Origin of the sequence: Leisingera daeponensis (genome assembly GCF_019801465.1) — a bacterium.
Taxonomy (GTDB): Bacteria; Pseudomonadota; Alphaproteobacteria; order Rhodobacterales; family Rhodobacteraceae; genus Leisingera; species Leisingera daeponensis_A.
In genome coordinates, this window is record NZ_JAHVJA010000012.1 from 55,051 (window position 1) to 110,182 (window position 55,132).

A 55,132-nucleotide genomic window follows, 5' to 3' on the forward strand; every position below is an offset into this window, starting at 1 on the left:
CTTGACCCCAAAGTTGCCGCCGCTCACCGGGAAACGCTGGACAGGCTGAAGGCCGCAGGGGCGGAGATCGTGCCGCTGGAGGTACCCGCGCTCGGCGAGGCTATGGGCCTCAGCCCGATACTCTACACCACCGAAGCCTATGGCCTGTGGAAAGACGTGATCGAAGCCTCTCCGCAGCTGATGTATGCTGAAATTCTGGAACGCTTCCGCACCGGCGCGCAGTTCAGCGGGCCTGACTATGTTGCGGCCTGGGCCAAGCTGGAGCAATGCAGGAAGGCTTGGGATCAGGCCGTGGCCGGGTTTGACGCGGTGCTGAGCCCGGTTTCGCCGATCCTGCCGCCGAATCTGGAACGGCTGCAAAACGATCATGATTACTACGTTCAGTCCAACCTTCTGGCCCTGCGCAACACGCGGATCGGTAACCTGATGGGGCTGTGCGCGCTGTCGTTGCCCACGGGTACGCCCAGCTGCGGTCTGCAGGTTCTTGGGCAGCCAGACTGCGAGGAGGCCCTCCTGCGCACCGGCGCCGCGATCGAAGCTGCCTTGGCGTGAAAGCCACATTCGGCCCATCGGGCCACTCACCGGGTGGACGCATCCGCCCGCCATCTGTAACTTGAGGCGCAAACGGGGCGCCAATGATCCCGTGACTGAGGCATAAGACATGGATTTTCCTGAGCGGTTTTCGAACCTGCCGGCCTATGCGTTTCCGCGCCTGAGAGCGCTGCTGGACCATCACACCCCTGGCGGGGATGTGGTGCATATGACCATTGGCGAACCGAAACATGCATTTCCGGCCTGGGTCACTGACATCATTGCGGAAAATGCCGCCGGGTTTAATCAGTACCCGAACAACGATGGCACGCCTGAATTACGCGGCGCCATTTCGGATTGGATCAGCCGCCGCTATGGGGTGACCACAGACCCCGAGACTCAGATCATGGCGCTGAACGGCACCCGTGAGGGGCTGTATAACGCTGCGATGGCGCTCTGTCCGGAGCAGAAGAACGGCCAAAAGCCCGTGGTTCTGATCCCAAACCCCTTCTACCAGGTCTACATGGTGGCAACGATTTCCGTCGGTGCAGAGCCTGTTTTTGTGCCCGCGACCGCGGCCACAAGCCACCTGCCGGATTACGGAAGCCTGTCCGAAGACGTGCTGAACCGCACCGCCGTGGCCTATATCTGCTCGCCTGCGAACCCGCAGGGCGCGGTGGCTTCGCGTGACTACTGGACCCGGCTGATCCAGCTGGCCGAGAAGTATGACTTCCGGATCTTCGCGGACGAATGTTACTCCGAGATCTACCGCGGCTCTGCACCGGTCGGCGCGCTGACAGTCGCGCAGGAACTGGGTGCTAATCCCGAAAGAGTGGTGCTGTTCAATTCGCTTTCGAAACGGTCGAATCTGCCGGGGCTGCGCTCCGGGCTGATTGCGGGCGGGCCGGAGACCATCAAGCGGGTTAAGCAGCTGCGTGCCTATTCCGGCGCCCCCTTGCCCGCTCCGCTGCAGGCCGCTGCGGCCAGGGTCTGGGCGGATGAAGCGCATGTGGCGGAGAACCGCGCGCTTTATCAGAAGAAATACACAATCGCCGATGAGGTCTTTGATGGCCTGAACGGCTACATGGCGCCCGAAGCGGGCTTTTTCCTTTGGCTTCCGGTGGAGAATGGCGAGCAGGCCGCGCTGAAGCTGTGGAAGAAAACCGGGGTCCGGGTGCTGCCCGGCGCTTATCTGGCGCAAGGCGCGCCCGGCCAGAACCCGGGCGAGACATACATCCGGGTGGCGCTGGTCGCCCCGGCTGAAGACACCCGCGAGGCGTTGAGCACGCTGCGCGGCTGCCTTTACTGAATTCTGCTGAGCGGCCCTTGGCTGGGGCCGCGCAGCCAAAACCAAGAACGGACAGGCCCATGACCCTGCGGTGAACAGCGGGGCAGGGGCAATTGAAACGGAACTGAGGTAGGCATGGCATTTCAAACCCGCAGCCGCGATCCGCTGCTTGACAGCAACATGCAGGCGGCCATTGAAAAGCGCGGCAAGGAACTGATCGGAATTGCCCTGATCCTGGTAGGGCTGATGGTTGCCGCCATGCTCGGCTCCTACACGCCGGAGGACCCGAATTGGACAGTGTCGACCGACGCGCCGGTGCAGAACTGGCTGGGCCGTCCGGGCGCCTCCGTCTCCTTCATCCTGATCACCCTGTTCGGCAAGGCCAGCTGGGCTTTGCCGCTGTTCCTGTCGGCCTGGGGCCTGCGGTTCGTGCTGCACCGGGGCGAGGACCGGGTGGTCTGGCCGCTGCTTCTGTCGGTACCGTGGCTGCTGGTGGTGGCGCTGCACATGGAAACCCTGAATGCCAGCTCTGCCTGGCAGCAGAACTATGACTTCGGTCTCGGCGGCATGGTGGGCTACACCTTCCTGGGTGCATTGCTGGCGCTGCTGCCGGTGGGCCTGCACTTCATGGTCAAGATCATGTCGCTGCTCAGCGCTGCCGGCATGCTGGCGCTGGGATGCGTGGTGCTGGGCTTCACCTGGCCCGAGGTGAAAAAGGGCCTGCGTAAGGTCATGATCGGCCTCATCCTGGGGTATGGAGCGGCCGCTGCCCTGCTGGGCCGGGGGGCGTCCAGCGGTTTGCAGGCCGCGATGACATACCGCCGGGAGCGGGCTGAACGGGTGGAGGCTGCCGGAGAGGGCGCCTATGTCCAGTCTGATGCGGATCCGGAGATGTTCGAGGATTATCCCGAAGATGTTTATGGCGAAGACACCGGCCAGCAAGTGCCCGAAGCTCCGGTCAAGGCCAGCCTGCTTTCGCGTGTGCCCGGCCTGATCCGCCGGGCCGCGCCTGCCGCGCCGGCGCCCGAAGACGCTTATGCGGCTGAAACGCATTATGCGGACGATCAGGACACCTTCGGAGACATGGAGGGGGGCGAAGACCGTATCTCCAAGAAGATCGCCAATGCGGTGAGAATCCGCCGTGCGGCTGACACGCCGCCGGAACTGGACCCGAACCTGCCGTTGACCAAGGGCCGCGGCCAGCGCCCGGCCCCGCTGATTTTCAACCCTGCAGCCGGTCAGGGCAGCCTGCCGGCTGAACCGCCGCTGACCGCTGCGAAAACGGTGATGCCGGAAACGGCGGAAGCGCCGCCGTTGACCTGGCAGGCGCCGCAAGAAGACAGCTTTGCACCGGAGAACCGGGATGGCTTCATGCAACATGACGACGATACCGGGGAGCTGGATGCCGGGTATCAAATGCTGACTCCGGACCATGTTCCGGCTGAAGACCTTCCCGATGCGGCCGCGCCGCTCCAAGCCCCGCCGCAATCGGCGAAAGCGCCCGGCCCGCGGCTGACTGTTGACCTGCCGGTAGCGGAGCCGCGCAAAGCCGTGGTGGAGAAACCGGCGCGTAAGCCGGTGCAGCCCTCGGCGCGTGCCAAAGCTGAAGCCCAGCCCAATCTGGCATTTGACGACAGCGGCAGCGATTTCGAACTGCCGCCGCTGAGCCTGCTGACCAATCCGGTCAGCATCGAACGTCATCACCTGAGCGACGAGGCGCTGGAAGAAAACGCCCGTATGCTGGAAACGGTTTTGGACGACTACGGCGTGAAGGGTGAGATCGTCTCGGTCCGCCCGGGTCCAGTTGTTACCATGTATGAGCTGGAGCCTGCCCCGGGCCTCAAGGCCTCCCGCGTGATCGGTCTGGCCGATGACATCGCCCGATCCATGTCGGCGCTGTCGGCCCGGGTTTCCACCGTGCCGGGACGCACCGTGATCGGTATCGAACTGCCGAACGAGAAGCGCGAGAAGGTGGTTCTGCGCGAAATCCTGTCGTCGCGCGATTTCGGCGACGGCAACCACGCGCTGCCGCTGGCGCTGGGCAAGGACATCGGCGGCGACGCCATGGTCGCGAACCTGGCCAAGATGCCCCACCTATTGATCGCCGGCACCACGGGTTCGGGTAAATCGGTGGCGATCAACACCATGATCCTGTCACTGCTCTATAAGCTGACGCCGGATGAATGCCGCCTGATCATGATCGACCCCAAGATGCTGGAACTGTCCGTCTATGACGGCATCCCGCACCTGCTGTCACCCGTTGTGACCGACCCGAAAAAGGCCGTTGTCGCCCTGAAATGGGTGGTGGGCGAGATGGAGGACCGCTACCGCAAGATGTCCAAGATGGGCGTGCGCAACATCGCGGGCTACAACGGCCGGGTGAAGGAAGCGCTGGCCAAGGGCGAAATGTTCTCACGCACAGTGCAGACCGGGTTCGATGACGACACAGGCGAACCGGTGTTCGAGACTGAAGAGTTCGAACCCAAGGCGCTGCCCTACATTGTCGTCATCGTCGATGAGATGGCCGACCTGATGATGGTCGCAGGCAAGGAGATCGAGGCTTGCATCCAGCGCCTGGCACAGATGGCGCGGGCCTCGGGCATTCACCTGATCATGGCAACCCAGCGCCCGTCGGTCGATGTGATCACCGGCACCATCAAGGCCAACTTCCCGACCCGGATTTCCTTCCAGGTGACTTCCAAGGTCGACAGCCGCACCATCCTGGGCGAGATGGGCGCCGAACAGCTCTTGGGCATGGGCGACATGCTGTACATGGCAGGGGGCGCCAAGATCACCCGCTGCCACGGCCCGTTCTGCTCGGACGAAGAGGTCGAGGAGGTGGTCAACCACCTCAAGCAATTCGGCCCGCCGGATTACGTCGGCAGTGTGCTGGATGGTCCGGATGAGGACAAGGCCGACAATATCGACGCTGTGCTGGGGCTGAACACCGGTGGCAACACCAATGGCGAGGATGCTCTGTATGACCAGGCTGTTGCCATCGTGATCAAGGACCGCAAGTGCTCGACCTCCTACATCCAGCGCAAGCTGGCGATTGGCTACAACAAGGCGGCGCGGCTGGTGGAGCAGATGGAGGAAGAGGGCGTCGTCTCCGCCGCCAACCACGTTGGCAAGCGGGAAATTCTGGTTCCAGAGCAATAACCTGACGGATTTCTGCCGATGCCGGGGCCATAAAGGCCCCGGCATCTTCACTTCTGCAGCAGCGCACCTATGTTGAACGCATGAAACGGATTGCACTTGCGCTTGCGCTGACCTTCATCGCCCCCGCAGCCTGGGCGGCAGAGAAACTGAGCCTCAATGAGATTTCCCGCTACCTGAACGGGATTTCCACGGCTTCGTCGCCGTTTACGCAGATCAACGACGACGGCAGCCTGTCCACAGGCAAGTTGTATATGCACCGGCCCGGCCGGATGCGGTTCGAGTATGACGGCAAGGGCGGCGGCACGGTGGTGGCCGGCGGCGGGGCTGTGGTGATCCACGATCCGAAATCCAATCAGCCGCCCGAGACCTATCCGTTGAAGCGGACGCCGCTGTCGATCATCCTCGACCGCAAGGTGGACCTGGGCCGTGCCAATATGGTGGTGGGGCATAGTTTCGACGGCACGTCCACAATCGTGCGGGCGCAGGATCCTGAAAACCCGGACTATGGCAGCATCGAGATGATGTTCACCGGCAGCCCGGTGGAACTGCGCAAATGGGTGATCCATGACAGTTCGGGCGGCAAGACGACCGTCATTCTCGGGGCGATGGAAACCGGGGTGAAGCTGTCCTCCAGCCTGTTCACCACCAGCGGCCGTTCCCGCTGACCAGGCCGCCGCCGCTCATTCCGCGCGGCGGCGGATGAACGGCATTGCTTCGTCGAAAAACTCCTGGAAACCGGGGTGCCCGCCAACCATGCCGTGGTTGTTGCCGGGCAGCTCGACAAAGCTGGCACCGGGAATCAGCCGGGCCGCCAGCTGCCCTTCGGATACTGGCACCGCACGGTCGCCGCGGCAGTGCAGTACCAGGGCGGGAACTTTGACGTTCTCTGCGTAGGCCGTGGCGTCGATCTTCGCATTCATCTCCATGATTTGCAGCGCGTTCGCGGTGTTGGTGGACAGCCGCTGCAGCTCGTCAAAGGAGTTTCCTTCCTCGGCAGTGGCATCTGGGATGTACGTGGTGGTGAAGAAATGCCGGTAGATGGAATCGGGGGATCCCCAGCCGTCCCGGATCATGTTGTAGCCGATCTGATAAAAGCGATCTGCCTCCGGGTCGCCTCGCCGCAGCCGCCCGCGAACGTAACCGCCCAGCAGTACCAGGCATTTCACCCGCTCCGGGTGCATGGCGGCAAACCGCATGGAAAATGCTGCCCCCTGGCTGATGCCGAACAGGGCGAACCGGTCAAGCCCGGCTGCGTCCGCAACAGCAATCATGTCATCGATCATCCGGTCTTCGGATATTTCCGCCACGTCCCAGTCTGACAGCCCGTTGCCCCGCTGGTCAAAGCGGGTGAGGCTGCAGTTGCCCGCAAACTCCGCTAGAAATTGCCCCCACACCGGGCTTTGCCATTCGTATTCGATGTGGTTGATTCAGTTCGGCGCCTTCAAAACCGGCGGACCGTTTCCAATTGTCGTGTAGGCCAGATGGGTGCCGTCCGGGGAGGTGCAGTATTTAACCCTTTGCTGCAGTGCGGCTGCCGGCGGCTCACGCTCGGGGCGGGCATCAGGCACCCATTGCCAGACCCGCACCGGGCGGGAGATGTTCTTCACCCGCTGGGACCCCATATCCCGGAAGCTTTCTCCAAGCCGGCCCGCCACGGTCTCATGCACGATACCGGAAATGCAGATGCCGCCAGGTTCCGCGAGGCCTTCCAGGCGGGCCGCAACGTTGACACCGTCTCCAAAGATATCCGCCCCGTCAAAGACCACGTCGCCGATGTTGATGCCCACGCGGTACCGGATACGGGTCTTCTCGGGCGTGTCCGTTTCGCGATCCGCCATCGCTTTCTGAATTCCAAGCGCACAGCGCACGGCATCATGGGCGGAGGCAAATTCCACCAGCATGCCATCCCCGGTGGTTTTCACGGTATGGCCGCGGTTGTCTGCGATTTGCGGGTCGATCAGGTCGCGGCGGTGACGCTTCTGGCGGGTCAGAACACCTTCCTCATCAGCTTCCATCAGCCGCGAATAGCCGGCCATGTCGGCGACCAGAATGGCGGCAAGCCTGCGTTCCATGAGCTGTGTCCTCCCCCCTGAATGCTAGGGGGAAGGAGGCCGAAATCCAGTTGCCGGCAGGATCAGCGGAACTTGCGGCAGGTGGCCAGCTGTGCCTGATATGCCTGGGCGCGCGCTTCAACCTGGCCTGCGACTCGCATCAGCCAGGCCTTGGACCGGTAGCTGCCGCGGGAATAGCCGGTGTGGCCCTCGTGATAGGCGAGGTACTGGTTGCGCGCATCATAAAGCGGGATGCCGTTCTTCTCGAGGCTCTTGCGCATGTACCAGCCCATGAAGTCCGCAGCATCGCTGATCCGGTCGCGCTTGGCGCGGCGGCGTCCGGTGTCGCGGCGGTAGTCGTCCCAGGTGCCGTCCAGCGCCTGGCTGTATCCGTAGGCACTGGATTGCCGCCCAACCGGGATTACCCCCAGAAGGTACTGGTGGGGTGTGCGGGCATCGCCGCGAAACCTGCTTTCGTGATAGATTGTCGCCATCTGCACGTGCACCGGCACACCCCAGCGGCGCTGGGTTGCGCGGAAGGCCTTCAGGTATTCCGGCCGCTGCTGGATTATGCTGCAGGCATTATCCAAATTGCGCGGCGGCGCTTTGTGCCCGCCTCCGCAGGACGCAACCGCCATGAGGAGAACGAGGGCGCTTATGAGTCTGCTCATTGCCTCTGCCCATTTTTTGTTTTGGGTATGTTTTGCGGCAAGTTTAGCGGATTGCAGCAGACGAGGAAATCATAATTCAAGAAACGCTTTCAGCCGCAGTTGCGGGAATTCTCCAATTGCCGGTGGAAAACTGCCGCCGGAATTCTGTGCAGGGCGCGAAAGCCGCGGCCGCCTCGGCGGTCTGCCGGTTTTCACGCCGCCAGGGCGGCGGTTCCGGGCACTGTCAAAGCGAGTTCCACAGTTTGTTTCCCCGAAAATTTGCCTCAACAGTTGGACAATTCCCCGGCGCGCGCGCTATTTAGGTAGCACGGGGGCAACATGACCATGATGAGAACACGCGCAAAATACAATCTCGGGCAGGTCGTCCGCCACCGGAAGCATCCCTTCCGCGGCGTCGTCTTTGATGTCGATCCGGAATTCTCGAATACCGAAGAATGGTATGAGGCAATCCCGGAAGACAGCCGTCCCGTCAAGGATCAGCCGTTCTACCACCTGCTGGCGGAGAACGACCAAAGCTATTATGTGGCTTACGTTTCCGAACAGAACCTGGTCGCGGACTACTCGGGGGAGCCGGTCGGTCATCCCGATGTGCCTGAGATGTTTGGGAATTTCGACGGCGGCGCTTATGCGCTGCACTATCAGCTGAACTGATTTCCGCACCATCCGGGGCAGGCGGCAGCCTTGCCGTCAATACCCCAGCGCGCAGCCGTCTTTGCGCGGATCGCTGGCGCCTTCCAGCACGCCCGAGGCGCTGATGCGGATCGCCTGAGCGCCGCCCAGCGGGGTGTCCGGAACCTCGACCCGATGCCCCAAATCCGCCATCTGCTGTCGCACCGCATCGCTGTAACCGCGTTCCATTTTCATTACGCTGCCGTCGGCGAAGCAGCGCGGCGCATCGATCGCGGATTGCAGGTCCATGCCGAAATCCAGCAGGTTTGAGACCAGGCGGGCGTGGCCTGTCGGCTGATATCCGCCGCCCATCACGCCGAAGGGCATGATGACTTCGCTATCCTGCTTCAGCATCGCCGGAATGATTGTGTGCATCGGGCGTTTGCCCGGGCCTAGCTCATTGGGGTGGCCCTCCGTCAGGGTGAAACCCGCACCGCGGTTCTGCAGCAGAATGCCGAATTTCTCCGATGCGATGCCGGAGCCAAACCCGTGAAAGATCGAGTAGATCAAGGAGACCGCCATGCGGTCCTTGTCGACAACCGTGATATAGACTGTGTCCTTGTGCACCGCTTCGGCAAGGGGCGAGGCGGCCGGCATCGCGCGTTTGGGGTCGATCAGCGCGGCAAGCCGCGCGGCGGTTTCCGGCGAAAGCATATGTGCGAGCCTGGAAGTGTGATCGGGATCTGCCAGAAACCGGTTCCGCGCGTCGTAGGCCAGCTTGGTTGCTTCCGCCTCGATATGCGCCCGTTGGGCGCCCCAAGGGGCCATCGCTGCAAGGTCGAAGTGCTTGAGGATGTTCAAGAGCAGAATCGCTGTGGCCCCCTGGCCGTTGGGCGGATGCTCAGCCAGATTTTTTTCCTTGTACCGGCCTTCGACCGGCTGTGTGGCGAAACAGCTTGCTGCGGCAAAATCCTCCAGCGTGTGCGCGCCGCCCAAGGCGGTCAGCGCGGATACCATGTCTTCTGCCACTTCCCCGGTATAGAAGGCCTCGCGCCCGTGCTTGGCGATGCGGCGCAGAACCTCGGCCTGGCCCGGCGCACGGAAAACATCACCGCTGCGCAGCGGCTGGCCCTCCCTAAGATAGTGCTGCCGTGCCGCGCCTTTCAGGGTTTCCGAACTGTTCTTCCAGTCAAACGCCGTACGTGGGGCCACTGGCACCCCCTCTTCCGCATAGCGGATGGCGGGCTGCACCAGAACATCCAGGCCAAGACGGCCTTCGGTTTCTGCCAGGCGGCAGAATGCCTCTATTGCGCAGGGTATGGTGACCGCATCGGGGCTTCCCAGCGGCACCGCGGCCAGCCCCCGGGCCCGGAGGGCGGCGGCACTGGCGGCGGCCGGGGCGCAGCCCGACCCGTTCAGTGCCTGAATGTCTTGCCCGGGCCGCGAATGCAGAACGAAGCAATCGCCGCCTATTCCGGTCATCTGCGGTTCGCAGAGGCCCAGAAGAATTGCCCCGGCCAGCGCTGCGTCCATGGCATTGCCGCCGCGTTTCAGCATGTCCAGCGCCACGCCGGCGGCCAGCGGATGGGAGGTGGCACACATGCCATTGGCGGCAATTACAGCCGAACGCCCGGGTAAATGGAACTCCCGCATGTCGCTTCCTCCGGTTCTTCGACGCACTGGACCTAGGGTCATGACCCTAGTGACCGGCTGCCGGAACGCAAACCAAATCCGCTGCCGTGCTGCGGGAACGGAGCGTCACGGTGACAAGCTGTGAAAGGGGGGATGTCCCCGGTGCCATGTTCTGGTGGGGGCAAGAACACATGGCACCAGGGGAAGCTCGTTTCAGCTACAGGTAAGGTGTCGCATATCTATTGGGCCGGGGTTGGCCGGGAATGCGGCGCGATTGTGGCGAAGCGTTAAAATTGGGCCTGTCCGGCTGCGCGCGCCCGGGTGTCAGGCCGGGTCAGGGCCCGGCCGAAGGGCTGGTGACCTGAATCTCGAAACAGAGCGACAGGTTATTGTTCCCTTCCGACCGCTCGTACTGGACGTTGTTTGCCAGTTCCCGGATCAGGAACCAGCCGAATCCGCCTTCCGGCAGATTCTGGACCGGGACATTGACATCGGCCGGGTTGCCTTCGGGCAACTGCCCGTTCGGGTAAGGAGCGCCAGCATCCTGGATGCTGATCCACAACCGCTCCGGCGAAAGCTCCGCCTTGATGCGAACATCCCCCGGCGCCGCATCGGGATAAGCATGCTCAACCACGTTATTCACGGCTTCGGTCAGGGCAATTTGCACCTCGTCCGCCCGGGCCGCCGGGATTCCCAGGGTCCGCAGCCGGTCCACAACGGATGCGATGCCAGAGCGGGCATCCAGATTTGTGGCCGTGAACGAGCAGGCAAAAGTTTTCACCATCAATTTCTCGCTTTGCACCGCCAGCGCCGTCGTCTTAGGAATTCGCGCTGGCCGGGGCGGTTGCTTCACTCAGCGAACTGTACAGATTAAAGATTGTGTCCATCCGGGTCAGCCGGAAGACCTTCTCTACCATCGGGGTCAGCCCGGCCAGATCCAGTTTGCGGCCGCTGCCAAGCTGCTTCATGGCGGCGACAATCGCGCCAAGCCCGCTGGAATCAATGAACTGCACTTCGGAAAGGTCCAGAATGACGCGGTCCGGGCCGCTTTCGGTTTCCGCCCGCATGTCTTCCTTGAACTGGATTGCCATGGCGGCATCAATGCGTTCGGCATTGACTTTGACGATCTGTGCATCGCCCGTCATGGTGGTCGTCAGGCTCATGTTCTTCCCCCGGGATGTAACGTCATTTGGGAGCACTCTAGACCGCAAAGCTTACTTTTCTGTAGGTATATTTTTGACGATTGGAGGAAAATTGCATGAAAGATGTTGTTATCGCCGGAGCGGCCCGGACGCCCATGGGCGGGTTCCAGGGAATGTACGACGGGGTGACGGCTTCGGAGCTGGGCGGCGCGGCCATCCGGGCGGCCCTGGAAGGCGCCGGTGCTGCCACGGTTGATGAGGTGCTGATGGGCTGCGTTCTGCCCGCGGGCCAGGGTCAGGCGCCTGCGCGCCAGGCCGGCTTTGCAGCGGGGCTAGGCGAAGAGGTGCCCGCCACAACCCTCAACAAGATGTGCGGGTCGGGCATGAAGGCGGCGATGATCGCCTTTGACCAGATCGCGCTGGGCCACGCGGACACCATGATTGCCGGCGGCATGGAGAGCATGACCAATGCCCCCTACATGCTGCCGAAAATGCGCGGCGGCGCCCGCATCGGCCACGGCCAGGTGATCGACCACATGTTCCTGGACGGGCTGGAAGACGCGTACGACAAGGGGCGCCTGATGGGCACCTTTGCCGAGGATTGCGCCGAAAAGTACCAGTTCACCCGGGAAGCCCAGGATGAATACGCGCTGAAATCCTTGTCCAACGCTTTGGCAGCGCAGGACAGCGGCGCCTTTGACGGGGAAATCGCCGCCGTGACCGTGAAAACCCGCAAGGGCGAGGTGGTGACGGACGCGGATGAGCAGCCGAAGTCGGCGCGTCCGGAAAAGATCCCGACGCTGAAGCCGGCATTCCGCAAGGACGGCACTGTGACGGCGGCCAACGCGTCGTCCATTTCGGACGGCGCCGCGGCGCTGGTCCTGGCCTCTGCCGAGGCTGCCGAGGCGAAGGGCCTCACTGTGCGGGCCCGCATTCTGGGCCATGCCAGCCACGCCCAGGCGCCGGGCTGGTTCACCACCGCACCGGTCCCGGCCGCGCAGAAACTGCTCAAGAACATTGGCTGGAGCGTCGAGGACGTCGATCTGTGGGAGGTCAATGAGGCCTTCGCGGTGGTTCCGATGGCCTTCATGCATGAAATGGGCATTTCCCGCGACAAGGTGAATGTGAACGGCGGCGCCTGCGCGCTGGGCCACCCGATCGGCGCCTCCGGCGCGCGGATCATGGTGACCCTGCTGAACGCGCTGGAAAAGCGCGGCCTCACGCGCGGTGTTGCGGCCATCTGCATTGGCGGCGGCGAAGGCACGGCGATTGCGATCGAGCGGGTCTGACCCCTTTCATCTGGCCCGAAGTATCCTCGGGGGTGAATTGACCGCGAGGTCAAGAGGGGGCAGACAGCCCCCTCTGTTACGTTGAAGGAATGCGCTTATGCGGGCTGATTATGAAACCCTTGCCAAGACCATAGCTGCTCTGACCGAAGGCGAGACGGATGAGGTGGCACTGATGGCCACTGTCGCCTGCGAGGTGCATCACGCCGACGACCGTTTCGACTGGACCGGGTTTTACCGGGTTGTTGCGCCGGAGATGCTGAAGATCGGCCCTTACCAGGGCGGGCACGGCTGCCTGCAGATCCCGTTCTCCCGCGGCGTCTGCGGTGCAGCAGCGCGCAGCGGCGAAGTGCAGCTGGTCCCGGATGTGGATGCTTTTCCCGGCCATATCGCCTGTGCGTCGTCCACGCGGTCGGAGCTGGTGCTGCCGGTCCGGAACGGCAATGGCGAGCTGATCGGGGTTTTTGACATCGACAGCGACCAGCCGGATGCCTTCTCCCAGGAAGATGCAGACCGGTTTGCGGCCATTCTGACCCAAGTGTTCGGCCGTATCTGATTCGTGACGCCAGGGGCATTGCCTCCCCCGGCGTGGCGGCCTCACCCAGAGGTCTTCGGGTAAGATGAAGAACCCGGCGCCTGCGTGCGCTGGGTTTTTTTCATGGGTAACGCACACCCATGAAAAAATGCTTGGAAATTTCACGAAGTCAGGGCATCGTGAAAATCGGGAAGATTTTTTCATGAGCGAGGAGAGGGCGGGTGAACGATCAGGTCGCGGCAACGGCAACCCTGGGGGCGGACATCCGGGCCTTGCGCAAGGCGCGCGGTCTGACGCTGTCGGATATCGCCGCGATACTGAACCGTTCGGTCGGCTGGCTGAGCCAGGTAGAACGGGACATGTCGGAACCGTCGATTTCCGACCTGCGCCAGATCGCCGAGGCGCTGGGCGTGCCGATGTCGATGCTGTTTGCGCACTCCGGGGCCCCGGCAGAGGAGCATGGGTATATCGTGCGCGCAGGCTCCCGCCGTCCGATGGGGTCGGGCGAGGAAGGGCTGATCGAAGAACTGCTGTCGCCCGACCTGACCGACGATTTCGAGATGGTGCATTCCACCTTCCGGCCCAAGTCGCGGATGCAGACGCCGGCCAACCGGCCGACGCAGGAAGTCGGCTATATGATCTCCGGCAGGCTGGACCTGCTGATCGGCGGCCGCCCTTTCACCGTCGGTCCCGGCGACAGCTTCCGGATCAGGCATGAGCCTTACCAATGGTCGAACCCTTACGACGAGCCCGCCGTGGCCGTCTGGGTGATCGCGCCGCCGGTTTACTAGGAGGGAATGATGATCAAGGGCTCCTGCCTCTGCGGCGACATCCGGTTTGAAACCGCGGCCAAGCCTGCGGGCGCCTCAATGTGCCACTGCAGCCAGTGCCGCAAGCAATCGGGCGGCCTCTGGGCCTCGGCCTATGTGCGCGACGAGGATCTCGCCATCACCGGCCCGGTGAGCTGGTTCGAGGCAACGCCGCGGGCAAAACGCGGCAGCTGCCCGCGCTGCGGTTCCTTCCTGTTCTGGAAGGGCGCGGGCGAGGATACCACCAGTTTTGCTTTGGGCGCTGTCGACGGGAACACCGGTCTCAGCGTCGAAAAGCACATCTTTACCGCCTCCAAGGGCGACTACTACGAAATCGCGGACGGCGTGCCGCAAGAGGACTGAGACTAGGGAGCGAACATGTCTGATTTTCCAACCAAGGCCCGTGTGGTCATCATCGGCGGCGGCGTCGTCGGCTGCTCGTCGCTTTATCATCTGGCCAAGAAAGGCTGGACCGATTGTGTGCTCTTGGAAAAGAACGAGCTGACCGCTGGCTCGACCTGGCACGCGGCCGGCAACGTGCCGACTTTCTCGACCTCCTGGGCGATCATGAACATGCAGCGCTATTCGACCGAGCTGTATTCGGGCCTGGCCGAAGAAGTCGATTATCCGATGAACTATCACGTCTCGGGGTCGATCCGTCTGGCGCACAGCAAAGAGCGGATGCAGGAATTTGAACGCGCTATGTCCATGGGCCGCTACCAGGGTATCCCGATGGAGATGTGGACCCCGGAAGAAACCAAGGAACACTATCCGTTCCTGGAAACCCATGACCTGACCGGGGTGCTCTATGACCCGACCGATGGTGATATCGACCCGGCACAGCTGACCCAGGCCCTTGCCAAGGGTGCGCGTGACATGGGCGCAAAGATCCTGCGCTTCACGCCGGCGACCGGTGTGACCCAGCACGAAGACGGCACCTGGACGGTGCACACTGAAAAAGGCAACATCGACTGTGACTATGTGGTGAACGCCGCCGGTTACTACGCGCAGCGCGTGGGCGAGATGTTCAAGCCCTACGGCGGCCGGACCGTGCCTGCCATGGTGATGGAGCACCAGTATCTGCTGACCGAACAGATCCCCGAGGTCGAAGCCTGGTCGAAGGAACACGGCGGCAAGCTGCCCCTGATCCGCGACGTGGACGTGTCATACTACCTGCGCCAGGAAAAGCACGGCTACAACCTCGGCCCGTACGAGCCTAACTGCAAAGGCCACTGGCTGACCGAAGACGATCCGATGCCCGAGGACTTTTCGTTCCAGCTGTGGCAGGAAGATCTGGACCGGATCGAAGACATTGTCACCGATGCCATGGAGCGGGTGCCGCTGATGGCGTCCTCCGGTGTTTCCAGCGTGATCAACGGTCCGATCCCCTATGCCCCCGATGGTCTGCCGATGATCGGCCCGATGCCGGGTGTGACAAACGCGTTTGAGGCGCACAGCTTCACCTTCGGCATTGCCCAGGGCGGCGGCGCCGGCAAGGTGCTGGCCGAATGGATCGTTGATGGCCACACCGAGTGGGACATGTGGGCCGTCGATCCGCGCCGCTACACCGACTACACCGACCAGGACTACTGCAACAAAAAGGGCATGGAAGTTTACGGCAACGAATACGCCATGCACTTCCCGCACCACGAATGGCCGGCTGCGCGCGACAAGAAGGTTAGCCAGGTGCACGCGAAGATCAAGGAACTGGGCGGTGTAATGGGCGCCTACAATGGCTGGGAACGCGCCAACTGGTTTGCGCAGCCGGGGGACGACACCTCTGAGGAAGCCACCCATACTTGGGGCCGCTCCGGCCCGTGGCAGCAGCGCATCAAGGAAGAATGCGAAGCGGTCCGCGACGGCGTCGGCGTGCTGGACCTGCCGGGTTTCTCCCGCTTCAACCTGGACGGCGAGGGCGCAGCCGAATTCCTGCGCGGTATGGTGACTGGCGGCCTGCCCAAGGTGGGCCGGATGAACCTGGTCTACTTCTCGGATGACCGCGGCCGCATTCTGACCGAGATGTCCTGCATTCGTCATGGCGAAGACCACTTCACCATGATCACCGCGGGCTCGGCCCAGTGGCACGACTTCGAGATCTTGCGCAAAGCGCTGCCCGCGGGTCTAACCCTGACCGACCGCACCACCGAATTTGCGACCATGATCGTCACAGGCCCGAAATCGCGGGAGCTGCTGGCAGGTATCTCGGACGCTGACCTGTCGCTGGGCTGGCTGACCCATCAGGAAGCTTCTGTCGCAGGCAAACCCGCCTTCCTGGCGCGAGTGTCCTTTGCGGGCGAACTGGGCTGGGAGGTTCACTGCGCCAACGCGCATCAGCCGGAGATCTACGACGCCCTGCTCGCAGGCGGCGCCAAGCCGTTCGGTATGTATGCGCTGAATTCCCTGCGCATCGAGAAGGGCTACCGCACTTGGAAGGGCGACCTCAGCACCGATTACTCGCTGCTCGAAGGCGGGCTGGAGCGGTTCGTCAAGCTGGACAAGCCGCAGGACTTCCCGGGCAAGGCCGCGATCCAGGCCGAAAAGCAGCAGGGTGTGAAGAAGTCCTTCGTCACCCTGATCGTCGACGCAGGCGACGCGGACGCGCCTTACATGTCCTGTATCTGGAAGGATGGCGAGATCGTGGGCGAAACCACTTCTGGCGACTGGGGCTACCGTGTGAATGCCTCCATCGCGCTGGGTATGGTGCGCACCGATCTGGCCGTGCCGGGCACCGAGCTGGAGGTGGAGATCTACGGCGAGAAGTGCCGCGCGGTGGTGCAGAAAGACGAGCCGCTGTGGGATCCCGCCAACGAGCGCCTGCGCGCCTGATGCGCTGCGGCGGGCCCGTCACGCTTGTTTCAGGAGGCTTCAGCGATGGCCCAGTTTATGAAAGGCGTCTGTCTGACCCGGCATGGCGGGCCGGATGCACTTGAATGGCGTGACGATATTCCTGTCCCGGTCCCTGGACCGGGGCAGGTTCTGGTCAAGGTTCTGGCGGCCGGCGTCAACAATACCGACATCAACACCCGGATCGGCTGGTACTCGTCCGATGTGACGGGCGCCACCGATGCGGTCGGCGAGAATGCCGGGGTCGAAGCCGGCGGCTGGGGCGGCGCCCTGAGCTTTCCGCGGATTCAGGGCGGCGACATTTGCGGTGTGGTGGTTCAGACCGGCCCGGACGCCGGCGCCATCCGCGCGGGGCAGCGCGTCACCAGCCAGATCAATATCCCAAGACCGGAACCGGACAACCCTGCGGCCTTTGTCGCCTTGGGGTCCGAACTTGACGGTGCCTTCGCGCAATACTGTCTCGCAGAAGCGGCAGAGCTGTTTGACGTCAGCGCATCGCCTCTGTCGGATATCGAAATCGCAGCGATGCCCTGCGCCTATGGCACTGCCTGGAATCTGCTGCACCGCGCCGGTGTATCTGCGGGCCAGCGGGTTCTGGTGACCGGCGCATCTGGCGGGGTCGGGCTGGCCGCGGTGCAGCTTGCCGCCCATCTTGGCGCCCATGTCACCGGCCAGACATCGCCCGCCAAATCGCAAGCGGTGGCTGCGATGGGGGCCATCGGCATCATAGGCCGCGAAGACATGCCTGAGCCGGGAGGCTTCGACGCCGTCATCGACGTGGTCGGCGGACTGGCCTGGCCCGCCCTGATACAGGCGCTGCGGCCCGGCGGGCACTATGCGGTCTCCGGCGCCATTGCCGGCCCGATCGTCACGGCCGACCTGCGGGAGATCTACCTGCGCGACATCACCATTCACGGCTGCACTTTCTCCCCCCGTGCGGTGTTCGCCGAACTGGTGGAGCTGATCAATTCCGGCGCGATCCGGCCTCTGGTCTCGGCAACCTATCCCCTGCAGGAGATCGCAAGAGCGCAGGCGGACTTCATGAGCAAAGCGTTCCCGGGCAAACTGGTGCTGATTCCCCCGCAGGAGGCCTCATGACAGATATTACACTCCTTGACGGCTCGATCGGGCAGGAAGTCGTCAAACGGTCCGGCGACCGGGCGACGCCGCTTTGGTCCACTGCTGTGATGGTTGACCGCCCGGAAGTTGTCGGCAGCGTTCATGCCGATTACTTTGCTGCCGGTGCCACCGTTGCCACAATGAACACCTATGCCGTGCTGCGCGACCGCTTGGTCCGCGCCGGGATCGAGGAGCATTTCGAGGAATTGCTGGCAACAGCTGCCCAACAGGCGGCCGCTGCGCGGGACGCGCATGGCGCGGGCCGCGTTGCCGCCGCGCTTGGCCCGCTGAAGGCCTCCTACCGCCCGGACATCTGCCCGCCGCATAATGACGCCAAACCCATCTATGCCGAAGTGGTTCGGCTGCTGGAACCGCAGGCAGACCTGTTCCTGATCGAAACCGTGTCCTCTGTCGAACATGCCAAAGGGGCGCTGCTCGGCTGTGAAACCACAGACAAACCGGTGTGGCTGGCCGCCTCGGTCAGGGATGATGATGGAACCCTGCTGCGGTCCGGCGAACCGCTGTCAGCCCTCGCGCCGCTGATAGCCGAGTTCCAGCCCGGCGCGGTTCTGCTCAACTGCTCGCGCCCGGAGGTCATCGGTGCGGGCCTGGAGATCGTGCAAAGCTTCGGCAAGCCCTTCGGCGCCTATGCCAACGGCTTCACCCGCATCTCGGAAGGGTTCCTGAAGGACGCCCCGACCGTGGACGCGCTGCAGCAGCGCCAGGATCTCGGACCTGCGGCCTACGCGGAATTTGCAATGGGCTGGGTCGCCCAGGGCGCCAGCATTGTCGGCGGCTGCTGTGAGGTCGGCCCGGAACATATTGCTGATCTGGCCCGCCTGCTGCGCGCGGCCGGACATCGCATCGTCTGATCAGGGGAGGGGAACAGCATGGCAGCTCCGGAAAAACTCAAATCCGCCGATCCGGCCCGGGTCTGGAATATCGACATTATCGTCACCGAAGGTTTTGTGCTGATCGAGATGTCGGCTATCCTCGAGGTGCTGCGGATTGCCAACCGGGTGCTGGCCCAGCCGCCGTTCAAATGGACGGTGCGCTCTCTGCAGGGCGGCCGTGTCGGCTGCCGGGCCGGCCTCAGCCTCGATACCGAACCTTTTGCAGTGAAGCCGGACGCGGATTTCGCCTTCTTCCTGGGTAACTCGGACCCGGATCATCCGGGCCTCAGCCTAGGGCGGGTAATCTCCAGCTACACCTGCCGAGATATCAAGGTCTATCTGCTGGCCGAGGCCGCGGCCCGCTACATCCGGGATCAGGGCGGGGCGGCCGGGCGGCTGACCACCCATTGGGAAAACTCTGCCCTGCTACGCGAGCGCATGGGGCTGAACGATTCCAGCCACGCGCTGGCGAGCGAGGACGGGCTGGTGGTCACCTGCGCCGGCATGGGGTCCACAGTCGACATCATCCTGGCGCTTGTCGGGCGGCTCACCTCCGCCGCGGCGCAGATGACCGTGGCCAACATCATGCTGCATGAACAGGTGCGCGATTTCTCCTCGCTGCAGCCCTTTGCCGGCGCCAAGCCGACAATCACCGGCGACAGCGACCTGGATCATTGCATCCGCATAATGCAGGACAACATCGAGGAACCGGTGCCGATCAGTGACATCGTTGACGAACTGTGCATTTCAACCCGCTCGCTGGAACGCAAGTTCAAGACCTTCCTGGGCACCACCCCGAACGGCTTCTACCGGGAAATGCGCCTGTCCAAGGCCAACAACCTCCTGCTCAACACCACGATGAGCGTGCGTGAAATCGGCCTCGCCTGCGGCTTCCCGAACGGTTTCTCCAGTCTGTACAAGAGCTTCTTCGGCATCACCCCCTTTGCCCTGCGCAAACGCCGGCGGCTGGGCGGGGATGGGTCTGAGAAAATTTTGAAGGCCGGAGAATAGCCCCGGGAGTCTGACGCTTTTGATGCATTTTGCGCCGCCTATCCGTGGTAATCAGGCGCAAACCCTTAGTCAGGAGCGATGACATGAGTGATCTTCCCAACAAGGCCCGCGTGGTCATTATCGGCGGAGGCGTGATCGGCTGTTCGGTGGCCTATCACCTGACCAAGCTGGGCTGGAAGGACGTGGTGCTGCTGGAGCGCAAGCAGCTGACCTCCGGCACCACCTGGCACGCCGCGGGCTTGATCGGCCAGTTGCGCGCCTCCTCAAACATGACCAAGCTCGCCCGCTATTCGGCAGAGCTTTACCTGGGGCTTGAGGAAGAAACCGGTGTGGCCACCGGCCTGCGCCAGGTCGGCTCGGTATCGGCGGCGCTAACCGAGGAGCGGCGCGAGGAGCTGTTCCGCAATGCCGCCATGGCCCGCGCCTTTGGGGTTCCGGTCGAGGAACTGTCGCCCAAGGAAGTCAAGGAACGCTACGAGCACATCAACCTGGACGGCGTGACCGGCGGTGTCTGGCTGCCGACCGACGGCCAGGCAGACCCGGCCAACATCGCGCTGGCCCTGGCCAAGGGCGCCCGCCAGCGCGGCGCGCTGGTCAAGGAGCGGATCAAGGTCACCGGCATCTCCAAGCAGGGCCGCCGCGTCACTGGCGTCGACTGGGTCAGCGATGACGGCCAGGCGCAGGGTCATATCCAAGCCGACATGGTGGTGAACTGCGCCGGCATGTGGGGCCACGAGGTCGGCCGCATGGCAGGCGTCAATGTGCCGTTGCACGCCTGCGAGCATTTCTACATCGTGACCGAAGGCATCGAAGGCCTGGGCCAGATGCCGGTGCTGCGGGTGCCGGACGAATGCGCCTACTATAAGGAAGACGCCGGTAAGATCCTCTTGGGCGCCTTTGAGCCCAACGCCAAGCCCTGGGCGATGAAGGGCATCCCCGACAGTTTCGAGTTCGATCAGCTGCCTGAGGACTTCGACCATTTCGAGCCGATCCTGGAGGCCGCTTGCAACCGGATGCCGATGCTGGCGGAGGCGGGCATTCATACCTTCTTCAACGGCCCTGAGTCCTTCACCCCCGACGACGCTTACCATCTCGGCCTGGCCCCGGAGATGGGCAACTTCTGGGTCGCCGCGGGCTTCAACTCGATCGGCATCCAGTCGGCCGGCGGCGCCGGCATGGCGCTGGCGCAGTGGATGGAAGACGGCCAGAAGCCGTTCGATCTTGGCGACGTGGACATCTCCCGCATGCAGCCCTTCCAGGGCAACAAGCATTACTTGTTCGAGCGCTCCAAAGAGACCCTGGGCCTGCTCTATGCCGACCACTTCCCCTACCGGCAGAAGGCCACCGCCCGCGGCGTGCGCCGCACTCCGTTCCACCATCACCTGAAGGAACAGGGTGCGGTATTTGGCGAAATCGGCGGCTGGGAGCGTGCCAACTGGTTTGCAAACGAAGGCCAGGAGCGCGAGTACCAGTACAGCTGGAAGCGCCAGAACTGGTTTGAAAACTCCGCTGCCGAACACCGCGCCGTGCGCGAGAACGTCGGCATGTACGACATGTCCTCCTTCGGCAAGATCCGCGTCGAAGGCCCGGATGCTGAAAGCTTCCTGAACTACATCTGCGGCGCCAATGTTTCGGTGCCCGCAGGTAAGATCGTCTACACTCAGTTCCTCAACCCCCGCGGCGGCATCGAGGCGGATGTGACCGTCACCCGCCTGTCGGAGACCGCCTATCTGGTGGTGACCCCGGCAGTGACCAGGCTGGCAGACCAGACCTGGATGATGCGACACCTGGGCGACCGCCGCGTGGTGATCACCGATGTGACCGCAGGCGAGGGCGTGCTGGCGGTGATGGGGCCGAACGCGCGCAAACTGCTGCAGAAGGTGTCGCCCAACGACTTCTCCAACGGCGCCAACCCGTTCGGCACCGCGCAGGAGATCGAACTGGGCATGGGCCTCGCCCGCGTCCACCGCGTGACTTACGTCGGCGAGCTGGGCTGGGAAATCTATGTCGGCGCCGACATGGCGGGCCATGCGTTTGAAACCCTCTGGGAGGCGGGGCAGGATATGGGGCTCAAGCTCTGCGGCATGCACATGATGGACAGCTGCCGGATCGAGAAAGGTTTCCGCCACTTCGGCCACGACATCACCTGTGAGGACAACGTGATCGACGCGGGCCTCGGCTTTGCGGTTGCCACCGGCAAGGACGATTTCATCGGCAAATCCGCGGTGCTGGACCGCAAAGAGAGCGGCCCCCAGTCCCGCATGCTGCAATTCAAGCTGACCGATCCCGAGCCGCTGCTGTTCCACAACGAGCCGATCCTGCGCGACGGTGAATATGTGGGCTACCTCAGCTCCGGCAATTACGGCCATACACTGGGGGCCGCCATCGGCATGGGCTATGTGCCCTGCGAGGGGGAAAGCGCTGCCGATGTGCTGGGCTCGGCCTACGAAATCGACGTCTGCGGCGTGAAGGTGAGGGCCGAGGCATCGCTGAAGCCGATGTATGATCCGAAATCGGAACGGGTGAAGGCTTAACCGCCTCTCCAGCGCCTTCACCTGCCGTACCGCGCCCCGGCCGCAGTGCCGGGGCGTTTTCTTTTGCGCCTCCAGGACAGCCTTGGGTTCTAAGGCAACGTTTGCCCCGCTTTGGCGGCCAAGCCGCTCGCGGCCTCTTGACCCCGCTGTAAATCCCTTGGAGAAATCCATAAAAAGCCTTGTATGGCAGGGGTAAACAGGTAGGTTGCTTGTCCCGGCCACTGACAGGGGCCTGACGAAGAGGATTTGGGACATGAAGATCAGCATCGAACGCGGCACGCTTCTCAAGGCCGTGGCCCAGGCGCAGTCTGTGGTCGAGCGCCGCAACACCATTCCGATCCTGGCGAATGTGCTGATCGAAGCCGAGGGCGACAGCGTCCAGTTCCGCGCCACCGACCTGGACATCGAAGTGGTGGACAAGGCTCCCGCCCAGGTGGAGCGCGCTGGCGCCACCACTGTGGCCGCCACCACCCTGCATGAGATCGTCCGCAAGCTGCCCGACGGCGCGCTGGTCACCCTGACCGCCGATGCGGCAACCGGCCGCCTGACCGTTGAGGCAGGGCGCTCCAACTTCTCGCTTGCGACCCTGCCGCGGGAGGATTTCCCGGTAATGGCCTCGTCGGAATACCACTCCAACTTCGCCGCCAAGGCCGCCGTGCTGCGCCGCCTGTTCGACAAATCGAAATTTGCGATCTCCACCGAGGAAACCCGCTATTACCTGAACGGTGTCTACCTGCACGTTTCCAACGGCGCCGAAGGCGGCAAGGCCCTTCGCGCCGTGGCCACCGACGGCCACCGCCTGGCCCGCATCGACGCCGAACTGCCGCTGGGCGCCGAGGACATGCCCGGCGTGATCGTGCCGCGCAAGACCGTGGGCGAGCTGCGCAAGCTGCTGGATGACGACGACATGGACATCGCGGTGTCGGTCTCGGAAACCAAGGTGCGTTTCGCCACACCGAATATCACCCTGACCTCCAAGGTGATTGACGGCACCTTCCCCGACTACACCCGCGTGATCCCGGCCGGCAATACCCGCCGGCTCGAGGTCGACGCGGCCGAGTTCGCACAGGCCGTGGACCGGGTTGCCACCGTTTCCTCCGAGCGGTCCCGCGCAGTGAAGCTGCAGCTGGAGGAGGACCGCCTGATCCTGTCGGTGAATGCGCCGGACAGCGGCGCCGCCGAGGAAGAGCTGGCGGTGGCCTACAATGACGAACGGCTGGAAATAGGCTTCAACGCCAAATACCTGCTGGAGATCGCCAACCAGGTGGACCGCGAAAACGCCGTGTTCATGTTCAACTCCTCCGGCGATCCGACCCTGATGCGCGAAGGCAACGACGAAAGTGCCGTCTACGTCGTGATGCCGATGCGGGTTTGATCGCCTGACGGCGATGCCTGCGGCGCGAGTATTTTTGCAAAGAAGAAATAGGGCGCGCGCTTCATGCTGGCTCTGACCGCATTGACCCTTTCGCATTTCCGCTCGCATTTGCGGGCGGAATTGCGTTTGGATGGGCGTCCGGTGGCTATTCATGGCAACAACGGCGCGGGCAAGACCAATATCCTGGAAGCGGTGTCGCTGTTCTCCCCTGGCCGGGGCCTTCGCCGCGCCAGCGCCGCCGACATGGCACGCCAGCCGGAGGCACTGGGCTGGAAGCTGAGGGGCGAGCTGCGTGCGCCCTCGCAGACCTATGAGATCGAAACCTGGTCCGAGGGCGGCAATGCCCGGCAGGTCAGGATCGACAGCAAATCCGCCAGCCAGGTGGCACTGGGGCAGGTGGCCCGGGTGGTCTGGCTGATCCCGGCGATGGACCGGCTGTGGATCGAGGGGGCCGAAGGGCGGCGGCGGTTTCTGGACCGCATCGCGCTCAGCTTCGAGCCGTCTCATGCCGAGGCTTCGCTGGCCTACGAGAAGGCGATGCGCGAGCGCAACCGGCTGCTGAAGGAGCAGGTTCGGGACGCCGCCTGGTACCGGGTGCTGGAGGACCGCATGGCGTCGGCAGGGCATCGGATACACGCGGCGCGGGGGCAGGCGGTGGAGCTGTTGCAGCTGGCGCAGGCCGAGGCGGAAACAGCATTCCCCGCTGCGGAGCTTGAACTGATCCAGTCGGAAGGCAGCATGCCGTCTACGGAGGATGATTTCAAAGCGGCGCTGGGGGAAAGCCGGTTCCGGGACCTGGCGGCAGGCCGTTCCCTTGTCGGGCCGCACCGCAGCGACCTGATTGGCACCTACCGGGCCAAAGGTATTCCGGCCAGGGATTGCTCCACCGGCGAGCAGAAGGCGCTGCTGGTGTCTCTGATCCTGGCCAACGCGCGGGCGCTGGCGCAACGGGAAGGCGCGCCGCCGATCCTGCTGCTGGACGAGGTGGCTGCGCATCTGGATGCGGCCCGCCGCGCCGCGCTGTATGACGAGATCTGCGCCCTTGGCACCCAGGCCTGGATGACCGGCACCGGGCCGGAGCTGTTTGCAGAACTGGGGGGGCGCGCTCAGGTGCTGGAGGTCTCGGACAGCGGCGGCACGTCGGAGGTTTTGCAAAAATGACTGTCTCTGCCTGGGATCTGACCCTCTACGCGGGGGCCCTGCTGATCCTGTTTCTGACCCCCGGTCCGGTCTGGCTGGCCTTGATGGCACGCTCTCTCTCGGGCGGGTTTCAGGCGGCCTGGCCGCTGGCGGTCGGGGTGGCCTGTGGCGATATCCTGTGGCCGCTGATCGCGGTGGCGGGGATGTCCTGGGTGGTGTCCGAGTTCACCGGCATCATGACCGTGCTGCGCTGGGTGGCCTGCCTGGTGTTCCTCGGCATGGGCTATCTGCTGATCCGCCATGCCGGCGACGCGGTGGAGGAAAACCGGGCCCTGACCCGCCCCGGTGTCTGGGCCGGCTTCATGGCAGGGATTGCTGCAATCCTGGGCAATCCCAAGGCGATCCTGTTCTACATGGGGGTTCTGCCGGGGTTCTTTGACCTGTCCGGCACCTCCTGGCCGGACGTAGCTGCGATCGTGACGCTGTCCTTCGTGATCCCGCTGGTCGGCAACCTGGCACTGGTCGGCATGATGCACCGGGTGCGCCGCGCGGTGACCTCCACGCGGATCCGGCGGCGCATCAACTTGGTGTCGGGCGCTCTGCTGATCTGCGTCGGGCTGGTGATCCCGTTCACCTGAGCGCTGCCCTCAGGCAGGCGGCAGCAGCCAGGCCCGCAGATAGGGCTCGAGCGCATCGGCGGGTGACGCGTCGTTTTCGTGTTCGGCGCAGAACCACACCCCCAGCACGTGATTCAGAAACCCCTGGATGCCCTCTGCCAGTAGTTCTGGTGGCTGGTCTTTACGGACCTTTCCCGCTGCCTGCAGCGTCTGCAGCCAGCCTGTCAGCATAGCGACCTGCCGGATAAAGCTTGCCGCCACCACCTCATCCGGTTCCGCGGCCGTGGTGCCTGAGTAACGAAGCAGGAGGTCGAAGATCACCCGGTCCTGCGCGACGTAATCGAGATGCGGCGCCAGCCGCGCGTTCAGGGCGGCAACGTCCGGGGGAGTGCCACCGGCTTCCATGCCGTCAAGCAGGCGCGTGACTTCCTCGCCGATCAGGACCGCCAGCAGCCCGTCCTTGTCCTTGAAATGGGAAAACAGCGTGCCCTTGGCCACGCCCGCCCGGGCAACCACGTCTTCGACCCGCAATCCGCTGTAGCCGTGCTCCTGCACGATGGCCGCCGCCACCTGCAGCAGCTTTGACCGCGTTTCCAGCCGCCGCTTCTGGGGTGCGCGTGTCATGCCTTCACCTCACAGTTTCGTTATTGACCGCGGTCATTTTTATAATTGACCGCGGTCATTTTGTGCTCAATAAGTGACCGCGGTCAACTTAACTCGCGGAGCCTGAAATGTCTGCACGGAAAATTCTGATTCTGAACGGCCATCCCGGCCAAACCTCCCTGTCGAAGTCCCTTTGCGCGGCGTACCAGTCTGCCGCAGAGGGAAACGGCCACCTCGTGCGGTTCCATGATATCTCGCAGATGCAGTTTGACATGGACTACGGACAGGGCGGCTATCACGAGCCGAAGCCCCTGGAGCCGGATCTGGCTGCCTTCCTCGGGGATCTGGAATGGGCCGAGCATGTGGTCATGGCGGCGCCGCTGTGGTGGGGGGCGATTCCCGCCAAGCTCAAGGGCGTGTTTGACCGGGCCTTGCTGCCGGGGCGTGCCTTTGACACCCGCAATGCGAACTTCCTCGGTCTGCCCGCTCCGATGCTGACCGGCAAGACCGCACGGGTGCTGCTGACGTCGGACACCCCGGCGCTGCTTCTGCGGCTGTTCTACGGCAATGCCGTGAAGAAATTCATCAGCCGCCAGATCCTGGGTTTCGTGGGCATCAAGCCCACGCGCTTCACCACATTTGCCCCGGCCACGGATGCGCCGGAATCCAAGGTCGAAACCTGGCTGGCGGCGGCTGGCGGGCTGGGGGCGAAAGCGGCCTGATTCTGCCAAGAAAAAAGGGGGCTTGCGCGTGACAATCCCGGCCAGACTTCGTATAAAATCCCGAAGCTAAGACAGGAAGATGTGAATGTCCGGAAACGAGCAGGCCCCCGCAGAATATGGCGCGGATTCCATCAAGGTTCTCAAAGGGTTGGAGGCGGTCCGCAAGCGCCCCGGCATGTACATCGGGGACACGGATGACGGCTCGGGCCTGCATCACATGGTCTATGAGGTCGTGGACAACGGCATCGACGAGGCGCTGGCAGGCCACGCCGACCACGTAACCGTCAAAATCCACGCCGATTCCAGCGTTTCCGTCAGCGACAACGGCCGCGGCATTCCGGTGGACATTCACGCCGAGGAAGGCGTGTCCGCGGCCGAGGTCATCATGACCCAGCTGCACGCCGGCGGTAAGTTCGATTCCAACTCCTACAAGGTTTCCGGCGGCCTGCACGGCGTGGGCGTGTCGGTTGTGAACGCGCTGTCCGACTGGCTGGAACTGCGCATCTGGCGCAACGGCAAGGAGCACGTGGCCCGCTTCGAGCGTGGCGATACGGTCAAGCATCTGGAAGTGGTCGGCGAGTGCGGCGACCAGACCGGCACCGAGGTCCGGTTCATGGCGTCGACCGATACATTCTCGAACCTGGAATATTCCTTCGAGACGCTGGAAAAACGCCTGCGTGAGCTGGCCTTCCTGAACTCCGGCGTGCGGATCATTCTGGAGGATGAGCGCCCGGCAGAGAAACTCTCGGCTGAGCTCTTCTACGAGGGCGGCGTCAAGGAATTCGTCAAATACCTCGACCGGCACAAGACCCCGGTGATGGAGGCTCCGGTTTACATCGTTGGAGAGAAGGACGACATCGGCGTCGAGATCGCCATGTGGTGGAACGATAGCTACCACGAGACGGTTCTGCCCTTCACCAACAACATTCCCCAGCGCGACGGCGGCACCCATGTGGCGGGCTTCCGCGGCGCGCTGACCCGGACCATCAACAACTACGCCCAGTCCTCCGGCATCGCCAAGAAGGAGAAGGTCTCCTTCACCGGCGACGACGCCCGCGAAGGGCTGACCTGCGTGCTGTCGGTGAAGGTGCCGGACCCTAAATTCTCCAGTCAGACCAAGGACAAGCTGGTCTCCTCCGAGGTGCGCCCGGTGGTGGAGAGCCTGATGGGCGAGAAGCTGGCCGAATGGTTCGAGGAAAACCCCAACGAGGCCAAGCAGATCGTTGGCAAGATCGTCGAGGCCGCGCTGGCCCGGGAGGCCGCCCGCAAAGCGCGCGAGCTGACCCGCCGCAAGACCGCGATGGACGTGAACTACCTGGCGGGCAAGCTCAAGGACTGTTCCGAGAAGGATCCTTCCAAAACCGAAGTCTTCCTGGTCGAGGGTGACTCGGCCGGCGGCTCCGCCCAGACCGGCCGGGACCGGATGACCCAGGCGATCCTGCCCCTGCGCGGCAAGATCCTGAACGTGGAACGGGCGCGGTTCGACCGGATGCTGTCCTCCCAGGAGATCGGCAATCTGGTGATGGCGCTCGGCACCGGCATCGGCCGGGATGAGTTCAACATTGAAAAGCTGCGCTATCACAAGATCGTCATCATGACCGACGCCGACGTTGACGGCGCCCACATCCGCACTCTGCTGCTGACCTTCTTCTACCGGCAGATGCCGGAGCTGATCGAGGGCGGCTACCTTTATATCGCGCAGCCGCCGCTTTATAAGGTCGCGCGCGGCAAGTCCGAGGTCTACCTCAAGGACCAGGCGGCGCTGGACGACTACCTGATCAACCAGGGCGTCGACGGCGCGGTGCTGAAGCTGGGCGACGGGTCTGAAATGGCCGCCGCCGACCTCACCCGCGTGGTGGAAGAGGCGCGCCAGCTCAAGCGGGTTCTGGATGCCTTCCCGACCCACTACCCGCGCCACATCCTGGAGCAGGCAGCCGTGGCTGGCGCCTTTGTGCCCGGCGCGGTGGACTCCGACCTGCAGGGCGTTGCCGATCAGGTTGCCGCCCGCCTGGATGCCATCGCGCTGGAGTATGAGCGCGGCTGGCAGGGCCGGATCACCCAGGACCACGGCATCCGCCTGGCCCGTATCCTGCGCGGGGTTGAGGAAGTCCGCACCCTGGACGGCCCGATGCTGCGCTCCGGCGAGGCCCGCAAAACCGGCAGCTTCACCCAGAGCCTGCAGGAAGTCTACGGCACCACCGCCCAGCTGGTCCGCCGCGACCGCAACCAGATGATCCACGGGCCGCTGGGGCTGCTCAAGGCGATCCTGGAAGAGGGCGAAAAGGGGCTGACCCTGCAGCGCTACAAAGGCCTGGGTGAAATGAACCCGGACCAGCTGTGGGAAACCACCCTGGACCCGGATGCCCGCACCCTGCTGCAGGTCCGCATCGACGACATGGTGGAAGCGGATGACCTGTTCACCAAGCTGATGGGTGATGTTGTGGAGCCCCGCCGCGAGTTCATCCAGAAAAACGCTCTCAGCGTCGAGAACCTGGACTTCTGAGGCAAGGCGGGAAAGCGCTTTGAGGCATTTCCCGTGCAAGCTTCAGTGCAGTTGCGGCTGCTCGGGGCAAACAGTCTCAGGGGCTGTTTGCCTTTTCCCCTGAACCGCGTGTCCGGCGTCTTGGCCCGTCATGCCCTCATACGGTCCGGACCCGCGGAAACCTGATGGATTGCACGTTTGTCGACAACCCGGCAGGCGCTGCTATACTGGTTTTCCGAAACCTATTTTTCAGTCAGATCCCTGGTGCAACCCGACAGATGCCGTTAGCCAACCTGAAACCAATTGAAACCCGCACTCTGCGCGAACAGGCGGTGAACCGGCTGAAAACCCAGATTGTCACCGGGCAGCTGGGGAAAGGCGAACGGCTGACCGAAACCGGGCTGGCCAAGGCGCTGGGGATCAGCCGCGGTCCTCTGCGCGAGGCGATACGGGATCTTGTGGAGATGGGGTTGCTTGTCAGCAAACCCTATACCGGCATCTTTGTGCGCGGCGTCACCAAACGAGACATCGAGGAGCTCTACTCCTTGCGCCTGGCGCTGGAGCAATTCGCATTCCAGGAATGCTGGGGCAAACGCTCGGAAGTCAATATGGCCGACCTGCGCGCCCGCCACACCCGGCTGACCCGTGTGATCGACGACGGCTGCTCCCCGCAGGAAGCGATCGAGCGCGAGCTGGAGCTGCACAGCTGGTGCTACGAGGTTTCGGATCATTCCCTGCTGCAGAAAAGCTGGAACCAGCTCCGGCCCAATCTGAGCTTCTATTTCACGATCCACCAGCAGGCGCATGAGCGCGCCGGTCCGCAGCGTGATGCCCATGATCTCTATGTGTCGCTGGCCTGCGGCGGCAGCCTGGACGCGATGCTGGATCATCTGACCCAGCACATGCGACAGGGCATGAAGCAAGCGCTTGCCGCATTGCCGGACGAATAGGCGCTGTGCTCCGGCGGTGCCCCGTCACGCCGCGGCGGACACTCCGCCCGGCCGGTCCCGCGCGGCGTTCACTGCGGCCCGCGGCCGCCGGCCAGGCATTCATCTGCCCTCAGCCCGCGGTGTTCTCCCGGACCAGCGCCTTGTAGAGCTGCTGCAGCCGGGCCATCACCAGCCGCTCGCCGGTGCCGATTGCCTTGCCGTCGATCGAGGCCACCGGGGTCTGCGCGCCGAAGGTCCCGGTCAGAAAGGCCTCATCGGCGCCATAGGCCTCATAGAGGGAATAGTTTTTCTCGAAGACCGGAATGCCATCCTGGCGGCACAGGTCGATCACTTTCTGCCGGGTGACGCCGTTCATGCAGTAATCGCCGGTGGAGGTCCAAACCTCACCGCGGCGCACGATGAAGAAGTTGCAGGCATTGGTGGTGTTCACAAAGCCGTTGGGGTCCAGCATCAGCGCTTCATCCGCGCCGGCCTGTTCGGCTTGCAGGCAGGCGATCACGCAGTTCAGCTTGGAATGGCTGTTGTACTTCGCATCCTGGCTCATCGGCAGGCCGCGCACCTGCGGGACCGTGGCCAGGCGGATGCCGGTGCTGTGCAGGCTGGATTTCGGCTTGGAGTGCTCGACGATGATCACGATGGTGGGGCCGAAGCGCGACAGGCCGGGATGCTGGAAAGGCTTCGCCTTGCGGCCGCGGGTGATCATCAGGCGGCAATGGGCGTCCTCGGTCATGTCATTGGCGGCGGCGGTGCGGTTCATCGCCTCCAGCAGTTCTTCCTTGCTGAGGCCGATGTCGATTGAGACCGATTTGCAGCTGTTGTAGAGCCGGTCCATATGCTCGTCAAAAAACGCCCATTTGCCGTTGTAGAGCCGCATTCCTTCCCACATACCGTCGCCCAGCATAAAGCCGGAGTCATAGACCGAGACCTTTGCCTCGTCGCGGTGAACGATGTCGCCGTTCACATAGATCTTGATATCGCGGTTGCGGACATCCTCTTCGGCATCATGCGTGGAATGGCTGTGGTTCGTGTCGGACATTGGTTTCATCACTTGTCTGAAGGGGAAGGATTGCCCGCCGGAAGGCACTGGTTCCGGGAGGCGCGCAGGTGCTCCGGGCAGGGGCGGCCCGGAGCAGGGAGGAGCTATTCAATCAGGCCGGCTTCGCGGTAATAGCGCTCGGCACCGGGGTGCAGCGGCGCGGTCAGGCCTTGGCGGACCATGGCTTCTTTCTCCAGGCCGGCAAAGGAGGGGTGCATGCCTTTGAAGGTGTCGAAATTGGTGAACACCGCCTTGACCATCTGGTAGACCACTTCCTCGTCCACATCCGCAGAGGTTACAAAGGTAGCCGAAAGCCCGTAGGAGGGCACGGCCTCGTCAACGCCGCGGTAAAGCCCGCCGGGAATGGCAACATGGCCGAGGTAGGGCTGGCTGGCGACAAGGCCGTCAACCGCTTCGCCGACAACCGGGATGAGGCGGATATCGCAGGTGGTTGCGGCTTCCAGCACGTTGGCCACCGGGTTGCCGGCCACCATCAGGAAGGCGTCTATATTGCCGTCGCACAGGGCCGCGGACTGCTCCGCTGATTTCAGCTCCGTCACCAGGCCGAAATCCGACGGGCTCCAGCCAAGCGCCCCGACCAGCACATCGGCGGTGGCGCGGGTGCCGGAACCGGGGTTGCCCAGATTCACCGTCCTGCCCTTCAGGTCGTCCAGTTTTTGGATGCCGGTGTCGGTGCGGGCGGCAATGATCACGGTGTCGGGGTGCAGCGAAAACACCGAGCGCAGCTTCTCGTCGGGTCCGGCATCCTCGAACACGCTGGAACCGTGATAGGCATGGTACTGCCAGTCGGACTGCACCGTGCCCATTTCCAGCTCGCCCTCGCGGATGGTTTTGAGGTTGTAGACAGAGCCTCCGGTGCTTTCTACGGAACAGCGGATGCCATGATCCTTGCGGCTCTTGTTCACCAGCCGGCAGATGCCGCCGCCAACCGCGTAGTAGATGCCGGTGACACCTGCCGTGCCGATGGTCAGAAACGTCTCCTCCGCTGCCGCGGCAGCGGGAACGGTGAGGCTGGCGGCCAGCGCCGCTGCTGTCATGCGGTTCTTGAGATTCGCGCGCACGCTCAGTTTTTTCATCGTGTTTTCCTCCGCTTGAAACCGCAAGGCCGATCGCATTGCGGTTGTCGTCCTTTCTGCTATGCGGGTCTGCTATCATGATTTTGCCCTATTGTCGACAATCATACATATTGTCTTGCAGGGGCATCTCCGCCACACGTGTCGCACGTGGAACAATGGTTTGGCGGCATTCCGGCCCGGCCGTAGACCGCAAGTGCGACGGTTCCGCCAGGGCCGGCCGATAGCCCCCTGGGGCCCGCACGTCCGGTCCTGCCCGCTTCTGCGCCCGGCTGCGTCTGGAAGCTGCAGCAGGCAATTGATCTCAGCCAAAAACTATGCGCATCAAGGCCTTCATGGTTTGCAAGCTGCCGCATATCCGCCCGGGCCAGAGCGTCGGGCTCCTGGGAGGGTCCTTTGATCCGCCCCACCGCGGCCACGCGGCCATTTCCCATGCTGCCCTGCGGCGGTTCGGGCTGGATCATTTGTTCTGGCTGGTATCGCCGGGCAACCCGCTGAAGACCCGCCAGCCCGCGTCCCTGCCGCGCAGGTTGACTGCAGCACAAGCGCTGATCCAGCATCCGCGCATCCACATCAGCGGGATCGAGGCGGATCTCGGCACCCGATACACGGCCCAGACCCTGCGGCATCTGCGCCGCCGCCACCCGGGGGTGCGTTTCGTCTGGCTGATGGGGGCCGACAACCTCACCCATTTCCACCGCTGGAAAGACTGGAAACAGATCCTGGACACGGTGCCGGTGGGGGTGCTGGCCCGTCCCGGCGACCGGATCTCGGCACGGTTTTCACCCGCTGCGCGGATCTACCGCCATGCCAAGCTGAAAAGCAGCGAAAGCCATCTTCTGGCGCGTGCTGAAAGCCCGGCCTGGTGTTTCGTCAACCTGCCGATGGTGGACGTCAGCTCCACCGGGATCCGCGCCCGCGGCGGCTGGTCAGCGGCGCAAGAGGGCTGAGGCCAGCCCGGCGCTCAGCAGCACCGCCAGCCCGGCCCAGGTCCAGCCATCCGGCAGCTGGCTGAACACTGCCCAGCCCAGCCCGACCGCGGCCACCAATTGGAAATAGACCATCGGCGCCAGCTTCACCGCCTGTACCCGGCCATAGGCAAAGAGCAGCAAGAGGTTGCCCATCATTGAAAACGCCGCGCTCCCGGCCGTCAGCGCCGCGGCTGCGGGGGTGAACTCCGGCAGGCTGGCAAGACCCAGCGGCAGCATCAGCAGGGCCGAGAGCAGCAATTGGGTCAGGCTCAGCTCCAGCGGCGTGCCGACATGCGCCAGCCAGCGCGAACTGGTCAGGAAGCCGCCATAGAAGCACCCGGCCAGCACCGCCCACAACAGGTTGGCGGATCCGCCCAGCCCCGGCCGCACCACCATGAGGACGCCGATGAAGCCCAATGCCATCAGCAGGCTGCGCAGCAGGGTCGCCTGCTCGCGCAGCAAAAGCACCGACAGCACATAGCTGACCACGGGCCCGATGAAGAAGGCGGCAAAGACATTGGCCAGCGGCTCTGTCGTCAGCGCCAGCTGGATCGAGAAGATGCCTCCGGTCAGCATTCCCGCCCGCAGCCACAGCCGCCAGTCCCCCAGCAGGGAATACGCCCGGCGCGGCACAAAGGGCAGAATCAGCGCGGTGCCGATGGCAAAGCGCGACCAGGCGACAAAGGCCGGAGTGGCCAGTCCGCTGCCGGTCAGCAGTTTCCCGCACAGATCGCCTGCGGGGATCATTGACATGGCCGCGAACATTATGATGACTGCCTGAAACATGGCTGCCAGCGGTAGCAGGACTTGCCATGGCGAAAAAGCCCGGACCTTACGGCGCAATGCCGCGGATCGGGGATTGAAGAAAAGCAGCTCCTGACACTAAAAATGAGTAAGATGACTTCACGCCGGACATTCCTCCTATCCGGGCTTGCCGCATTGGCAGGCACCTCCGCGCTGGCCAACGCGCCGGCGGTCTCCTTGCGGCCCGTCGCCCGCAAGGTCAGTTCGCTCGCGGCCGGCGCCGACGGGCTCAGGGCGCTGATTGAACGGGCCGGGCTGCCGGGCGATGCGGTCTGCGCGGTGGCGGACGTCAAGACGGGCAAATTGCTCGAAGCTTCCGGCGGCACCCGGGCGCTGCCGCCTGCCAGCGTCGCCAAGGCGCTGACCGCGCTTTATGCGCTGGATGTGCTTGGCGCCAACCACCGATTTGAAACCCGCATCCTCGCCACCGGCGGCGTCGCGGGCGGGGTGGTGAACGGCGACCTGATCCTCGCGGGCGGCGGCGATCCGCTGCTGAACACCGACCATCTGGCGCTGCTGGCCAAATCGCTGAAGTCGGCCGGCGTGCGTGAGGTGCGGGGCAAGTTTCTGGTCTGGGACGGCGCGCTTCCCGCGGTCGCGACCATCGATCCGGATCAACCCGACCATGTCGGCTATTCCCCGGCGGTCAGCGGCATCGCGCTCAACTTCAACCGCGTGCATTTTGAATGGAAGCGCGCCGCCGGCGGCGGCTGGGCGGTCACCATGGATGCCCGTACCGAAAAATACCGTCCCGAGGTCGCCACTGCCCGGATGGCCATCCAGTCCCGCGCAGTGCCGGTCTTCACCTATGCGGAAAAGGGCGGCGTGGACCACTGGACCGTCGCCTCCAAGGCGCTGGGCAAGGGCGGCGCCCGCTGGCTGCCGGTGCGCAACCCCGCAGCCTATGCAGGCGACGTGTTCCGCACCCTGGCGCGCGCCAACGGCATCAATCTGCCCAAGCCGCAGGAAACCCGCGCGCTGCCGTCGTCCGCGCTGCTGGCCCAGCACCACAGCCCGCCGCTGGACGTGATGCTCAAGGCGATGCTGAAATACTCCAACAACCTGATGGCGGAGATGATCGGCATGTCCGCCACCGCCGCCCGCGCAGGCCGCCCGGCATCGCTCAAGGCGTCGGCAGCGGAGATGAGCCGCTGGGCGGCCGCAAAATACGGCATGTCGGCAACCCGGCTGGTGGATCATTCCGGCCTCGGAGAGGACTCGCGCATGACGCCCGCGGACCTGACCGGCGCCCTGGTTGCGGCCTACAAGGCCGGGCAGCTGAAGCCGCTCTTGAAGCCCTTCCAGTTGCGCGATGCCAAAGGCCGCACTGTGAAGGGCCACCCGATCAAGGTTGCCGCAAAGACCGGCACGCTCAACTTCGTCTCCGGCCTCGGTGGCTTCATGACCGCAGCGGACGGCACCGAGCTGGCCTTTGCCATTTTCTCTGCGGATGAGAAGACCCGCAGCCGCCTCACCCGGGCGCAGCGCGAGCGCCCGCCGGGCGCCAAGAGCTGGAACCGCCGCGCCAAGCAGCTGCAGCAGCAGCTGATCGAGCGCTGGGGGGCGGTCTACGGCAGCTAGGCGCCGGCTGGTCCGGGAAAGTTTTCACTTTCTGGACGTTGCCGCTGCGCCGGTTTCCGGGCACAGCGGCAGCGGGCAGGGGCCGCAGGCCCGCAGTGCAAAGGACCTGACCATGACCGACCGCCTCAACGAACACGGCCAGCCTGTCGGCGCCCCGCTGCCGGACTGGCAAGGCGCGCGCCTTCCAGGCCACAGCGGCATGGCAGGGCGTTACAGCCGGGTGGAGCCGCTGGACGCTGCCCGCCACGCCGCGGACCTGTTCGCCGCCTTCAGCCAGGACAGCAGCGGCGCGATCTGGACCTACATCCCCTGGGGGCCGTTCGGCTCCGAGGCAGAGCTGCGCACCTGGATCCAGGGGGCCAGCGGCGTCGACGCGCAGCCGTATTTCGCCATCGTCAACGGCGCCAGCGGCCGGGCCGAAGGCGTCGCCAGCTACATGCGGATCAAGCCGGAGCACGGCGTGATCGAGGTCGGCGGCATCACCTATGCCCCGGCCCTGCAGCGGACGGCGGCCGCGACCGAAGCCATGTTCCTGATGATGGCGCGGGTGTTCAACGACCTGGGCTACCGCCGTTATGAATGGAAATGCGACGCCCTGAACGGCCCCTCCTGCCGCGCGGCAGAGCGGCTGGGCTTCACCTATGAGGGGCTGTTCCGCCAGGCCACCGTCTACAAGGGCCGTAACCGCGACACCGCCTGGTATGCGGTGCTGGACAGCGAATGGCCGCAGCTGGAGGCGGCCTTTGCCGAGTGGCTCGATCCGGGCAACTTCGATGCGCAGGGGCAGCAGAAACAGAGTCTAAACAGGCTGATCGCGTCCCACCGCGGCCCCGGCTGACCTGGCCGGAACAGGCCGGGAGGCGGAAACGGCCCGGCATTGACTTCGCACAACTCAGGCTAGTTTTCTGCCGGACAGCCGCCGCAATGGCGGCATCAGCCCAGGGAGAAGCCAATGTGTGACGTTTGCGTAATGAATGCCGTCAAGGACCGGATGCTGTCGCGCCGGTCGCTGTTCAAGGCCGGCGCCGCGGCCGCAGCCGGGGCCGCATTGGGCGCGGGCACAGCCGCACCTGCCGCCGCCATGTCCCATGGCGGGGTGGTGGACATGACCCACGCCTATGACGCGGAGTTTCCGACCTATTTCGGCCAGCCCGGGGTGGAGCTCACGCAGGCCTTCAATTTTAAGGACAACGGCTTCAACCTGTTCAATCTGACACTGAACGAGCACACCGGAACCCATATCGACGCACCGCTGCATTTCTCGGCGGACGGGCAGGCGGTGGACGAGATCCCGGTGCAGAACCTGATCTGCCCGCTCTGCGTGATCGACATCGCCGCCCGCGCGGCGGAGGACTCGGATGCCCAGGTGACGCCGGATGATATCGCGGCCTGGACCTCCGAGCACGGGGAGATTCCGGACGGCGCCTGCGTGGCCATGCATTCCGGATGGGGCGGCAGGACCGGCGGCGGCGGTTTCCGCAATGCCGATGATGAGGGCGTGATGCACTTCCCCGGCTTCCATGTGGAGGCGGCGCAGATGCTGCTGGAAACCGGCGCCGTGGCGCTGGCGGTGGACACGCTGTCGCTGGATCACGGGCCGTCGGCGGATTTCGCCACCCACTACGCCTGGCTGCCGCAGAACCGCTACGGGATCGAGAACCTGGCCAATCTGGATCAGGTGCCGTCCAGCGGCGCCCGCCTGTTTGTGGGGGCGCCCGCGCACCGGGGCGGCTCCGGCGGGCCGGCCCGCATTCTGGCGGTGTCCTGATGTGAAACGGCCGGCGCGGACCGCGCGCCGGCCGGGTCCCCGGAAAATTCCGCTCAGGCGTCCGAGGCTTCCAGCCTGCCGGCCTCGCTGCGCATCATCTCCCCGGCCAGGCCGCCGAGGATCTCCATGCTGAACCCGCCCAGCTGCCGGTGCCGTTCCCGGACCGCCGCCCAGATGTCCTCGCGGCGGATGTTGTCCAGCAGCTCATGGCCGCTCCACGTCAGCCCGCGGACATGCCAGTAGCCGTTGGACAGGCGGCTGAATTTGGCAAAGCCCGCGCTTTCCAGAAGGCTCAGGTGGTAGGCCAGCTTGCGGGCCTCGGCGTCAGGCAGGCAGTCCTCGGCCGGCAGCATCATCGCCTCGGCAGCAGACCGCGGCAGGGCGCAGAACGCCTCCCGGCCGCCCTCGATCTCAAGGAGAAGCCTGCGGATTTCATCGATGTCTCTTTGCCAAGTGACCATGACCGGCTCCCGATGCGCATGGAACTAGCGCTAAATGGGAGCGGGTCAAATTGTCTGCAAGCTTGCGTTGTGCGCTCTTGCCCGGCACGGCGGGCAGGGAAGCTGCGCGAAGCGGTGGCGTCAGACGAAGCGGACGCGTCAGACCATGTGCCGGGCCCGCGCGCCGCGCTCGATCGCGGCGGCATGCAGCCGGTCGATGTTCAGCTCGTAACGGACCTCGGCCAGGAACTCGAGTTCGGTCTCGCCCAGGATGCCGTCGGCGGCGGCCACGTCGCAGGACAGCGCATAGGCGGTCTCGAACAGCCGTTCCGGCAGGTCGCCGCGAATGAGGCCGAACAGCGCCTCCAGCCCGTCTTCCTGTTCGAACAGGTCGAACACGGTCTGGGAAATCCGCGCCACCCGGTCGATGTCGTAATCGGCGAAGACCGGCAGCATGTTGACCGCCGACTGGATCTTGACCAGCTCGGCGGTGCGGATGTTCTCGTCCGAGGCCGACACCGCCACCATCAGCGCCACCAGGCAGTCCTGCGGGGACATCGGGTGCGGGGCTTGCTCACTCATCAAGGCATCCTTTTCATGCTGCGTGTTGCCGCAATCAGGATAGGTACAGGGCGGGGCAGGTTCAACTGCTGCCCGCGCCAAAGCCGCAAAAATCCGCCTCGGATTCAAGCTTGTGCGGAAAACCGATACTGGATCTGCTCAAAGCTCGGCGCGGCAAAGCCATAGGCGAAGCGCAGCCCGTCCCGGCCCGCCACAGTGCCGTGCTCGGCGCCGCCGGGCACATAGATGGCAACGCCGGGGCGAATCTCATGCGGGATGCCGTCGATGGTCACCATGCCGGTTCCCTCCAGCCCGAAATAGAACTCCGCCGGGTCATGGCGGTGCGGCAGCAGGCGGCCGCCGGGGCCGAATTCGGCAATGCCCAGCACCATGTCGCGCGGGGCGTCGTCGCTGCCGTTGATCAGCGTGCGCCAGCGTACCTCGCCATAGGCCGGATCGGTGCCGCCCGCCAGCGGCACCTGCGCGGCATCCACCGCCAGCGGTGCATGCGGCAGGTTGGAGGGCTGATGCAGCTGTTCCGCATCGCCCAGATCGGCAGCCAGGGTGGTCAGTTCTGCAGTCATCTCGTGTCTCCTCATCGTGCCGCCCAGTTAGAGGTCTTCCCGGCCTGCACTCAATAGGGTAAAGCTGCACAGGAATATACGCTGAGGTTATGATAGATGGAGCGCCTTCCCAGCTTTTCCGGGCTTACCGCCTTTTATGCCGCGGCACGCCACGGCACCCTGACCGCCGCCGCGCAGGAGCTGAATGTCTCGCAGCCCGCGGTGTCGCGCCGGATCGCGGCGCTGGAGGCGGACCTGGGCTGTGCCCTGTTCGACCGCAGCCGCAAGCCCGTGCGCATGACCCCGCAGGGAAAGGATCTTCTGCAGGCCCTGCACAGCGGCTTCGGGCAGATCGAGGCCTCGGTGGCCCGCCTGCGGCAGAGCGCGCAGGGGCGGGTGGTGACGGTTTCGGCCCCGGCCGGATTTGTCGCCTTCTGGCTGATCCCGCGGCTGGGCGCGCTGGAGAACGCCTTTCCCGGGGTGACCATCCGTATCCTAAGCCAGGAGTATGGAGAGGCCATCCGCCCCGGCGATCTGCTGATCCGCTTCGGCCTGCCGGGTGCGGGCGCCGGGCAGGAGCTGCGGCTGCTGGGGGACGAGGTTTTCCCGGTGGCCAGCCCGCTGTATCTGTCGCGCCTGGGGATGGCGGCGGACGGCTATGATTTTGCCCGCATGACCCTGCTGACGATGGAGGCCGCCCGCAGCCAGTGGCATGACTGGCCGAGCTGGTTTCAGGAGGCGGGCCTGCCTATGCCGCCCGGTGCCCGCGCGCTCGACTTCAACTCCTATGCGATGCTGGTCAACGCTGCGCTGGCCGGGCAGGGGGTGTGCCTGGCCTGGGGCGGGGTGCTCGACAGCTTTCTGGACACCGGCGCCCTGGTGCGGCTGGAGGGGCCGGGCGCCAGCTCCGCGCACGGCTACTTCGCCTCGGCCCGCGACGGTCTGGCGGCAGGCCGGGACGTACGCGAAATTCTGGCCTGGATCGCCGAAAAGGAGGGCTAGCGGACGCCCCCCCGGGCCAGGGATCATTGACTCATGCTGCACAGGCACAATAGAGGGAATGGCCGGGTGCATGGGGCATCCGGGATGATCACGCGGCACCCCGATAGCTGACAGAACTGCCGCCGATGGAGAACACAAATGTCTGATGTGCGCGAAGAAGCTCTCAAGAGCAAAGCCTGGCCGTTTGAAGAAGCCCGCCGGGTTCTCAAACGTTATGCCAAGGGCGCGCCGGAGAAGGGCTATGTGCTGTTCGAAACCGGCTATGGCCCCTCCGGCCTGCCGCACATCGGCACCTTTGGCGAGGTCGCCCGCACCACCATGATCAAGAAGGCGTTCGAGACCATTTCGGACATCCCGACCCGGCTGATCTGCTTCTCCGACGACCTCGACGGCATGCGCAAGGTGCCCGGCAACGTCCCCAACCAGGAGGCGCTGGCGGAACATCTGCAAAAGCCGCTTACCTCGGTGCCGGACCCGTTCGGCACCCATGAGAGCTTCGGCCACCACAACAACGCCATGCTGCGCCGCTTCCTGGACACCTTCGGGTTCGAGTATGAGTTCTACTCGGCGACCGAGTTCTATGCCTCCGGCCAGTTCGACGAAATCCTGAAGCGCGCTGTTGAGAAATACGACGACATCATGGAGATCATGCTGAAGTCCCTGCGTGAGGAGCGCCGCCAGACCTATTCGATCTTCCTGCCGATCCACCCGGACACCGGCCGGGTTCTGTATGTGCCGATGAAGAAGGTCTGCGCCGAGACCTATACCGTGACCTTCGATGACGAGGACGGCAAGGAATGGACCCTGCCGGTCACCGGCGGCAACGTGAAGCTGCAGTGGAAGCCCGATTTCGGCGCCCGCTGGGCCGCGCTGGAAGTCGATTTCGAGATGTACGGCAAGGATCACTCCACAAATACACCGATCTATGACGGCATCTGCCGGGTGCTGGGCCAGCGCGCGCCGGAGCATTTCACCTATGAGCTGTTCCTGGACGAGAACGGCCAGAAGATTTCCAAATCCTCCGGCAACGGCGTCTCGATCGACGAATGGCTGACTTACGCCTCGACCGAGAGCCTCGCGTACTTCATGTACCAGAAGCCCAAGACCGCCAAGCGGATGCATTTCGATGTGATCCCCAAGGCGGTGGATGAATACCACCAGCAGCTGCGCGCCTACCACGGCCAGGACCTGAAGGCGCAGCTCAACAACCCGGTCTGGCACATCCACGGCGGCGACGTTCCGCAGTCGGACATGGTGGTGCCGTTCTCGATGCTGCTGAACCTCGCCTCTGCCTCCAGCGCCGAGGACAAGGCGACCATGTGGGGTTTCATCAACAAATACGCCCCCAACGCCACGCCGGACACCCATCCGGGCATGGATCAGGCGGCGGGCTTTGCGGTGGCCTATTTCAATGACTTCGTGAAACCCGCGAAGGAATTCCGCCTGCCCACCGATCAGGAGCGCGCGGCGCTGAAGGATCTAGCGGACGCGCTGAAATCGGCAGATGCCGCACTGGCCGCGATTGCGAAAAAGAACGAGATCGCCGGCAACGACGATCCGCTCCCCGAGGCGAACTTTGCGGATGAGGAATTCCTGCAGTCGGTGGTCTTCGCGATTGGCAAGATCCACGGCTTCGAGCCGCTGCGCGCCTGGTTCTCGGCGATCTACGAGGTGCTGCTGGGTGCCTCCCAGGGCCCCCGCTTCGGCGGATTCATCGCGCTGTACGGCGTCGAAGATACCATCGCTCTGATCGAAAAGGCGTTGGCGGGCGAGCTGGCCTGAGCCTTTCACGGAACGGCAATCAGCAAGGGCGCGGTTTTTTCCGCGCCCTTTTCGTTTTCAGCAATGCTGCGCACTGCGGCCTTGCTCCGAGCCCTAAAATTACCAGATCGCAAAAAAAGTTTTGACGCCACGTCACTCTGTTCTAACTTAGAACAACGGACCGGGGGGGACAGATGCGCAGTGTTCTGTTTGCGGGGGTAAGTGTTTTTCTTCTGGCCTTCCCGGCAGTAGCTCAGAAAGAGCCGGTCACAGCAGTGATCGGCTCTCAGTTTGAGGCCTTCCGGAATAATGATGCCGAGACGGCGTTCACCTACGCCTCCCCGAACATCCGCCGGATTTTCGGCAGCCCGGAGCGCTTCGGCGCGATGGTGCGCCAGGGCTACCCGATGGTCTGGCGCCCTGCAGAAGTGCGTTACCTGGACTTGCGCGAAGTGGCCGGCAGCCTGTGGCAGCGGGTGATGATCACCGATCACGCAGGCGTCGTGCACCTGCTGGATTACCAGATGGTTAATCTCAAAAGCGGCTGGAAAATCAACGCGGTGCACCTGCTGAAAGGGCAGGGTGACAGCGTCTGAACCCAGACCTGCGTACGCACCGCTGGGCGGAATTTAACGCCGCTCCTGTACTTCCTTTCCCCGAACGCGAGATGCGCAGCAGGAAAGGGAACTTCCATGAACAAGGCAATCACCGAAGGTCTGCAGCTGATGCCCCCCGCCTTTGCCGGCGGCCTTGATGTGTGGTCCAGCGGCGACGGCACCCCGGGCTCAGACACCTATGACAGCGCCGCCAACGCGGTCTTTGTGGCGGCGGATGCGGATTTCGGCGGCTGCCTAGAAATGCAGAAGACCGAAAACATTCAGAAGCTGCGCTTCATGGGCCAGACGCCGGTCACGCCGGGCTGCTATCTGCAGATCAAGGTCCGCATCAAGGCCATGAGCGGCGCGCTGCCCGCGGTCCGCGCTGCCGGCTGGGCCGCCCAGAGCAATGGAAGCCACATCAGCGGCGTCACCGGGTTTGCACCGCATGTCGCGCTCAGCACCTATGGCGAGGTGGTGGAGGTGACCGGCATCGTCGGCAGCGGGAGCCGCGGCGGGGTCGACATGCCCTGGGGCCGCAATGCGGCCTACGGCCATTTCGGCCTCGACCTCACCGGCGCCAACGGCGGCGTGGTGCGGATCGACGATATCGAGATCACCGACATCACCAGCGCCTTTCTGCGCGATCTTCTGAGCGTGGTGGATGTCACCGACTACGGTGCGGTGGGCAACGGCAGTTTTGATTGCGCAGCCGCGTTTGAGGCCGCAGATGCCGCCGCCGACGGCCGCCGCATCCTTGTTCCGGCGGGCGAGTATTACCTCGGCAGCACCGTGTCGCTGAACCACGAGGCGGTGTTCGAAGGCACTGTTGAGATGCCCGCCAGCGCCATGCTGCTCCTGACCAAGAACTACAACTTCCCGGCCTATGCCGCCGCCTTCGGGGATGAGGAACTGGGCTTCAAGAAGGCTTTTCAGGCTCTGATCAACAACTCCGACCATGAATCGCTCGACCTGATGGGCCGCAAGATCACCGTCACCGGACCCATCGACATGGCCGGGGCGGTGCCGAACAAATCCTCCTATGCAACCCGCCGCGTCATCCGCAACGGCCAGCTGGAGGCCGCCGACAGTTCCGCCTGGGACACGGATGTTGTGACCTCGCAGGCGACCTACAGCGCGTCGGACTCCAAGAAGCTGACCAATGTGTCCAATATCGCCAACATCGCTGTCGGCTCTTTGGTCGAGGGCGCGGGCGTGGGCCGCGAGATCTATGTGAAATCCAAAAACACCGGGGCTGGCGAACTGACCCTCAGCGGTGCGCTTTATGATGCTGAGGGGACCCAGAATTTCACCTTCCGCGATTTCAAGTACCTGGTGGATTTCAGCGGCTTCAGCTCGCTCAGCAAGTTCGGGCTGCAGGATATCGAGTTCCAGTGCAACGGGCGCTGCAGCGCGGTGCGGCTGTCGCCCGCCGGCTCCGTCACCTCGATCGACAGCTGCTTCATCTCCCGCCCCAAGGACCGCGGCATCACGTCCATCGGCACCGGCTGCCAGGGCATCCTGGTCGACAACTGCCAGTTCCTGTCGGACGAGGACCCGCTGGATGTGTCGCAGCGGGTCAGCATCGGGCTTAACGTCAACAACAACGACGCCAAGCTGCGCAGCAACCGCGCCACCCGCTTCCGCCACTTCGCGATCCTGGGCGGCAGCAACAACACGGTGACCGGCAACCACTTCTTCCAGGGCGATAGCGTCCCGAACGGGGTGCGCACCGCGGGGCTGGTGCTGACCTCCAACAACTGCACCTCCACCGTGTCCGACAATTATGTCGACAACTGCTTCATCGAATGGACCAACGAGCGCGACCCCACCCCGGACTACACCGGCGGCTTCTCCTTCAGCGCGCTGTCTATCAACGCCAATGTGTTCCTGTCCGGCGATGTCGCCCCCTGGTTCAGCTACATCGTGGTGAAACCCTACGGCAGCGGCCATTTCCTGAACGGTGTCTCTGTGACTGGTAACAAATTCCGCTCCACCAACGGCAGCATCGACCGAGCGGAACGGGTCGACACCAGTTTTGCGGGTCTCGACTTCAGCCGCTCCAAGAACGTGGTGGTCACCGGCAACATGTACCACAACGTCACCGCCCAATCGGCCAACCCCTTGAGGGTGAGCCATGACCAGTCCTCGGCCTCCTCCTCCTGGACTGTGGACTCCGGCGGCGAGCTGCCGTTTCAGGGCTACGCCCGTTTTGTCGACAGCGTGGCGGCGCAGGGGGCGCTGCGCACCGGCGGCAACAGCATCCGCTACACCACGCCTTATGCCGATGTGCTGCAGGGCGCGAACCAGGACCAGATCCGCCTGCGCTGGCAGGAGGCGGTCAAGGGCGAGGTGCTGGTTCTGATGCGGATGGACAGCTGATGTCAGCCGTTTGGCAGCAGGTCAGCGGCGGCAAGGCGGAAGGCCTTGCCGAAACCGCCGTTCAGATGCGCCGCCGTAACGGCGAAGCGGACAAAGCTGAAGTCGGCAAACTGCAGGTACAGCTTGGCCTTTGGATGATGCCGCAGATACGTTGCGGCCAGCGCCTCATGTGCCGGGCCTTGGCGCGGAACAAATTCCGCCTCCGCCAGCAGGCTCAGCCGCGGGTGCGTCAGCGCATCGCCCTTGGCGCCCGGCTCCCCCACCATCAGCGAACAGGGCGGGTGCCGGCGCAACGCCCCGGTGTGCAGCGCCAGGTCCGACACCAGGCTGACGGGCTGCCCCTGCGCATCCAGCCCGAAGGCCACCCGCGTCACCAGCGGCTGGCCATCCTCCAGCAGCACGCCAAGCGCGGCAAAGCGTGCTTCCGCCATCAGGCTCTGTGCCAGCGCACGGGCTTCATCATCGGTGGGGCGGATCACATCGGCCATCTTGCGCTTTCTGTCCTTGGAAAGGGTTCAGAACTTCTGCCACAGCCCCAGCTTCAGGCCAAGACTGCCGCCGCCCGCGCTGCGGTGCTCCAGCCCCACCACCAGCTCGCGCCCGGCAGGCAGCGGATAGCGCAGCGACGGCGTCAGCGTGTAGGAAAACCGCCCGCTTTCCGGCTTGGCGGTTTCAACCTGCAGCATTGGCGCGGCTTTGCCGGGCCGGTTCAGCCCGATGGTGGCGTCCAGCTTCCAGATCGCATCCAGCCCGCTGTTGCGCAGCTCGTAAGCTGCATCAATCGCCAGCCAGCCGCTGGCCCTGCCGGTGCCGAACCCGCGCCCGTAGGACAGGGTGGTGCGCTGCATCAGCGCCCATTGGCCGCGGTAATGATTGCCGCCGAAGCCGGTCTCAACGGCCAGCCGGTAACTCTGCCCCGCGCGCAGCGGCAGCCGCGCAAAGATCATCGCGTGTCCGGAGATATCCGCATTCTGGTTCAAGTCCACCCCGAGCGTCAGTTTCGGTGTAATCCCGTAGGCGGCGTAAAAGCCCAGCTCTCGGATGGCCCCGCTGCCGGTCTGCCGGTATGCGGCGCTGGCCGCGGCGAACCCTTTGCCCGGCGCCTCCAGCCACGCGCCGCCATCCGCCGGCGGGGCCAGCAGCAAGGCAAGACAGGCGGCATAAACAGTTCTCATCCCTCGGCCTCATCACGGGTGCCGCAAGGGTTTAGCGTTGCGGTTAAAGTTGTGTTAACCATCATCGCCACAACTTTTAAATGTTCCGTAAAAAATGTCGTGCGCTTTCCGCGTGTTCGGGCGTAGGCTGGAGGCAAGTCAACGGAGGAGCCAATGCCGAAAATAGCAAAAACCGCGGACATCCAGACCGTTATCACCACATTTGAGATGACGCCGGGGACATGCCAGGACCTTCTGGAGGCGCTTGAGGACGCCTATGCGGAGTTCATTTCCAAGCAGCCGGGCTTCATTGCGGCCGGCCTGCATGTGAACGATGCGCAGACCCGGATCGCCAATTATTCGCAATGGCGCCGCCGCGAGGATTTCATGGCGATGCTGCGCAGCCCCGAGATGCGTGAACGCAACCGCAAGATCAACGAACTGTGCCGCAGCTTCGAGCCGGTGATGTATGACGTGGCAGAGGTTTTCGGGGCCTGAGACCCCGCGTCTTCAGAGACGCGGCAGGGGTATCAGCCCGGCGCGGATGACGGCCCTGGCCGATCCCGCCCCGCTCGGCGGCGCGGAGGGATCCGGGAAACCGCCCGGGCACCTTTCTATCAAGACCTGACCCGCCGCCAGGCGGGGCTTTGCGCGGAACCTTCGGCGGGCGGCGGCGTTCCGGACAAGAGGTTGCTGCCGCGGCAGGGTCTGCACGCCGCGGATGATCCTGATCAAGCCACAGGGCGGCAAATTGGTGTAGACTGCCAATGAAGGGAGAACTGCCATGTATCATAATATTCTGGTGCCGGTCTCATTTGATCCGGAACGCGACGTGACCGGGCCGCTCAAGGTTGCGCGGCTTCTGTCCGCGCCGGGGGCCAGGGTGACGCTGCTGCATGTGATCGAACAGGTGCCCGCCTATGCGATTTCCTACATCCCCGCGGATTTCATGGAGGATACCCGGCAGGCGCTTCAGGCAGAGCTGGACGGTCTGGCCAAAACCCTGCCCGATGCCGAGGGGGTGCTGGTGGAGGGCCATTCCGGCCGCACCATCCTGGACTATGCAGAGCAGAATCAGCCGGACCTGATTATCCTCGCCTCGCACCGCCCGGCGATGCAGGATCTGATCTGGGGGTCGACGTCAGGCCACGTGGTGCGGCACGCAGCCTGCGCTGTGCATGTGGTGCGCTGAGGCAGGTCCGGCCTAGGCCGGAACCGCGGTTTTCAGCAGGCTCCAGGCCAGCCGGATCATTGCGCCGGGCAGCAGTGCGGAGCGCAGCAGAACCTTGTTGGAATTCACCGCCTGCGCAATGCGGGTGTAGTGTTCCTGCTTGCTGGCAGGCGAGCGCAACAGGATGGTTTCGGCCTGTTTCATCGCCGTCTCGGCCTGCCGCTTGATCTGCGGCACCGCAGCGGGTTTCACCGCGCGGTAAAGGTTCAGCCCTTTGCGCTTGGGTTTCTGGGCCGGGTCCAGGTTCTGCTTGACTGCGGCGGTCAGGGTGTCCTCCACCAGCACCAGCGCCTTGTGGGCCTCGGCATAGGCCTGGTTGCCGCTCAGCTGCTGCGCCGCCAGCTTGTAGGTGTGGCGGAAGCAGTCGAACTTGTAGACCTGGGGCAGGGTGCCGCAGCGGTCGAACCCGCGGGTCAGGGTGGTGACAACCGTCCTGGTGGCCTTGGAGCTCAAGCCGCTGCGCTGGCCGCCGCCGGCACTGGTGCCGCTGTCGCGGCTGCCGCCGCCGTCACCGCCGGCAAGGGCCGGCATGCAGGAGAGAATGAGGGCCAGAAGCCCGGCGAGGATGGTCTTGCTGCTCATAAGCGCCTCCTTGGTTCGGGGCAGCTTACCATGCGTCAGCTGTGTGGAAACCGGCGGAATCCCGCAAAAACCGCGCGAATGCGCCGCAGTTGCCTTGCAGCCGCACCGCGCGGTGCCCACGTCACTGGGCGTGTGTCAGGACGAAGGAGAGCGCCGATGAAATGCCCGATCGACGGAACCGAGCTGCGGATGACCGAACGCGCAGGCGTCGAGATCGACTACTGCCCGCAGTGCCGCGGGGTGTGGCTGGACCGCGGCGAGCTGGACAAGATCATCGAACGCTCGTCCCAGCCTGTGCAATCCGCGCCGCCGCCGCAGGCCTACGGCGACCGCGGCGCCGAGCCGCGCTACGAGAAGAAATACTACAAGAAGAAAAAGAAAAACTTCCTGGAAGATCTGTTCGACTTTTGAGGGCCGGTGGCGCCGCCCCGCCAATGCGGGGGCGGCTGGCCGCGGGCCTCAGTGCATGGTGCAGAAGGAGCCGTGCTTGGCGTCCTTCATCAGGGTGTCGAAATCGCTGCCCTTCATTTCGACCAGCGTCTTGTGGTCGCCGGCCTCGAACCAGACCTTGTCGAGCCCGCGCAGGCTGTCGTCGATCACTGTCGGAACCATGTAGGCAGCCCCGACGCAGGGCGCCGCACCCGGGTCGCAATCGTCAAAGACCTGATCCAGCTCGATCTCCGGCGCCAGCCCGAGGCGGCGGTCGATCATCGACTGCAGCTTGTGCAGGTCAACCTTCTGGTTGGACGGGATCACCGCCAGGAAGGGGCCTTCCTCCATATGGATCAGCACCGATTTAGCCAGGTGGTCGCCCGGCACATGCGCCGCCTCGGCGCATTCGGACGCGGTGGCGGTATAGGGGTGGCGCACGGTGCCGAAGGGCAAGCCCTGTGCCTCGAGATGATGTTTCAGGCGTGAGGCGATCATCAAAGGGTCCTCCTGTTCAGGGCGGGACCCCCCGGCCGCTGAAGGCTCAGGTCCAAACCGCTGCGCGCGTGTCTTGGGTCACGGGAGTTGCGGCGGCATCAGATCCGGGCGCAGCAAGCGGCTAGCCGGGGCGCCCCGAAGTTTCTGGTGCCCACCACTCTGCGCCCGAAGGGGTGAGTCGGGCAAGCCTTGCCCAAACAGGGCGGTTCAGCGGGCAGGGTCTGCCCGCTGAGCCGGGGTGCGGCATCAGGCCGGATGATGGGCGTCGTGCTCGTAGAGCGACCAGCCCGCCATGGCGAAGACCAGCGCGCCGGCGATCACGAAGTTCCAGGTGACCAGGGTCATCGCGGTCAGGCCGAGCACCCAGGGCGAGATCACCAGCCAGGCGCCGATGGCCATGCCGGTCCACTCTTCCCAGTTGCGGAACCGGACCACCGCGGCCAGCGACAGCACCGCGATCACGGCGCCGATGATCACCGCATTGGCGGTTGCCAGGCGGCTGTCCTGGAATTGCAGAATCCAGGGCGACAGCACCAGCCAAAGGCCAAGCAGCACGTTGACGCTGTCCTGCCAGTCGCCGGTCATTTTTTTCCAGAGATCAGTCATTGCACATCCTCCCGTTTCAGGTGTCTGCGGCAATTCCCGGCCCGGAGCGGGCCGGGCGCACCGCCCGCCCACCGGGGCGTTGGGTGCTGGGTGGAATATAGCAAAAAACACGCAGATTTTCAAGAGGATGCACAGTTACTGTAAGTATGCGGCGCGACAGGTCCGGAGGATGTTTTACAGCCTGCTTCAGCTTACCCTTCAGGCGTGCCGCAGCGCGCAGGCACCGGCTGCGGCGAAGTGTAAATGAAAAGGGGTTTCTATGCGAAACCTTGTTTGTTAACTGGTGTTTAGTTGGTTTTCGGTGGGTTTGCGAAGGGAGGTTCGCGGCGCAGTTGCCTATCGTGCCCGACCCGCCCCCGTCGCACCAAAGGTGCGCCGACTATGCGTGGCGGCAGACGCGCACGCCCACCCTTGGGATCGGGCGCTGGAGTAATCTTATATACAGGTTTCGAGATCGTATAAGGTTCGATTGAAGCTTGTCTGCACCCCACAGTGAACGTTAGACACGCAACTGAGCCGAGTGCTATGGCACTGGTCGTTCACGTCTGGATACATTCGAGCAGCAGCCCAAGAAATGATTTTCATCTCCGAAATTTTGAAAATTGCGCAAGGTCTATTTAGCTTCCCGAGTGCAGGTCGCAGCTTCTGGGGCGCTTTCGTTTCGGGCATAACGCCAACACTTTTGGCGGCCATTATAGGTGCCTTTTTGCTACATAGGATCGTTCCGAAGTGGCAGCGGAGATTTGAAGAAGCTAAAGAGAGAGCACGTCGAAAGTACGAGATAGCTGAAAGTGTTTCTAAGAGTTTTCGACTTCATTGGACTTCATGGAGAAGATTGTGTGTTATTCAACGCCATATCAATGAGGTCTTGGAGGAGGGCAAGAATCTAACTGACGTGCAAAAGGAAAGAAAAGAAAGATTTGTATCCTCTAGAGACGCTGCTAAGGACGAGTTGCAAGCAAACCTAGCTGTGGCGAAGTTGTATTTTTCAAGCCGCCCGTGTGAAGTTATTGATCGTTTCATCATCTGGGATCGTCATTCATCTGAAGAGCACGAGCACGCTAAAACCACAGTCGAGACTTGGGCTTACTGGGAGGATAAATTGATCGGTGCTATGCGTGAGGATTTAGATTGTCTCGCAAACTTCCAATGTGGGCGATGTTGGTCATCGCATTATCAACTGTGGCGGCTTGTGACGTTGAAAGCCACAATTCAATCGTCAATCAGTTGCAAACCCCTTGGGATGATTGCCCCGGCCCGGGGTGTCCTTCAAATTCCGCATTGAGCGGCGCAAGCCCTGATGGAATAGGTGCTGTCGGAGGGCTTTCAGCGGGAAGTATTAGCGGGGCTGTTATTTCAGCGATTGTAATAGGTGTCGTCGTTGGGGGCGACGATAGTTCGTCAACAACTACCACGCCCGGCACATAGAAACTCAGAGGTCAATTGTCCTATTCCTTCCGCAGGCAACTTAGGTTGTGCGTTGCGTCGAGCGTTCAAGAAAACTTCTTCTGCGACTTTCCCCTATACGCCCGCGTCCCGGCCTTGCCGGCCGTTGACCGCCCCCGCGATTTGACGGCCGCTTCCGACGCCGCCTCCACCGCCGATTGCCGTGCCAAGGGATCGTCGGCGATGGCGAGGTCCACCGCTTCCAGCCGTTTGATCTCGTCGCGCAGGCGGGCGGCTTCCTCGAATTCCAGGTTCTCCGCGGCCTTGCGCATGTCGTCGCGCAGGCCGTTCAGATGCGCCTCCAGGTTGGCGCCGTGCATCGGTTTGCCGATCTGGGCGGTGACGCGGTTCATGTCGACGTCGCCTTCGTAGAGGCCGGCCAGAACGTCCTCGACGTTTTTCTTGACGGTCTCGGGCGTGATGCCGTGCTTCTCGTTATAGGCGATCTGCTTTTCGCGGCGGCGGTTGGTTTCGCCGATGGCGCGCTCCATCGAGCCGGTGATGCGGTCGGCGTACATGATGACGCGGCCGTCGGCGTTGCGGGCGGCGCGGCCGATGGTCTGGATCAGCGAGGTCTCGGAGCGCAGGAAGCCCTCCTTGTCGGCGTCGAGGATGGCGACCAGTCCGCATTCGGGAATATCCAGTCCCTCGCGCAGCAGGTTGATGCCGATCAGCACGTCAAAGGCGCCGAGGCGCAGGTCGCGCAGGATCTCGATGCGCTCCAGCGTGTCGATGTCGGAGTGCATGTAGCGGACCTTGATGCCCTGTTCGTGCAGGTATTCGGTGAGGTCCTCGGCCATGCGTTTGGTGAGCGTGGTGACCAGGGTGCGGAAGCCGTTGGCGGTGACCTTGCGCACCTCGTCGAGGAGGTCGTCCACCTGCATGTCGACCGGGCGGATTTCGACCTCTGGATCCAGCAGGCCGGTGGGGCGGATCACCTGTTCGGCAAAAACGCCGCCGGATTGCTCGATCTCCCAGGCCGCCGGGGTGGCGGAGACAAAGACCGACTGCGGGCGCATGGCGTCCCATTCCTCAAACTTCAGCGGGCGGTTGTCCATGCAGGAGGGCAGACGGAAGCCGTGTTCGGCGAGGGTGAACTTGCGCCGGTGGTCGCCCTTGTACATGCCGCCGATCTGGGGGACGGAGACGTGGCTTTCATCCGCGAAGACAATGGCGTTGTCGGGGATGAATTCGAACAGGGTGGGGGGCGGCTCGCCCGGGGCGCGGCCGGTCAGGTAGCGGGAGTAGTTTTCGATGCCGTTGCAGTGGCCGGTCGCTTCCAGCATTTCGAGGTCGAAGTTGCAGCGCTGCTCAAGCCGCTGCGCCTCCAGCAGCTTGCCCTCGCCGACCAGCTGGTCAAGCCGCATCTTCAGCTCCTGCTTTATGGAGATGATGGCCTGATTCAGCGTCGGTTTCGGCGTCACGTAGTGGGAGTTCGCATAGACCCGGATCTGGTCGAAGGTGCCGGTCTTTTCGCCGGTGAGCGGATCGAATTCGGTGATTGCCTCCAGCTCCTCGCCGAAGAACGACAGCTTCCAGGCGCGGTCCTCGAGGTGGGCGGGGAAGATTTCCAGCGTGTCGCCGCGGACCCGGAAGGAGCCGCGCTGGAAAGCCTGGTCGTTGCGCTTGTACTGCTGGGCGACCAGGTCGGCCATGATCTGGCGCTGATCGTACATTTCGCCCGCTTTCAGGTCCTGGGTCATGGCGGAGTAGGTTTCGACCGAGCCGATGCCGTAGATGCAGGACACAGACGCGATGATGATGACGTCGTCGCGTTCGAGCAGGGCGCGGGTCGCCGAGTGGCGCATCCGGTCGATCTGCTCGTTGATCTGGCTTTCCTTCTCAATATACGTGTCGGAGCGCGGCACATAGGCCTCCGGCTGGTAGTAGTCGTAGAACGAGACGAAGTATTCGACCGCGTTCTCCGGGAAGAAGCCCTTGAATTCACCGTACAATTGCGCCGCCAGCGTCTTGTTGGGGGCGAGGATGATCGCCGGGCGCTGGGTTTCCTCGATCACCTTGGCCATGGTGAAGGTTTTGCCGGTGCCGGTGGCACCCAGCAGCACCTGGTTGCGCTCGCCGTCCAGCACGCCCTCGGACAGTTCCTTGATCGCGGTGGGCTGGTCGCCTGCGGGGTCGAAGGTGGTGTTCATGACAAACCGCTTGCCGCCCTCCAGCTTGGGCCGCTGCTGCGGCGCGCGCTGGGTCATCATCGGCATGGACTTGTCGGAATGGGCATAGGGCATCGGGCGACTCCGTTGGCGGCTGTGGCCGATTTTGGTCTGTTTTTGTTCCGGTTCAAGGGGCGCGGGGCGGCAATCCGGGATATGGTGTCAGATTTTGTCAGCAGGGGAGGGGCGCAGGAACTTTGCCAGCAACTCCGCCAGCCGCCGCGCCTCGCCCGGGCTGAAATGCGGGGTAACGGCCTGCTGCATGGCTTCCGAGTAGACAGTCCACATCTGAGCGCGGGTCTCGGCACCCGCGGCGGTGAGCAGCAGGATCTGGCCGCGGCCATCGCCGCTGCACTCCTGCCGTATGAGGTATCCGGCCTTGGCCAGCCGGTCGGCCAGGCGGGAGACGCCGTACTGCGGCAGCAGCAGCTTCTGCTGCAGCTCATAGGGGCGCAGGCCTTCATTTCCCGCGCGTTCCAGCTCCCACAGCATGTCGTACCAGTCGAGCCCCGGCAGGCCCGCCTGTTTCAGCGCGGCCTCCACCGTGGCGAGGATGGATTTGTGGGCGCGGGCGAGCGGCAGCCAGATGTCAAAAGGGTCGGGTGTCTCCATGCGGGCTATTTAGATGCAAGTGCATTGACATGCAAGGCTGCGCACCCATCTTATATAGATGCAGCTGCATTTACACGAGGATCCCATGAGCGACCTGCATCTGATCAGCCACCACCTGTGCCCCTATGTGCAGCGGGCGGTGATTGTGCTGAGTGAGAAATCCATTCCCCACCGGCGCACCTATATCGACCTGGCGGCGAAGCCAGGCTGGTTCCGGGCGCTGTCGCCCCTGGGCCGGGTGCCGGTGCTGGAGACCGGCGGGCGGGTGCTGTTCGAAAGCCAGGTGATTGCGGAATACCTGGACGAGACCACGCCCGGCAGCCTGCATCCCGCGGACCCGCTGGAGCGGGCCCGGCACCGGGCCTGGATCGAATTCGGTTCCGAGACGCTGGCGGCCATCGGCAAGCTCTATAACGCGCCGGACGAAGCGGCGTTTGCCGCGGCTGCGGACACCCTGCGCGGGCGGCTGGAGCGGATCGCGCCGGAGGTGGCGGGGCCGTTCTTTGCCGGGGAGAGATTCCATATGGCGGACGGGGTCTGGGGCACCATCTTCCGCTACTTTGACACCTTCGATGCCATCGGGGATTTTGGGCTGATGCCGGAGACTGCGCCTATGGCCGCGTGGCGGGCCGTGGTCTCTGCCCGGCCATCAGTGCAGCAGGCGCCGCCGGAAGGCTATCCGGCCCGGCTGGCGAACTTCCTGCGCGCGCGGCAGTCGCATCTGGGCGGACTGGCGCGACGGGCCTGTGACCGCCCGGCAAACCCGGTTTAACCCTGTGCAAATGCCACCTTGCCGCAGAAACGCATCCGGCGCATAAAAGCGCTGGATCGAGACTCAAGGAGAGACAGCCCATGCAAGCGCGGATTTACCGGCCGGCACGCAATGCCATGACCTCGGGCATGGCCAAGACGCGGAAATGGGTTCTGGAATATGCACCTGCCTCGGCCCGGGAGGTGGATCCGCTGATGGGCTGGACCTCCTCCAGCGACACCCAGGCCCAGGTCAAGCTGCGGTTCGACAGCAAGGAAGCCGCGGTGGAATATGCCGCGGAGCACGGTATCGATGCGGTGATTGTCGAGCCGAAGGAGCGCAAGATGAACATCCGGCCCGGCGGCTACGGTGACAATTTCGCCACTAACCGCCGCGGCCCCTGGACCCACTGACGTCTGCCGCCATTGGCCTGGCTGACAGCGCGGCGGACTGACCGGACCACATTCGGAGCATTGTGAAGGCGCCCGGCGGGCGCCTTTTTTGTTGCCGCCGGGCCTGGACCCCGCGCACGCCGCCGGCGCCTTGGCTACATGGCGAGCGACACCTGCCGGGCAAGCTCCGCCAGTGCCTGAGCCAGCGCATCGGCGGCGGCGGCGGCGCCATCGCCGGCAACCGGCGTGGTGATGTTGAAGCGCTGCACGAATTCCCGCACGGTGCCCCCGGGCGAGGAGACAGCGAACTGGCCGGACAGTTCGAATATGCCATCGGCGCGGGCATAGGCCTGATCCACCCGCACATCCAGCCGCGCGTCAGGGCCGGTGTTCAGCGGCCAGGGCTCCATCGCGGCAGCGGCGCCGGTGCGTTCGGACAGGCCGCGGGCCAGCGCGGCTGTCATGCCGCGGGCCGGATCATCCGCCCATTGCGCGCCGCCAAGCGCAAACAGCGCGCCGCCTTCCCCCTCTGCGACGATGTCGGAGGCAGCGGCATAGGAGGGCAGCGAGACCAGCCGCACCTCGATCGAGCGGGAGCGCAGGTTTGCCACGGTCTCGCCGGGGGCGGAGGCGATCAGGTAGCGGGGGTCATTGCTCCCGGCACAGGCCGCCAGCAGGGCAAGGGGAATCAGCAAAGG

Annotated in this window: 55 protein-coding genes (2 of these 55 running past the window's edge); 34 read left to right on the forward strand and 21 right to left on the reverse strand. The window is 64.0% G+C overall.

From position 1 onward, the window contains the following. The 4 genes from KUV26_RS19495 to KUV26_RS19510 form a co-directional block, all read left to right on the forward strand. Positions 1-552: the 3' end of an amidase gene (locus KUV26_RS19495; protein ID WP_222509638.1), read on the forward strand. The gene continues 780 nt to the left of window position 1, outside the view; 552 of the gene's 1,332 nt are visible here — the last part of the coding sequence; its start codon lies beyond the left edge, outside the window; the stop codon is at positions 550-552. A gap of 109 nt (positions 553-661) precedes the next feature. Continuing rightward, positions 662-1,840 carry an aminotransferase class I/II-fold pyridoxal phosphate-dependent enzyme gene (locus tag KUV26_RS19500; protein WP_222509639.1) on the forward strand — a complete coding sequence of 393 codons (1,179 nt, stop codon included), beginning with the start codon at positions 662-664 and terminating at the stop codon, positions 1,838-1,840. Positions 1,841-1,954: 114 nt separating this feature from the next. Continuing rightward, positions 1,955-4,978: a DNA translocase FtsK gene (locus KUV26_RS19505; protein WP_222509640.1), complete on the forward strand. Its 3,024-nt coding sequence runs from the start codon at positions 1,955-1,957 to the stop codon at positions 4,976-4,978. A gap of 80 nt (positions 4,979-5,058) precedes the next feature. Continuing rightward, positions 5,059-5,643, forward strand: a complete 585-nt coding sequence (locus KUV26_RS19510; RefSeq protein WP_222503812.1) for a LolA family protein — start codon at positions 5,059-5,061, stop codon at positions 5,641-5,643. Between the two features lie 15 nt (positions 5,644-5,658). Here the strand turns inward: KUV26_RS19510 and KUV26_RS19515 are convergent, their stop codons facing one another. The 3 genes from KUV26_RS19515 to KUV26_RS19525 all read right to left on the reverse strand — a co-directional run bounded on the left by KUV26_RS19515 (position 5,659) and on the right by KUV26_RS19525 (position 7,700). Continuing rightward, positions 5,659-6,372 carry an alpha/beta fold hydrolase gene (locus KUV26_RS19515; RefSeq protein ID WP_222509641.1) on the reverse strand — a complete coding sequence of 238 codons (714 nt, stop codon included), beginning with the start codon at positions 6,370-6,372 and terminating at the stop codon, positions 5,659-5,661. A 33-nt stretch (positions 6,373-6,405) separates the two neighbouring features. Continuing rightward, complete coding sequence (locus KUV26_RS19520; RefSeq protein WP_222509642.1) at positions 6,406-7,050, reverse strand: adenylate/guanylate cyclase domain-containing protein; 645 nt, start codon at positions 7,048-7,050, stop codon at positions 6,406-6,408. Between the two features lie 62 nt (positions 7,051-7,112). Then, a complete protein-coding gene (locus KUV26_RS19525; protein WP_222503814.1) occupies positions 7,113-7,700 on the reverse strand; it encodes a lytic transglycosylase in 588 nt (195 codons plus the stop codon). Between the two features lie 324 nt (positions 7,701-8,024). Between KUV26_RS19525 and hspQ the strand changes: the two genes are divergently transcribed. Beyond that, positions 8,025-8,351 (forward strand): heat shock protein HspQ, encoded by a 327-nt coding sequence (hspQ, locus tag KUV26_RS19530; protein ID WP_039147423.1) that lies wholly within the window; start codon positions 8,025-8,027, stop codon positions 8,349-8,351. Positions 8,352-8,387: 36 nt separating this feature from the next. On the opposite strand, the gene KUV26_RS19535 is transcribed toward hspQ, so the two are convergent. The 3 genes from KUV26_RS19535 to KUV26_RS19545 all read right to left on the reverse strand — a co-directional run bounded on the left by KUV26_RS19535 (position 8,388) and on the right by KUV26_RS19545 (position 11,104). Then, positions 8,388-9,962 carry a gamma-glutamyltransferase family protein gene (locus KUV26_RS19535; protein WP_222509643.1) on the reverse strand — a complete coding sequence of 525 codons (1,575 nt, stop codon included), beginning with the start codon at positions 9,960-9,962 and terminating at the stop codon, positions 8,388-8,390. Positions 9,963-10,275: 313 nt separating this feature from the next. Beyond that, positions 10,276-10,725: an ATP-binding protein gene (locus KUV26_RS19540; protein ID WP_222503872.1), complete on the reverse strand. Its 450-nt coding sequence runs from the start codon at positions 10,723-10,725 to the stop codon at positions 10,276-10,278. Between the two features lie 34 nt (positions 10,726-10,759). Next, entirely contained in the window at positions 10,760-11,104 is a 345-nt protein-coding gene (locus tag KUV26_RS19545) for an STAS domain-containing protein (RefSeq protein WP_222503816.1), read from the reverse strand. A 95-nt stretch (positions 11,105-11,199) separates the two neighbouring features. On the opposite strand from KUV26_RS19545, the gene KUV26_RS19550 reads away from it, so the two are divergent. From KUV26_RS19550 to KUV26_RS19605, 12 genes are all read left to right on the forward strand, one after another. Next, positions 11,200-12,372 carry a thiolase family protein gene (locus KUV26_RS19550; RefSeq protein ID WP_222503817.1) on the forward strand — a complete coding sequence of 391 codons (1,173 nt, stop codon included), beginning with the start codon at positions 11,200-11,202 and terminating at the stop codon, positions 12,370-12,372. 97 nt (positions 12,373-12,469) lie between these two features. Continuing rightward, entirely contained in the window at positions 12,470-12,925 is a 456-nt protein-coding gene (locus KUV26_RS19555; protein WP_222503818.1) for a GAF domain-containing protein, read from the forward strand. A gap of 200 nt (positions 12,926-13,125) precedes the next feature. Beyond that, complete coding sequence (locus tag KUV26_RS19560) at positions 13,126-13,695, forward strand: helix-turn-helix domain-containing protein (RefSeq protein WP_222503819.1); 570 nt, start codon at positions 13,126-13,128, stop codon at positions 13,693-13,695. A 9-nt stretch (positions 13,696-13,704) separates the two neighbouring features. Further along, positions 13,705-14,076, forward strand: coding sequence for a GFA family protein (locus KUV26_RS19565; protein WP_222503820.1), 372 nt, complete (start codon positions 13,705-13,707; stop codon positions 14,074-14,076). Positions 14,077-14,091: 15 nt separating this feature from the next. Further along, positions 14,092-16,539: an FAD-dependent oxidoreductase gene (locus tag KUV26_RS19570; protein WP_222509644.1), complete on the forward strand. Its 2,448-nt coding sequence runs from the start codon at positions 14,092-14,094 to the stop codon at positions 16,537-16,539. Positions 16,540-16,584: 45 nt separating this feature from the next. Then, positions 16,585-17,655, forward strand: coding sequence for an alcohol dehydrogenase family protein (locus KUV26_RS19575; protein WP_222503822.1), 1,071 nt, complete (start codon positions 16,585-16,587; stop codon positions 17,653-17,655). Further along, entirely contained in the window at positions 17,652-18,548 is an 897-nt protein-coding gene (locus KUV26_RS19580) for a homocysteine S-methyltransferase family protein (RefSeq protein WP_222509645.1), read from the forward strand. The genes KUV26_RS19575 and KUV26_RS19580 overlap by 4 nt, the downstream gene beginning before the upstream one ends. An 18-nt stretch (positions 18,549-18,566) precedes the next feature. Beyond that, entirely contained in the window at positions 18,567-19,580 is a 1,014-nt protein-coding gene (locus tag KUV26_RS19585; RefSeq protein WP_222503824.1) for a GlxA family transcriptional regulator, read from the forward strand. A gap of 83 nt (positions 19,581-19,663) precedes the next feature. Further along, positions 19,664-22,114: an FAD-dependent oxidoreductase gene (locus KUV26_RS19590; protein WP_222509646.1), complete on the forward strand. Its 2,451-nt coding sequence runs from the start codon at positions 19,664-19,666 to the stop codon at positions 22,112-22,114. A gap of 253 nt (positions 22,115-22,367) precedes the next feature. After that, a complete protein-coding gene (gene dnaN / locus KUV26_RS19595) occupies positions 22,368-23,489 on the forward strand; it encodes a DNA polymerase III subunit beta (RefSeq protein ID WP_222509647.1) in 1,122 nt (373 codons plus the stop codon). Between the two features lie 63 nt (positions 23,490-23,552). Beyond that, positions 23,553-24,650 carry a DNA replication/repair protein RecF gene (recF, locus tag KUV26_RS19600; RefSeq protein WP_222509648.1) on the forward strand — a complete coding sequence of 366 codons (1,098 nt, stop codon included), beginning with the start codon at positions 23,553-23,555 and terminating at the stop codon, positions 24,648-24,650. Then, positions 24,647-25,267, forward strand: coding sequence for a LysE family translocator (locus tag KUV26_RS19605; RefSeq protein WP_222509649.1), 621 nt, complete (start codon positions 24,647-24,649; stop codon positions 25,265-25,267). Before recF ends, KUV26_RS19605 begins: the two co-directional genes overlap by 4 nt. A gap of 9 nt (positions 25,268-25,276) precedes the next feature. On the opposite strand, the gene KUV26_RS19610 is transcribed toward KUV26_RS19605, so the two are convergent. After that, positions 25,277-25,870 (reverse strand): TetR/AcrR family transcriptional regulator, encoded by a 594-nt coding sequence (locus KUV26_RS19610; protein WP_222509650.1) that lies wholly within the window; start codon positions 25,868-25,870, stop codon positions 25,277-25,279. 107 nt (positions 25,871-25,977) lie between these two features. On the opposite strand from KUV26_RS19610, the gene KUV26_RS19615 reads away from it, so the two are divergent. The 3 genes from KUV26_RS19615 to KUV26_RS19625 all read left to right on the forward strand — a co-directional run bounded on the left by KUV26_RS19615 (position 25,978) and on the right by KUV26_RS19625 (position 30,003). Beyond that, positions 25,978-26,571, forward strand: a complete 594-nt coding sequence (locus KUV26_RS19615; protein WP_222503830.1) for an NAD(P)H-dependent oxidoreductase — start codon at positions 25,978-25,980, stop codon at positions 26,569-26,571. Between the two features lie 85 nt (positions 26,572-26,656). Further along, on the forward strand, positions 26,657-29,074 hold the full coding sequence (gene gyrB, locus KUV26_RS19620) for a DNA topoisomerase (ATP-hydrolyzing) subunit B (RefSeq protein WP_222503831.1): 2,418 nt from the start codon (positions 26,657-26,659) through the stop codon (positions 29,072-29,074). Between the two features lie 257 nt (positions 29,075-29,331). Then, positions 29,332-30,003 carry a GntR family transcriptional regulator gene (locus KUV26_RS19625; protein ID WP_222503832.1) on the forward strand — a complete coding sequence of 224 codons (672 nt, stop codon included), beginning with the start codon at positions 29,332-29,334 and terminating at the stop codon, positions 30,001-30,003. Positions 30,004-30,112: 109 nt separating this feature from the next. Here KUV26_RS19625 and KUV26_RS19630 read toward each other — a convergent pair whose 3' ends face one another. Then, positions 30,113-31,039 (reverse strand): aminotransferase class IV, encoded by a 927-nt coding sequence (locus tag KUV26_RS19630; protein ID WP_222509651.1) that lies wholly within the window; start codon positions 31,037-31,039, stop codon positions 30,113-30,115. A 104-nt stretch (positions 31,040-31,143) separates the two neighbouring features. Continuing rightward, positions 31,144-32,136 carry a TAXI family TRAP transporter solute-binding subunit gene (locus KUV26_RS19635; RefSeq protein WP_222509652.1) on the reverse strand — a complete coding sequence of 331 codons (993 nt, stop codon included), beginning with the start codon at positions 32,134-32,136 and terminating at the stop codon, positions 31,144-31,146. Positions 32,137-32,450: 314 nt separating this feature from the next. On the opposite strand from KUV26_RS19635, the gene KUV26_RS19640 reads away from it, so the two are divergent. Beyond that, the gene (locus KUV26_RS19640) at positions 32,451-33,083 is read left to right on the forward strand and encodes a nicotinate-nucleotide adenylyltransferase (RefSeq protein ID WP_222503835.1); all 633 of its coding nucleotides are present in this window, start codon (positions 32,451-32,453) and stop codon (positions 33,081-33,083) included. On the opposite strand, the gene KUV26_RS19645 is transcribed toward KUV26_RS19640, so the two are convergent. Continuing rightward, positions 33,063-33,890 (reverse strand): DMT family transporter, encoded by an 828-nt coding sequence (locus tag KUV26_RS19645; RefSeq protein ID WP_222509653.1) that lies wholly within the window; start codon positions 33,888-33,890, stop codon positions 33,063-33,065. The two genes, KUV26_RS19640 and KUV26_RS19645, sit on opposite strands and share 21 nt — an antisense overlap. A 111-nt stretch (positions 33,891-34,001) precedes the next feature. Between KUV26_RS19645 and dacB the strand changes: the two genes are divergently transcribed. From dacB to KUV26_RS19660, 3 genes are all read left to right on the forward strand, one after another. Continuing rightward, a complete protein-coding gene (gene dacB / locus KUV26_RS19650) occupies positions 34,002-35,489 on the forward strand; it encodes a D-alanyl-D-alanine carboxypeptidase/D-alanyl-D-alanine-endopeptidase (protein WP_222509674.1) in 1,488 nt (495 codons plus the stop codon). A 112-nt stretch (positions 35,490-35,601) separates the two neighbouring features. Continuing rightward, positions 35,602-36,327, forward strand: coding sequence for a GNAT family N-acetyltransferase (locus tag KUV26_RS19655; RefSeq protein WP_222509654.1), 726 nt, complete (start codon positions 35,602-35,604; stop codon positions 36,325-36,327). Between the two features lie 114 nt (positions 36,328-36,441). Beyond that, entirely contained in the window at positions 36,442-37,257 is an 816-nt protein-coding gene (locus tag KUV26_RS19660) for a cyclase family protein (protein WP_222509655.1), read from the forward strand. Between the two features lie 53 nt (positions 37,258-37,310). Here the strand turns inward: KUV26_RS19660 and KUV26_RS19665 are convergent, their stop codons facing one another. The 3 genes from KUV26_RS19665 to KUV26_RS19675 form a co-directional block, all read right to left on the reverse strand. Beyond that, entirely contained in the window at positions 37,311-37,718 is a 408-nt protein-coding gene (locus tag KUV26_RS19665) for a DUF2513 domain-containing protein (protein ID WP_222509656.1), read from the reverse strand. A 138-nt stretch (positions 37,719-37,856) separates the two neighbouring features. Then, positions 37,857-38,279, reverse strand: coding sequence for a tellurite resistance TerB family protein (locus tag KUV26_RS19670; RefSeq protein WP_222503840.1), 423 nt, complete (start codon positions 38,277-38,279; stop codon positions 37,857-37,859). A 104-nt stretch (positions 38,280-38,383) separates the two neighbouring features. Further along, a complete protein-coding gene (locus tag KUV26_RS19675; RefSeq protein ID WP_222509657.1) occupies positions 38,384-38,842 on the reverse strand; it encodes a cupin domain-containing protein in 459 nt (152 codons plus the stop codon). Between the two features lie 96 nt (positions 38,843-38,938). On the opposite strand from KUV26_RS19675, the gene KUV26_RS19680 reads away from it, so the two are divergent. The 4 genes from KUV26_RS19680 to KUV26_RS19695 all read left to right on the forward strand — a co-directional run bounded on the left by KUV26_RS19680 (position 38,939) and on the right by KUV26_RS19695 (position 44,562). Next, a complete protein-coding gene (locus KUV26_RS19680) occupies positions 38,939-39,823 on the forward strand; it encodes a LysR family transcriptional regulator (protein WP_222509658.1) in 885 nt (294 codons plus the stop codon). Between the two features lie 138 nt (positions 39,824-39,961). Further along, positions 39,962-41,605, forward strand: a complete 1,644-nt coding sequence (locus KUV26_RS19685; RefSeq protein WP_222509659.1) for a lysine--tRNA ligase — start codon at positions 39,962-39,964, stop codon at positions 41,603-41,605. Positions 41,606-41,778: 173 nt separating this feature from the next. Beyond that, positions 41,779-42,180, forward strand: coding sequence for a DUF4864 domain-containing protein (locus KUV26_RS19690; RefSeq protein ID WP_222509660.1), 402 nt, complete (start codon positions 41,779-41,781; stop codon positions 42,178-42,180). Positions 42,181-42,276: 96 nt separating this feature from the next. After that, complete coding sequence (locus KUV26_RS19695) at positions 42,277-44,562, forward strand: right-handed parallel beta-helix repeat-containing protein (protein ID WP_222509661.1); 2,286 nt, start codon at positions 42,277-42,279, stop codon at positions 44,560-44,562. A gap of 2 nt (positions 44,563-44,564) precedes the next feature. On the opposite strand, the gene KUV26_RS19700 is transcribed toward KUV26_RS19695, so the two are convergent. Both KUV26_RS19700 and KUV26_RS19705 read right to left on the reverse strand, forming a co-directional pair. Then, positions 44,565-45,050, reverse strand: a complete 486-nt coding sequence (locus tag KUV26_RS19700) for a HugZ family protein (protein WP_222509662.1) — start codon at positions 45,048-45,050, stop codon at positions 44,565-44,567. 27 nt (positions 45,051-45,077) lie between these two features. After that, positions 45,078-45,737, reverse strand: coding sequence for a hypothetical protein (locus tag KUV26_RS19705; protein WP_222509663.1), 660 nt, complete (start codon positions 45,735-45,737; stop codon positions 45,078-45,080). 153 nt (positions 45,738-45,890) lie between these two features. On the opposite strand from KUV26_RS19705, the gene KUV26_RS19710 reads away from it, so the two are divergent. Together KUV26_RS19710 and KUV26_RS19715 are read left to right on the forward strand one after the other, a co-directional pair. Further along, the gene (locus KUV26_RS19710; protein ID WP_039171601.1) at positions 45,891-46,214 is read left to right on the forward strand and encodes an antibiotic biosynthesis monooxygenase family protein; all 324 of its coding nucleotides are present in this window, start codon (positions 45,891-45,893) and stop codon (positions 46,212-46,214) included. 286 nt (positions 46,215-46,500) lie between these two features. Further along, on the forward strand, positions 46,501-46,908 hold the full coding sequence (locus tag KUV26_RS19715; protein WP_222503848.1) for a universal stress protein: 408 nt from the start codon (positions 46,501-46,503) through the stop codon (positions 46,906-46,908). Positions 46,909-46,920: 12 nt separating this feature from the next. On the opposite strand, the gene KUV26_RS19720 is transcribed toward KUV26_RS19715, so the two are convergent. Further along, a complete protein-coding gene (locus KUV26_RS19720; RefSeq protein WP_222503849.1) occupies positions 46,921-47,529 on the reverse strand; it encodes a hypothetical protein in 609 nt (202 codons plus the stop codon). A 156-nt stretch (positions 47,530-47,685) separates the two neighbouring features. On the opposite strand from KUV26_RS19720, the gene KUV26_RS19725 reads away from it, so the two are divergent. After that, entirely contained in the window at positions 47,686-47,940 is a 255-nt protein-coding gene (locus tag KUV26_RS19725) for a zf-TFIIB domain-containing protein (RefSeq protein WP_222503850.1), read from the forward strand. Positions 47,941-47,988: 48 nt separating this feature from the next. On the opposite strand, the gene KUV26_RS19730 is transcribed toward KUV26_RS19725, so the two are convergent. Further along, positions 47,989-48,456, reverse strand: coding sequence for an aminoacyl-tRNA deacylase (locus KUV26_RS19730; protein WP_222503851.1), 468 nt, complete (start codon positions 48,454-48,456; stop codon positions 47,989-47,991). 246 nt (positions 48,457-48,702) lie between these two features. Beyond that, positions 48,703-49,062: an SPW repeat protein gene (locus KUV26_RS19735; RefSeq protein WP_222503852.1), complete on the reverse strand. Its 360-nt coding sequence runs from the start codon at positions 49,060-49,062 to the stop codon at positions 48,703-48,705. Positions 49,063-49,636: 574 nt separating this feature from the next. On the opposite strand from KUV26_RS19735, the gene KUV26_RS19740 reads away from it, so the two are divergent. Next, the gene (locus KUV26_RS19740) at positions 49,637-50,347 is read left to right on the forward strand and encodes a hypothetical protein (RefSeq protein WP_222509664.1); all 711 of its coding nucleotides are present in this window, start codon (positions 49,637-49,639) and stop codon (positions 50,345-50,347) included. Between the two features lie 208 nt (positions 50,348-50,555). On the opposite strand, the gene uvrB is transcribed toward KUV26_RS19740, so the two are convergent. Together uvrB and KUV26_RS19750 are read right to left on the reverse strand one after the other, a co-directional pair. After that, the gene (uvrB, locus tag KUV26_RS19745) at positions 50,556-52,754 is read right to left on the reverse strand and encodes an excinuclease ABC subunit UvrB (RefSeq protein ID WP_222509665.1); all 2,199 of its coding nucleotides are present in this window, start codon (positions 52,752-52,754) and stop codon (positions 50,556-50,558) included. 87 nt (positions 52,755-52,841) lie between these two features. Beyond that, positions 52,842-53,291, reverse strand: coding sequence for a MarR family winged helix-turn-helix transcriptional regulator (locus KUV26_RS19750; protein ID WP_222509666.1), 450 nt, complete (start codon positions 53,289-53,291; stop codon positions 52,842-52,844). Between the two features lie 85 nt (positions 53,292-53,376). On the opposite strand from KUV26_RS19750, the gene KUV26_RS19755 reads away from it, so the two are divergent. Both KUV26_RS19755 and KUV26_RS19760 read left to right on the forward strand, forming a co-directional pair. Next, a complete protein-coding gene (locus tag KUV26_RS19755; RefSeq protein ID WP_222509667.1) occupies positions 53,377-54,063 on the forward strand; it encodes a glutathione S-transferase family protein in 687 nt (228 codons plus the stop codon). 80 nt (positions 54,064-54,143) lie between these two features. Continuing rightward, the gene (locus KUV26_RS19760; RefSeq protein ID WP_222509668.1) at positions 54,144-54,455 is read left to right on the forward strand and encodes an ETC complex I subunit; all 312 of its coding nucleotides are present in this window, start codon (positions 54,144-54,146) and stop codon (positions 54,453-54,455) included. A gap of 134 nt (positions 54,456-54,589) precedes the next feature. On the opposite strand, the gene KUV26_RS19765 is transcribed toward KUV26_RS19760, so the two are convergent. Continuing rightward, on the reverse strand, positions 54,590-55,132 hold the 3' portion of the coding sequence (locus KUV26_RS19765; protein WP_222509669.1) for a membrane integrity-associated transporter subunit PqiC. The gene runs 15 nt beyond the window's last position; only the last 543 of its 558 coding nucleotides appear in the window; its start codon lies beyond the right edge, outside the window; it ends in the stop codon at positions 54,590-54,592.

Bases quoted from the DNA above. Each gene is read 5' to 3' on its own strand.
- KUV26_RS19500 (WP_222509639.1), top strand. From the start codon at position 662: ATGGATTTTCCTGAGCGGTTTTCGAACCTGCCGGCCTATGCGTTTCCG.
- KUV26_RS19505 (WP_222509640.1), top strand. From the start codon at position 1,955: ATGGCATTTCAAACCCGCAGCCGCGATCCGCTGCTTGACAGCAACATG.
- KUV26_RS19510 (WP_222503812.1), top strand. From the start codon at position 5,059: ATGAAACGGATTGCACTTGCGCTTGCGCTGACCTTCATCGCCCCCGCA.
- KUV26_RS19520 (WP_222509642.1), bottom strand. From the start codon at position 7,050: ATGGAACGCAGGCTTGCCGCCATTCTGGTCGCCGACATGGCCGGCTAT.
- KUV26_RS19525 (WP_222503814.1), bottom strand. From the start codon at position 7,700: ATGAGCAGACTCATAAGCGCCCTCGTTCTCCTCATGGCGGTTGCGTCC.
- hspQ (WP_039147423.1), top strand. From the start codon at position 8,025: ATGATGAGAACACGCGCAAAATACAATCTCGGGCAGGTCGTCCGCCAC.
- KUV26_RS19535 (WP_222509643.1), bottom strand. From the start codon at position 9,962: ATGCGGGAGTTCCATTTACCCGGGCGTTCGGCTGTAATTGCCGCCAAT.
- KUV26_RS19540 (WP_222503872.1), bottom strand. From the start codon at position 10,725: ATGGTGAAAACTTTTGCCTGCTCGTTCACGGCCACAAATCTGGATGCC.
- KUV26_RS19545 (WP_222503816.1), bottom strand. From the start codon at position 11,104: ATGAGCCTGACGACCACCATGACGGGCGATGCACAGATCGTCAAAGTC.
- KUV26_RS19550 (WP_222503817.1), top strand. From the start codon at position 11,200: ATGAAAGATGTTGTTATCGCCGGAGCGGCCCGGACGCCCATGGGCGGG.
- KUV26_RS19555 (WP_222503818.1), top strand. From the start codon at position 12,470: ATGCGGGCTGATTATGAAACCCTTGCCAAGACCATAGCTGCTCTGACC.
- KUV26_RS19565 (WP_222503820.1), top strand. From the start codon at position 13,705: ATGATCAAGGGCTCCTGCCTCTGCGGCGACATCCGGTTTGAAACCGCG.
- KUV26_RS19570 (WP_222509644.1), top strand. From the start codon at position 14,092: ATGTCTGATTTTCCAACCAAGGCCCGTGTGGTCATCATCGGCGGCGGC.
- KUV26_RS19575 (WP_222503822.1), top strand. From the start codon at position 16,585: ATGGCCCAGTTTATGAAAGGCGTCTGTCTGACCCGGCATGGCGGGCCG.
- KUV26_RS19580 (WP_222509645.1), top strand. From the start codon at position 17,652: ATGACAGATATTACACTCCTTGACGGCTCGATCGGGCAGGAAGTCGTC.
- KUV26_RS19585 (WP_222503824.1), top strand. From the start codon at position 18,567: ATGGCAGCTCCGGAAAAACTCAAATCCGCCGATCCGGCCCGGGTCTGG.
- KUV26_RS19590 (WP_222509646.1), top strand. From the start codon at position 19,664: ATGAGTGATCTTCCCAACAAGGCCCGCGTGGTCATTATCGGCGGAGGC.
- dnaN (WP_222509647.1), top strand. From the start codon at position 22,368: ATGAAGATCAGCATCGAACGCGGCACGCTTCTCAAGGCCGTGGCCCAG.
- recF (WP_222509648.1), top strand. From the start codon at position 23,553: ATGCTGGCTCTGACCGCATTGACCCTTTCGCATTTCCGCTCGCATTTG.
- KUV26_RS19605 (WP_222509649.1), top strand. From the start codon at position 24,647: ATGACTGTCTCTGCCTGGGATCTGACCCTCTACGCGGGGGCCCTGCTG.
- KUV26_RS19610 (WP_222509650.1), bottom strand. From the start codon at position 25,870: ATGACACGCGCACCCCAGAAGCGGCGGCTGGAAACGCGGTCAAAGCTG.
- KUV26_RS19615 (WP_222503830.1), top strand. From the start codon at position 25,978: ATGTCTGCACGGAAAATTCTGATTCTGAACGGCCATCCCGGCCAAACC.
- gyrB (WP_222503831.1), top strand. From the start codon at position 26,657: ATGTCCGGAAACGAGCAGGCCCCCGCAGAATATGGCGCGGATTCCATC.
- KUV26_RS19625 (WP_222503832.1), top strand. From the start codon at position 29,332: ATGCCGTTAGCCAACCTGAAACCAATTGAAACCCGCACTCTGCGCGAA.
- KUV26_RS19630 (WP_222509651.1), bottom strand. From the start codon at position 31,039: ATGTCCGACACGAACCACAGCCATTCCACGCATGATGCCGAAGAGGAT.
- KUV26_RS19635 (WP_222509652.1), bottom strand. From the start codon at position 32,136: ATGAAAAAACTGAGCGTGCGCGCGAATCTCAAGAACCGCATGACAGCA.
- KUV26_RS19640 (WP_222503835.1), top strand. From the start codon at position 32,451: ATGCGCATCAAGGCCTTCATGGTTTGCAAGCTGCCGCATATCCGCCCG.
- KUV26_RS19645 (WP_222509653.1), bottom strand. From the start codon at position 33,890: ATGTTTCAGGCAGTCATCATAATGTTCGCGGCCATGTCAATGATCCCC.
- dacB (WP_222509674.1), top strand. From the start codon at position 34,002: ATGACTTCACGCCGGACATTCCTCCTATCCGGGCTTGCCGCATTGGCA.
- KUV26_RS19655 (WP_222509654.1), top strand. From the start codon at position 35,602: ATGACCGACCGCCTCAACGAACACGGCCAGCCTGTCGGCGCCCCGCTG.
- KUV26_RS19660 (WP_222509655.1), top strand. From the start codon at position 36,442: ATGTGTGACGTTTGCGTAATGAATGCCGTCAAGGACCGGATGCTGTCG.
- KUV26_RS19665 (WP_222509656.1), bottom strand. From the start codon at position 37,718: ATGGTCACTTGGCAAAGAGACATCGATGAAATCCGCAGGCTTCTCCTT.
- KUV26_RS19670 (WP_222503840.1), bottom strand. From the start codon at position 38,279: ATGAGTGAGCAAGCCCCGCACCCGATGTCCCCGCAGGACTGCCTGGTG.
- KUV26_RS19675 (WP_222509657.1), bottom strand. From the start codon at position 38,842: ATGACTGCAGAACTGACCACCCTGGCTGCCGATCTGGGCGATGCGGAA.
- KUV26_RS19680 (WP_222509658.1), top strand. From the start codon at position 38,939: ATGGAGCGCCTTCCCAGCTTTTCCGGGCTTACCGCCTTTTATGCCGCG.
- KUV26_RS19685 (WP_222509659.1), top strand. From the start codon at position 39,962: ATGTCTGATGTGCGCGAAGAAGCTCTCAAGAGCAAAGCCTGGCCGTTT.
- KUV26_RS19690 (WP_222509660.1), top strand. From the start codon at position 41,779: ATGCGCAGTGTTCTGTTTGCGGGGGTAAGTGTTTTTCTTCTGGCCTTC.
- KUV26_RS19695 (WP_222509661.1), top strand. From the start codon at position 42,277: ATGAACAAGGCAATCACCGAAGGTCTGCAGCTGATGCCCCCCGCCTTT.
- KUV26_RS19700 (WP_222509662.1), bottom strand. From the start codon at position 45,050: ATGGCCGATGTGATCCGCCCCACCGATGATGAAGCCCGTGCGCTGGCA.
- KUV26_RS19705 (WP_222509663.1), bottom strand. From the start codon at position 45,737: ATGAGAACTGTTTATGCCGCCTGTCTTGCCTTGCTGCTGGCCCCGCCG.
- KUV26_RS19710 (WP_039171601.1), top strand. From the start codon at position 45,891: ATGCCGAAAATAGCAAAAACCGCGGACATCCAGACCGTTATCACCACA.
- KUV26_RS19715 (WP_222503848.1), top strand. From the start codon at position 46,501: ATGTATCATAATATTCTGGTGCCGGTCTCATTTGATCCGGAACGCGAC.
- KUV26_RS19720 (WP_222503849.1), bottom strand. From the start codon at position 47,529: ATGAGCAGCAAGACCATCCTCGCCGGGCTTCTGGCCCTCATTCTCTCC.
- KUV26_RS19725 (WP_222503850.1), top strand. From the start codon at position 47,686: ATGAAATGCCCGATCGACGGAACCGAGCTGCGGATGACCGAACGCGCA.
- KUV26_RS19730 (WP_222503851.1), bottom strand. From the start codon at position 48,456: ATGATCGCCTCACGCCTGAAACATCATCTCGAGGCACAGGGCTTGCCC.
- KUV26_RS19735 (WP_222503852.1), bottom strand. From the start codon at position 49,062: ATGACTGATCTCTGGAAAAAAATGACCGGCGACTGGCAGGACAGCGTC.
- KUV26_RS19740 (WP_222509664.1), top strand. From the start codon at position 49,637: ATGATTTTCATCTCCGAAATTTTGAAAATTGCGCAAGGTCTATTTAGC.
- uvrB (WP_222509665.1), bottom strand. From the start codon at position 52,754: ATGCCCTATGCCCATTCCGACAAGTCCATGCCGATGATGACCCAGCGC.
- KUV26_RS19750 (WP_222509666.1), bottom strand. From the start codon at position 53,291: ATGGAGACACCCGACCCTTTTGACATCTGGCTGCCGCTCGCCCGCGCC.
- KUV26_RS19755 (WP_222509667.1), top strand. From the start codon at position 53,377: ATGAGCGACCTGCATCTGATCAGCCACCACCTGTGCCCCTATGTGCAG.
- KUV26_RS19760 (WP_222509668.1), top strand. From the start codon at position 54,144: ATGCAAGCGCGGATTTACCGGCCGGCACGCAATGCCATGACCTCGGGC.